The sequence below is a fragment of the Rhodococcus parequi genome, from assembly GCF_046042785.1.
In the GTDB taxonomy this organism is placed as follows: Bacteria; Actinomycetota; Actinomycetes; order Mycobacteriales; family Mycobacteriaceae; genus Prescottella; species Prescottella parequi.
The window spans coordinates 342,941-399,633 of sequence record NZ_JBDLNV010000005.1 but is presented as its reverse complement, the minus strand read 5'-3'; the positions used below and the strand labels follow the sequence as shown (position 1 = coordinate 399,633).

General features: G+C 69.4%; 53 protein-coding genes (2 of these 53 running past the window's edge). 23 read left to right on the top strand and 30 right to left on the bottom strand.

The features are described 5' to 3' along the window. The 5 genes from ABEU20_RS16395 to rfbD form a co-directional block, all read right to left on the bottom strand. Window positions 1-124, bottom strand: the 5' portion of a protein-coding gene (locus tag ABEU20_RS16395; protein ID WP_420165440.1) for an NAD-dependent epimerase/dehydratase family protein. 794 nt of this gene lie to the left of the window's left edge; the window shows 124 of its 918 coding nt (coding positions 1-124); its start codon is at window positions 122-124; its stop codon lies beyond the left edge, outside the window. 108 nt (window positions 125-232) lie between these two features. Then, a complete protein-coding gene (locus ABEU20_RS16390; protein ID WP_420165439.1) occupies window positions 233-1,009 on the bottom strand; it encodes an SGNH/GDSL hydrolase family protein in 777 nt (258 codons plus the stop codon). A gap of 49 nt (window positions 1,010-1,058) precedes the next feature. Then, a complete protein-coding gene (gene manB / locus ABEU20_RS16385; protein ID WP_420165438.1) occupies window positions 1,059-2,138 on the bottom strand; it encodes a mannose-1-phosphate guanylyltransferase in 1,080 nt (359 codons plus the stop codon). Next, window positions 2,135-3,037: a glycosyltransferase family 2 protein gene (locus ABEU20_RS16380; RefSeq protein WP_420165437.1), complete on the bottom strand. Its 903-nt coding sequence runs from the start codon at window positions 3,035-3,037 to the stop codon at window positions 2,135-2,137. The genes manB and ABEU20_RS16380 overlap by 4 nt, the downstream gene beginning before the upstream one ends. Window positions 3,038-3,071: 34 nt before the next feature. Further along, window positions 3,072-3,965 (bottom strand): dTDP-4-dehydrorhamnose reductase, encoded by an 894-nt coding sequence (gene rfbD, locus ABEU20_RS16375; protein WP_420165571.1) that lies wholly within the window; start codon window positions 3,963-3,965, stop codon window positions 3,072-3,074. Between the two features lie 70 nt (window positions 3,966-4,035). Between rfbD and ABEU20_RS16370 the strand changes: the two genes are divergently transcribed. Together ABEU20_RS16370 and ABEU20_RS16365 are read left to right on the top strand one after the other, a co-directional pair. Next, complete coding sequence (locus tag ABEU20_RS16370; protein ID WP_420165436.1) at window positions 4,036-5,547, top strand: LCP family protein; 1,512 nt, start codon at window positions 4,036-4,038, stop codon at window positions 5,545-5,547. Window positions 5,548-5,551: 4 nt separating this feature from the next. Next, entirely contained in the window at window positions 5,552-6,271 is a 720-nt protein-coding gene (locus tag ABEU20_RS16365) for a TIGR03089 family protein (RefSeq protein ID WP_420165435.1), read from the top strand. Window positions 6,272-6,277: 6 nt separating this feature from the next. Here ABEU20_RS16365 and ABEU20_RS16360 read toward each other — a convergent pair whose 3' ends face one another. From ABEU20_RS16360 to ABEU20_RS16335, 6 genes are all read right to left on the bottom strand, one after another. Further along, complete coding sequence (locus ABEU20_RS16360) at window positions 6,278-8,719, bottom strand: ABC transporter permease (RefSeq protein ID WP_420165434.1); 2,442 nt, start codon at window positions 8,717-8,719, stop codon at window positions 6,278-6,280. Beyond that, window positions 8,719-9,474 (bottom strand): ABC transporter ATP-binding protein, encoded by a 756-nt coding sequence (locus ABEU20_RS16355; RefSeq protein WP_420165433.1) that lies wholly within the window; start codon window positions 9,472-9,474, stop codon window positions 8,719-8,721. Before ABEU20_RS16355 ends, ABEU20_RS16360 begins: the two co-directional genes overlap by 1 nt. A 330-nt stretch (window positions 9,475-9,804) precedes the next feature. After that, a complete protein-coding gene (locus tag ABEU20_RS16350) occupies window positions 9,805-10,473 on the bottom strand; it encodes a response regulator (RefSeq protein WP_420165432.1) in 669 nt (222 codons plus the stop codon). A 10-nt stretch (window positions 10,474-10,483) separates the two neighbouring features. Next, the gene (locus ABEU20_RS16345; protein ID WP_420165431.1) at window positions 10,484-11,668 is read right to left on the bottom strand and encodes a sensor histidine kinase; all 1,185 of its coding nucleotides are present in this window, start codon (window positions 11,666-11,668) and stop codon (window positions 10,484-10,486) included. Window positions 11,669-11,698: 30 nt separating this feature from the next. After that, window positions 11,699-12,172, bottom strand: coding sequence for a 5-(carboxyamino)imidazole ribonucleotide mutase (gene purE, locus ABEU20_RS16340; protein WP_420165570.1), 474 nt, complete (start codon window positions 12,170-12,172; stop codon window positions 11,699-11,701). 84 nt (window positions 12,173-12,256) lie between these two features. After that, complete coding sequence (locus ABEU20_RS16335; protein WP_420165430.1) at window positions 12,257-13,540, bottom strand: 5-(carboxyamino)imidazole ribonucleotide synthase; 1,284 nt, start codon at window positions 13,538-13,540, stop codon at window positions 12,257-12,259. A gap of 113 nt (window positions 13,541-13,653) precedes the next feature. Here ABEU20_RS16335 and ABEU20_RS16330 point away from each other — a divergent pair, with 113 nt between their 5' ends. Further along, window positions 13,654-14,220, top strand: coding sequence for a GtrA family protein (locus ABEU20_RS16330; protein WP_420165429.1), 567 nt, complete (start codon window positions 13,654-13,656; stop codon window positions 14,218-14,220). Here ABEU20_RS16330 and ABEU20_RS16325 read toward each other — a convergent pair. From ABEU20_RS16325 to ABEU20_RS16310, 4 genes are read right to left on the bottom strand one after another with little or no spacing between them, the layout of a single operon-like run. Next, a complete protein-coding gene (locus ABEU20_RS16325; RefSeq protein WP_420165428.1) occupies window positions 14,217-15,542 on the bottom strand; it encodes a sensor histidine kinase in 1,326 nt (441 codons plus the stop codon). The two genes, ABEU20_RS16330 and ABEU20_RS16325, sit on opposite strands and share 4 nt — an antisense overlap. A gap of 12 nt (window positions 15,543-15,554) precedes the next feature. Beyond that, window positions 15,555-16,235, bottom strand: a complete 681-nt coding sequence (locus ABEU20_RS16320) for a response regulator transcription factor (protein ID WP_005518651.1) — start codon at window positions 16,233-16,235, stop codon at window positions 15,555-15,557. A gap of 38 nt (window positions 16,236-16,273) precedes the next feature. Next, window positions 16,274-16,858, bottom strand: coding sequence for a PH domain-containing protein (locus tag ABEU20_RS16315; RefSeq protein ID WP_420165427.1), 585 nt, complete (start codon window positions 16,856-16,858; stop codon window positions 16,274-16,276). Window positions 16,859-16,894: 36 nt separating this feature from the next. After that, window positions 16,895-17,470 (bottom strand): HdeD family acid-resistance protein, encoded by a 576-nt coding sequence (locus ABEU20_RS16310; RefSeq protein ID WP_420165426.1) that lies wholly within the window; start codon window positions 17,468-17,470, stop codon window positions 16,895-16,897. A 174-nt stretch (window positions 17,471-17,644) separates the two neighbouring features. On the opposite strand from ABEU20_RS16310, the gene ABEU20_RS16305 reads away from it, so the two are divergent. Continuing rightward, on the top strand, window positions 17,645-18,067 hold the full coding sequence (locus tag ABEU20_RS16305) for a DUF7144 family membrane protein (protein WP_420165425.1): 423 nt from the start codon (window positions 17,645-17,647) through the stop codon (window positions 18,065-18,067). A 3-nt stretch (window positions 18,068-18,070) separates the two neighbouring features. Here the strand turns inward: ABEU20_RS16305 and ABEU20_RS16300 are convergent, their stop codons facing one another. Beyond that, window positions 18,071-18,904, bottom strand: coding sequence for a biotin--[acetyl-CoA-carboxylase] ligase (locus ABEU20_RS16300; protein WP_420165424.1), 834 nt, complete (start codon window positions 18,902-18,904; stop codon window positions 18,071-18,073). A gap of 116 nt (window positions 18,905-19,020) precedes the next feature. On the opposite strand from ABEU20_RS16300, the gene ABEU20_RS16295 reads away from it, so the two are divergent. Genes ABEU20_RS16295 through ABEU20_RS16285 form a run of 3 tightly spaced genes read left to right on the top strand, consistent with a single transcriptional unit; the run spans window position 19,021 to window position 21,657 of the window. Beyond that, a complete protein-coding gene (locus tag ABEU20_RS16295; protein WP_420165423.1) occupies window positions 19,021-20,661 on the top strand; it encodes an acyl-CoA carboxylase subunit beta in 1,641 nt (546 codons plus the stop codon). Then, a complete protein-coding gene (locus ABEU20_RS16290) occupies window positions 20,658-20,996 on the top strand; it encodes an acyl-CoA carboxylase subunit epsilon (RefSeq protein ID WP_420165422.1) in 339 nt (112 codons plus the stop codon). Before ABEU20_RS16295 ends, ABEU20_RS16290 begins: the two co-directional genes overlap by 4 nt. 16 nt (window positions 20,997-21,012) lie before the next feature. Further along, window positions 21,013-21,657, top strand: coding sequence for a Maf family protein (locus tag ABEU20_RS16285; RefSeq protein ID WP_420165421.1), 645 nt, complete (start codon window positions 21,013-21,015; stop codon window positions 21,655-21,657). A gap of 10 nt (window positions 21,658-21,667) precedes the next feature. Here the strand turns inward: ABEU20_RS16285 and ABEU20_RS16280 are convergent, their stop codons facing one another. Continuing rightward, the gene (locus ABEU20_RS16280) at window positions 21,668-22,054 is read right to left on the bottom strand and encodes a group III truncated hemoglobin (protein ID WP_420165420.1); all 387 of its coding nucleotides are present in this window, start codon (window positions 22,052-22,054) and stop codon (window positions 21,668-21,670) included. A 117-nt stretch (window positions 22,055-22,171) separates the two neighbouring features. On the opposite strand from ABEU20_RS16280, the gene ABEU20_RS16275 reads away from it, so the two are divergent. The 7 genes from ABEU20_RS16275 (at window position 22,172) to ABEU20_RS16245 (ending at window position 28,174) form a co-directional block, all read left to right on the top strand. After that, a complete protein-coding gene (locus tag ABEU20_RS16275; RefSeq protein ID WP_420165419.1) occupies window positions 22,172-23,083 on the top strand; it encodes a sulfurtransferase in 912 nt (303 codons plus the stop codon). Further along, a complete protein-coding gene (locus ABEU20_RS16270) occupies window positions 23,077-23,493 on the top strand; it encodes a SufE family protein (RefSeq protein WP_420165569.1) in 417 nt (138 codons plus the stop codon). Before ABEU20_RS16275 ends, ABEU20_RS16270 begins: the two co-directional genes overlap by 7 nt. 111 nt (window positions 23,494-23,604) lie before the next feature. Next, complete coding sequence (locus ABEU20_RS16265) at window positions 23,605-25,032, top strand: condensation domain-containing protein (protein WP_420165418.1); 1,428 nt, start codon at window positions 23,605-23,607, stop codon at window positions 25,030-25,032. 157 nt (window positions 25,033-25,189) lie between these two features. After that, the gene (locus ABEU20_RS16260; RefSeq protein WP_420165417.1) at window positions 25,190-26,980 is read left to right on the top strand and encodes an acetyl/propionyl/methylcrotonyl-CoA carboxylase subunit alpha; all 1,791 of its coding nucleotides are present in this window, start codon (window positions 25,190-25,192) and stop codon (window positions 26,978-26,980) included. A 92-nt stretch (window positions 26,981-27,072) separates the two neighbouring features. Further along, entirely contained in the window at window positions 27,073-27,474 is a 402-nt protein-coding gene (locus ABEU20_RS16255; protein WP_420165416.1) for a DUF1707 SHOCT-like domain-containing protein, read from the top strand. Continuing rightward, entirely contained in the window at window positions 27,474-27,815 is a 342-nt protein-coding gene (locus ABEU20_RS16250) for a hypothetical protein (protein WP_420165415.1), read from the top strand. The genes ABEU20_RS16255 and ABEU20_RS16250 overlap by 1 nt, the downstream gene beginning before the upstream one ends. A gap of 5 nt (window positions 27,816-27,820) precedes the next feature. Further along, entirely contained in the window at window positions 27,821-28,174 is a 354-nt protein-coding gene (locus ABEU20_RS16245) for a VanZ family protein (protein ID WP_420165414.1), read from the top strand. A gap of 7 nt (window positions 28,175-28,181) precedes the next feature. Here the strand turns inward: ABEU20_RS16245 and ABEU20_RS16240 are convergent, their stop codons facing one another. From ABEU20_RS16240 to lat, 3 genes are all read right to left on the bottom strand, one after another. Continuing rightward, window positions 28,182-28,997 (bottom strand): tyrosine-protein phosphatase, encoded by an 816-nt coding sequence (locus ABEU20_RS16240; protein WP_420165413.1) that lies wholly within the window; start codon window positions 28,995-28,997, stop codon window positions 28,182-28,184. Window positions 28,998-29,077: 80 nt separating this feature from the next. Beyond that, on the bottom strand, window positions 29,078-30,628 hold the full coding sequence (locus tag ABEU20_RS16235) for a Rieske 2Fe-2S domain-containing protein (RefSeq protein ID WP_420165412.1): 1,551 nt from the start codon (window positions 30,626-30,628) through the stop codon (window positions 29,078-29,080). Window positions 30,629-30,737: 109 nt separating this feature from the next. Beyond that, window positions 30,738-32,078 carry an L-lysine 6-transaminase gene (gene lat / locus ABEU20_RS16230; protein WP_420165411.1) on the bottom strand — a complete coding sequence of 447 codons (1,341 nt, stop codon included), beginning with the start codon at window positions 32,076-32,078 and terminating at the stop codon, window positions 30,738-30,740. Window positions 32,079-32,143: 65 nt separating this feature from the next. Between lat and hglS the strand changes: the two genes are divergently transcribed. Further along, window positions 32,144-33,409 carry a 2-oxoadipate dioxygenase/decarboxylase gene (gene hglS, locus ABEU20_RS16225; RefSeq protein ID WP_420165410.1) on the top strand — a complete coding sequence of 422 codons (1,266 nt, stop codon included), beginning with the start codon at window positions 32,144-32,146 and terminating at the stop codon, window positions 33,407-33,409. Beyond that, complete coding sequence (amaB, locus tag ABEU20_RS16220; RefSeq protein ID WP_420165409.1) at window positions 33,406-34,935, top strand: L-piperidine-6-carboxylate dehydrogenase; 1,530 nt, start codon at window positions 33,406-33,408, stop codon at window positions 34,933-34,935. The genes hglS and amaB overlap by 4 nt, the downstream gene beginning before the upstream one ends. Here amaB and ABEU20_RS16215 read toward each other — a convergent pair. Genes ABEU20_RS16215 through ABEU20_RS16205 form a run of 3 tightly spaced genes read right to left on the bottom strand, consistent with a single transcriptional unit; the run spans window position 34,932 to window position 38,169 of the window. Further along, the gene (locus ABEU20_RS16215; protein ID WP_420165408.1) at window positions 34,932-35,762 is read right to left on the bottom strand and encodes an SDR family oxidoreductase; all 831 of its coding nucleotides are present in this window, start codon (window positions 35,760-35,762) and stop codon (window positions 34,932-34,934) included. The genes amaB and ABEU20_RS16215 overlap by 4 nt on opposite strands. After that, window positions 35,759-37,225 (bottom strand): flavin-containing monooxygenase, encoded by a 1,467-nt coding sequence (locus tag ABEU20_RS16210; protein ID WP_420165407.1) that lies wholly within the window; start codon window positions 37,223-37,225, stop codon window positions 35,759-35,761. The genes ABEU20_RS16215 and ABEU20_RS16210 overlap by 4 nt, the downstream gene beginning before the upstream one ends. Next, a complete protein-coding gene (locus ABEU20_RS16205; protein WP_420165406.1) occupies window positions 37,222-38,169 on the bottom strand; it encodes a patatin-like phospholipase family protein in 948 nt (315 codons plus the stop codon). Before ABEU20_RS16205 ends, ABEU20_RS16210 begins: the two co-directional genes overlap by 4 nt. A 61-nt stretch (window positions 38,170-38,230) precedes the next feature. On the opposite strand from ABEU20_RS16205, the gene ABEU20_RS16200 reads away from it, so the two are divergent. Beyond that, window positions 38,231-38,857 carry a TetR/AcrR family transcriptional regulator gene (locus tag ABEU20_RS16200; protein WP_420165405.1) on the top strand — a complete coding sequence of 209 codons (627 nt, stop codon included), beginning with the start codon at window positions 38,231-38,233 and terminating at the stop codon, window positions 38,855-38,857. 13 nt (window positions 38,858-38,870) lie between these two features. Here ABEU20_RS16200 and ABEU20_RS16195 read toward each other — a convergent pair whose 3' ends face one another. Further along, entirely contained in the window at window positions 38,871-39,446 is a 576-nt protein-coding gene (locus ABEU20_RS16195) for a hypothetical protein (RefSeq protein ID WP_420165404.1), read from the bottom strand. A gap of 255 nt (window positions 39,447-39,701) precedes the next feature. On the opposite strand from ABEU20_RS16195, the gene ABEU20_RS16190 reads away from it, so the two are divergent. Continuing rightward, a complete protein-coding gene (locus ABEU20_RS16190) occupies window positions 39,702-40,796 on the top strand; it encodes an N-formylglutamate amidohydrolase (protein WP_420165403.1) in 1,095 nt (364 codons plus the stop codon). Window positions 40,797-41,095: 299 nt separating this feature from the next. Here the strand turns inward: ABEU20_RS16190 and ABEU20_RS16185 are convergent, their stop codons facing one another. Beyond that, a complete protein-coding gene (locus ABEU20_RS16185; RefSeq protein ID WP_420165402.1) occupies window positions 41,096-42,433 on the bottom strand; it encodes an anaerobic C4-dicarboxylate transporter in 1,338 nt (445 codons plus the stop codon). A gap of 123 nt (window positions 42,434-42,556) precedes the next feature. Between ABEU20_RS16185 and ABEU20_RS16180 the strand changes: the two genes are divergently transcribed. Then, window positions 42,557-47,104: an ATP-dependent helicase gene (locus ABEU20_RS16180; protein WP_420165568.1), complete on the top strand. Its 4,548-nt coding sequence runs from the start codon at window positions 42,557-42,559 to the stop codon at window positions 47,102-47,104. A 4-nt stretch (window positions 47,105-47,108) separates the two neighbouring features. Then, window positions 47,109-47,906 carry a DNA-formamidopyrimidine glycosylase family protein gene (locus ABEU20_RS16175; RefSeq protein WP_420165401.1) on the top strand — a complete coding sequence of 266 codons (798 nt, stop codon included), beginning with the start codon at window positions 47,109-47,111 and terminating at the stop codon, window positions 47,904-47,906. Here ABEU20_RS16175 and ABEU20_RS16170 read toward each other — a convergent pair. After that, window positions 47,879-48,496 carry a TetR/AcrR family transcriptional regulator gene (locus tag ABEU20_RS16170; RefSeq protein WP_420165567.1) on the bottom strand — a complete coding sequence of 206 codons (618 nt, stop codon included), beginning with the start codon at window positions 48,494-48,496 and terminating at the stop codon, window positions 47,879-47,881. The genes ABEU20_RS16175 and ABEU20_RS16170 overlap by 28 nt on opposite strands. Before the next feature lie 83 nt (window positions 48,497-48,579). Between ABEU20_RS16170 and ABEU20_RS16165 the strand changes: the two genes are divergently transcribed. After that, window positions 48,580-49,518: an oxygenase MpaB family protein gene (locus ABEU20_RS16165; protein ID WP_420165400.1), complete on the top strand. Its 939-nt coding sequence runs from the start codon at window positions 48,580-48,582 to the stop codon at window positions 49,516-49,518. Between the two features lie 19 nt (window positions 49,519-49,537). After that, the gene (locus ABEU20_RS16160) at window positions 49,538-50,077 is read left to right on the top strand and encodes a hypothetical protein (protein WP_420165399.1); all 540 of its coding nucleotides are present in this window, start codon (window positions 49,538-49,540) and stop codon (window positions 50,075-50,077) included. Here the strand turns inward: ABEU20_RS16160 and ABEU20_RS16155 are convergent. Next, complete coding sequence (locus ABEU20_RS16155; protein WP_420165398.1) at window positions 50,055-51,809, bottom strand: glycerol-3-phosphate dehydrogenase/oxidase; 1,755 nt, start codon at window positions 51,807-51,809, stop codon at window positions 50,055-50,057. The two genes, ABEU20_RS16160 and ABEU20_RS16155, sit on opposite strands and share 23 nt — an antisense overlap. 75 nt (window positions 51,810-51,884) lie before the next feature. Between ABEU20_RS16155 and glpK the strand changes: the two genes are divergently transcribed. Then, window positions 51,885-53,399 (top strand): glycerol kinase GlpK, encoded by a 1,515-nt coding sequence (glpK, locus tag ABEU20_RS16150; protein WP_420165397.1) that lies wholly within the window; start codon window positions 51,885-51,887, stop codon window positions 53,397-53,399. Here the strand turns inward: glpK and ABEU20_RS16145 are convergent. The 3 genes from ABEU20_RS16145 to ABEU20_RS16135 all read right to left on the bottom strand — a co-directional run. Further along, window positions 53,363-53,941 (bottom strand): type II toxin-antitoxin system prevent-host-death family antitoxin, encoded by a 579-nt coding sequence (locus ABEU20_RS16145; protein WP_420165396.1) that lies wholly within the window; start codon window positions 53,939-53,941, stop codon window positions 53,363-53,365. The genes glpK and ABEU20_RS16145 overlap by 37 nt on opposite strands. Before the next feature lie 134 nt (window positions 53,942-54,075). Further along, entirely contained in the window at window positions 54,076-55,287 is a 1,212-nt protein-coding gene (locus ABEU20_RS16140; RefSeq protein WP_420165395.1) for an aminotransferase-like domain-containing protein, read from the bottom strand. Between the two features lie 167 nt (window positions 55,288-55,454). Beyond that, window positions 55,455-56,693: the 3' portion of an NAD(P)H-quinone dehydrogenase gene (locus tag ABEU20_RS16135; RefSeq protein ID WP_420165394.1), read on the bottom strand. 165 nt of this gene lie beyond the right edge of the window; the window shows 1,239 of its 1,404 coding nt (coding positions 166-1,404); the start codon falls outside the window, past its right edge — the gene reads right to left on this strand; its stop codon occupies window positions 55,455-55,457.

Sequence of the window (56,693 nt, the reverse complement as noted above, 5' to 3'; positions counted from 1 at the left end):
GCACCGGCGAGTCGTCGGCCAGCGGGTTACGGGCCGCGACGGTGACGTCGTTGCCGGCCTCGCGCAGGTGCAGTGCCGTGTGGGCGCCGATCATGCCGGTGCCGCCGACGATCAGGATCTTCATGGAATGCCTCTTCCGTAGGAGTGGAGCTGTACTGCGGCCCCGAACCTACGGAAGTGCGTCCCGGCGCCGGATGCCGTTTCTCGGACAGCGGGAGATCGGCCCCGGGCGCTACCGGATCGGGGCGAGCGTGGGCCGTTTCGCCGTGACGCCGTCGCCCGACGACGTGCCGCGCACCCGGCGCCCGATCCACGGGAGGAGGAACTCCCGACGCCAGCGACGGTCGGCCTCGCGCTGTGCCGCCTTGTCGGTGGGCAGCTCGGGACCCAGCGAATCCATCACGATGTGGTGCTCGACGCCCAGGGTCTGCAGAACCCTGATCGCCATGTTCTGGTGGCCGGCGGTCGACATGTGCAGTCGGTCCCAGTCCCACATCCGCAGGTCGCGGTACTCGTCGAAACGCCAGAAGTCGACGATCTGCGCCCCGTGCCGATCGGCAACCTCGCGCACCAGTTCGTTGTAGATCGCGGAACGGCCGCGCAGCTTGCCGAACACCGCGGCCCAGCCCGCGTCGTACGCGGTCCAGACCAGCACCTTCGCGCCGGTCGCGGCGAGTTTGCCGATGGCCTCGTCGTATCGCGCGACCAGCGCGTCGATGTCGATCTTGGGCCGCATGAAGTCGTTGCCGCCCGCGTAGATCGTCACCAGGTCCGGCTCGAGCGCGACGGCGGCGTCGATCTGCTCGTCGACGATGGGGCCCAGCAGCCGACCCCGAACCGCGAGATTCGCGTATCCGAAGTCGGCACTGCGCGTGGCAAGTTCCTCCGCAACCCGGTCGGCCCAGCCCCGCAACCCGTTGGGTCGGGTGGCGTCGGGATCGCCGACGCCCTCCGTGAACGAGTCGCCGAGGGCGACGTACCTGTGGAAGACGGGTTCCTGCGACAACATGCCCCCAGTATTTCAGTAGCAACGCTAAGGAAGCCGGCTGCGTGCGCAATCACACGTCGGTGCTGAACCGCACTCCACCGTCGGGCAGCTTCACTCCGGGCCACACCCGCGCCCCACCGATCAGCTCACACCGCGCACCGACGTCGGCGCCGTCGCCGATCACGGCGTCGCGGATCAGCGCACGCGGACCGATGCGGGCACCGAACCCGATGATGGACCGCTCGACCACCGCACCGGCCTCGACCTGGGCGCCGTCGAACAGCACGGCGCCGTCCAGCCGCGCGCCGGCGCCGACCTCGGCCCCGCGGCCGACGACGGTGCCGCCGATCAGCAGCGCACCCGGCGCCACCCCGGCACCGGGGTGCACGAGCGACTCACCGCGCGGGCCGTCGAGCGCCGGCGACGGCGCGATGCCGCGCACGAGGTCCGCGGAACCGCGGACGAAGTCGTCCGGTGTGCCCATGTCACGCCAGTACGACATGTCGACGTGGCCGAACACGCGCGCGCCGTCGGCGAGCAGGGCCGGGAACACCTCGCGCTCGACCGACACCGGACGATCCGACGGGATCTTCTCGATGATCTCGCGGCGGAAGACGTAGCAACCCGCGTTGATCTGATCGGTCGGCGGATCCTGCGTCTTCTCGAGGAACGCCTTGACCCGGCCGTCCTCGTCGGTGGGGACGCAACCGAACGCGCGCGGATCACCCACCCGCACGAGGTGCAGGGTGACGTCGGCGTTGGTGCGCTCGTGCGTGTCGAGGACCGCGGACAGGTCGGTGCCGCCCAGGACGTCGCCGTTGAAGACCATGATGTTGTCGGCGCGCAGACTCGGCAGGACGTTGCGGATGCCGCCGCCCGTGCCCATCGGCTCCACCTCGGTGACGTACTCGATCTCGAGTCCGAGATCGCTGCCGTCGCCGAAGTGCTCCTCGAACACCTCCGCCTTGAACGACGTCCCCAGGACCACGTGCGTGATGCCGGCCTGCTTGATCCGCGCCAGCAGATGCGTCAGGAACGGAACTCCCGCCGTGGGGAGCATCGGCTTGGGCGCCGACAAGGTCAGGGGACGCAGCCTGGTCCCCTGGCCTCCCACCAGGATTACGGCATCGGTCTCCGCAGCGAGTGTCATGCTTTCCCCTCTGTCTCGATCTCTTCGTCCTCGCGTCCCGTGCGCTGGCGGACGGCTGCCGCAACCGCCAGCTTCGAACGCAGTGCCAGCCCGCCCCGCAGTGCCCACCGCAGCGGCGCCTGCCACCACAGCGGATGCCGGTCGGCCTGGAAGCGATAGGCGCTCTCGTGGTGCGCGGGCAGCATCAGTTCGGGATGCTTGCCGGCCGCATGCCCCTTGGCGTGGGTGACCTCGGCCGAGGGGACGAAGACGTTGAGCCAGCCCGCCCGTCCCAGCCGGTCTCCGAGGTCGACGTCCTCCATGTACATGAAGTAGCGCGAGTCGAACCCGTCCACCGAATCGAACGCGGACCGCCGCATCAGCAGGCACGAGCCGGACAACCAACCCGCCGGCCGTTCGGTGATCGTCTCGTTCTCCTGTCGGTACCGCAGCGTCCACGGATTCGACGGCCACACCGATCCCAGCACCGCGTGCCCGGCGCCCGAGACCAGGTCCGGGACCCGGCGGGCGGACGGGTAGATGCTGCCGTCGGGCTCGCGAACCATCGGGCCCAGGGCGCCGGCGCGCGGCCAACGCTCCGCGGCCGCGAGCAGCTCGTCGATCGACCCCGGCGACCACCGCACGTCGGGGTTGACGACCACGACGAACTCGATGTCGGGGTCGATCTCGGCGACCGCGCGATTGATCGCGCCGCCGTAGCCGATATTGCCGCCGGTACGAAGCAACCGGACATGATCGTGAGCTGCTGCCGCGGCCTCGGGGGCGCCGTCCGTCGAACCGTTGTCGGCGAGAATGACCTGCGGGTTCTCGACCGTCGCATCGGCCAGCGTGCTCAGAAAATGTTCCAGGTGCTCGCCCGGCGAGTAGGTCACCGTCACCACGGCCAGCTGCGAACTCACGCGGGCAAGCCTAGCCCGCGTGCCCGTATCGTCCTCATCGACGCTGCGCCAGCGCGTCGGCGAGCGCGTCCTGCCAGGGGCGCAGCGGCGTCAGGCCGGCCGCTTCCCAGGCGCGCGCAGACAACACGGAATAGGCCGGTCGCGGTGCCGGGCGCACGAACTCGGCGCTGGTGCACGGACGAACCCGCTCGGGATCGGCCCCCACACCGGCGAACACCGCGCGCGCCAGGTCGAACCACGTCGCGCTGCCCGCATTGGTGGCGTGCAGCGTCGCGCCGCGTGGCCCGCCGACGCGCGCCAGTTCGAGAAGACCGGCGGCCAGATCCTCGGAGTACGTCGGCGAACCCACCTGGTCGTCGACGACCGCGACGGTGTCCTTCTCCTGCTCGAGCCGCAGCATCGTCGCGACGAAGTCGGTGCCGGTTCCGGTGTACACCCACGCCGTCCGGACGATCTGCGCGTCGGGAAGCACCTCGCGGATCGCGAGCTCACCCGCCAGCTTGGTCCGCCCGTAGACGGTCCGCGGACCCGTCGGGTCGCCCGGCTCGTACGGCGCGGCACCGTCGCCCTTGCGATCGCCCGAGAACACGTAGTCGGTGGAGACGTGGATGAGATCCGCACCCGCCCGCGAGCACGCCGACGCGAGATTGCGGGCCCCGATCTCGTTGACCGCGGTCGCTGCCGCCTCGTCCGACTCGGCGGCGTCGACCGCCGTGTACGCCGCGCAGTTCACGACGACGGCGCCGGGAGCCACCCACGAATCGACGGCACCGGCGTCGGTGATGTCCAGCTCAGCCGAACCGACACCGTCCACCGGCAGGCCGGCAGCCTCGGCGCACCGCACCAATCGACCGCCGAGTTGCCCCCGCGCACCCGTCACCAGAATCCTTCGCACAGGGAGCGAGTCTGGCACGCCGAGCGCCGCCATGCCCTGTCGAAGCGGAATCACCAGTAGCCTTGTCGACAGTATGAGTACCGACCGTCATGGAGGCCGACGCGTGCCACACGAGCCCACTGCACGGAGGGTGCCGCGAGCGCAGAACCCGCTCTCCCGCATCCAGATCGCAGTGGCGGTCGTCGCGGTCCTCGTTCTCGTGATCACCGGATTCGCCTGGCGCAGTGTCGATTCGCTGCGCTCGAACCTCGCCACGATCGGTGGCCTCGGACTCGGCGGCACCAAGGACGGCGCCGTCGACATCCTGCTCGTCGGCACCGACAGCCGCACCGACGCCCACGGCAATCCGTTGAGCCAGGCGGAACTCGACTCGCTGCGCGCGGGCGAGGAGATCGCCTCCAACACCGACACCATCATTCTCGTCCGCGTCCCCAACGACGGCAGTTCCGCGACCGCGATATCGATCCCGCGCGACGCGTACGTCGACGTACCCGGTATCGGGAAGTCGAAGATCAACGCCGCGTACGGCGCCACGAAGGAAACCGAGCGCCAGAAGCTGATCGAGGACGGCGAATCCGAGAAGACCGCCGAGAAGGAGTCCAGCCAGGCCGGCCGCGAGGCGCTCATCAAGTCGGTGGCGAACCTCACAGGAGTCACCGTCGACCACTACGCCGAGATCGGCCTGCTGGGCTTCGTGCTGCTGACCGACGCCGTCGGCGGTGTCGACGTGTGCCTCAACGCGGCTGTGGACGAACCCCTCTCGGGTGCGAAGTTCCCCGCGGGCGAGCAGACGCTGTCGGGCCCGAACGCACTGAGCTTCGTCCGCCAGCGGCACAACCTGCCGCGCGGCGACCTCGACCGCATCGTCCGCCAGCAGGTGTTCATGGCGTCCCTCGTGCGCGAGGTACTCAGCGCGAAGACCCTCACGAGCCCGGGCAAACTCAGCCAGCTGAGTGCGGCCGTCAAGCGCTCGGTGGTACTCGACTCCGACTGGGACATCATCGAATTCGCCACACAGCTACAGGATCTCGCGGGCGGCAAGGTGCGCTTCGAGACGATCCCCGTGGTCGACATCAACGGGATGACCGACTACGGCGAGTCGATCGTGCAGGTCGACCCCAAGGCGGTCCGCAAGTACGTGGCGGGACTCGCCGGGCAGGAACCGGCCGAGGACGACGCCACCACGTCGACGACCCCGACGACGATGCCCGACATCGACACCTCCTCGGTGACCGTCGACGTCGCCAACGACAGCAGCATCAGCGGTCTCGCGTCGAGTGTCGCCGCCACGCTCGAGAACGAGGGCTTCGGGCTCGGTGACGTCGGCAACAACACCGGCAAGTCCGTGAGCCGCAGCACGGTGTTCGCGAACAAGTCCGACAGCAAGGCCGGCCAGGCCGTCGCCGTCACGCTCGGCGGGCTGCCGATCGAGTCGGACTCGTCGCTGGCGTCGGGCGAGGTCCGGGTCGTCCTCGCCGGCGACTACACGAGCCCCCCGAGCTCCTCCTCGTCGACCGGGTCCGGTGGCGTGTCCGACGCCGGCACCTCCCCCACCCCCGTCGAGCCCGGGCCTGCGATCGACGCCGGCAACAAGGGCCCGCATTGTGTGAACTGACAGAATGGGCGCCGTGACCGACCTGACCACCGCACTGCTCGATCCGATCCTCGCCGCCGATCCGGCGGGCCCACGGATCACGTACTACGACGACGCCACCGGCGAGCGCATCGAACTGTCGGCGGTCACGCTCGCCAACTGGGCGGCGAAGACCGCGAACCTCCTGTCCGACGAGTTCGCGCTGATGCCCGGCGCGCGGGTGTCGGTCCTGCTGCCCGCGCACTGGCAGACCGCCGCCGTCCTGCTCGGCGCCTGGTGGGCGGGGCTCGAGGTGACGCTCGACGCCGATCCCGATGCGGACGCCGCGCTCGTGACGATCGACCGGTTGGACGACGTCGCCGACGTCCCCGAGGTCGCGGTCCTGTCGCTCGACGCGTTCGGGCGTCCCGTGCCCGACCTGCCGGTCGGCATCACCGACTACGCGACGGGCGTCCGGGTGCACGGGGACCAGTTCCGGCCCACCGGAACCGGCGCCGCGACCCTCGACGGCCGCAGTGTCGACGACGTCCTCGCCGCGGCCCGCGCCGCAGCCGCCGCCGGCAACGTGACCGGCTCCGATCGGGTGCTCTCCACCCGTTCGTGGACGACGCCCGACGAACTGATCGCCGGGCTCGTGTCGGTCCTCGCGGTGGGCGCCTCGCTGGTGCAGGTGAACAATCCCGACGCCGACGCGATCGAACGTCGCGTCGGCGCCGAGAAGGTCACCGTTCGGTTCGGCGGGTAGCCGCCCTCACGCCAGCGCGGCCACGGGCGCGGTACGGGCCGCCCGTCGCGCCGGCAGGATCGCGGCGATCACCCCGGCCACCCCGCCGCCCAGCACGATCAGCAGCAGCGTCAGCCACGGCAGGGTGCCGAGTTCGAGGTCGTCGAACCCGAACACCGACGCCGATCCGGTGATGCCGAACGCGAGACCCAGCACGACGCCGAGAGCCGACGCGACACCCGCGATGAGCACCGCCTCCCACAGCAGCAGCGACCGCAGGCCCGCACGGGTCAGGCCCACCGCCCGGAGCAGCCCGGACTCGCGTCGGCGCTCGAGCACCGACAGCGCCATCGTGTTCCCGACGCCGATCAGGGCGATCACCACCGCCACCGACAGCAGACCCGCGACGATCATCAGCAGGGTGTCCAGGACCGTGTCGAGCGTCGCCCGCATCACGAGCGAGCCACCGACCTCGCTGCCCGGCGCCAACTGCTCGGCGAGCGAGGCGATCTCGTCCTGGACTGCGCGCTGCTCGTCGTCGGTGAGACCGTCGGCGAGCCGGATCCACAGCTGTTCGGTACTCGCCTGCGACGACAGGGTCCCCAGCGCCCGTTGATCGAGCATCGCGGGCAGGTCCCCCGACGCGCCGACGGTGAACTCGCCCCGGCCCGCGTTGCCCGCGAGCATCACCTGCGCGCCGGATTCGAGTCCGAGACCGGCCCGGTCGTCGGCCGACACCAGCAGCTGCCGGCTGCCCGGCAGGTCGACGTCGGTGCGCAGGGCCGCACGTACCGCCGGCACGTCCGTGCCGTACACCGTGAGGGCGCGGCCGTCCGGAAGGGTCAGATCCGCGACCGAGAGCGGGGCCGCCGCCTCCACCCCGGCCAGCGCCCGCACGCGGTCGGTGAGATCGGCCGGCAGTCCCCCGTCCTGCTGCGTAGTGACGCTGACGTCCACCGGGAACTGGTCGTCGACCGCGCCGGGAGCGCTCGCCTTGGTCACCGCGATGCCGACGACGAGCGTGCTCGTGAGGGTCACACCGATCAGCAGCGCCGTCGCGGTTGCCGCGGTGCGCCGGGGATTGCGTCCGGCGTTGCCCGCCGCGAGCATGCCGACCGGGCCACCGAAGCGGCCCAGCACCGCACCGACACGGGAGATCACGGCCGGGACGATCCGCTGACTCAGCAGCACGATCGCGACGAACGTGAGCAGACCACCGAGGCAGGCCACGAGAACCTGCGCCGTGGCCACGCCGGCGGCGAGGATGCCCACACCCACCGCCAGCCCGAGCGTTCCGAGGAACCGGCGGGCCCGCGACACCACCACGGCCTCGGGCTTCGACTCGAGCGGCTGCAGCGCCGCCAGCGGGGACACGCGCGTCGCGGCCCGTCCGGGAGCCGACGCCGCGATCATCGTCATCGCGATGCCGACGACCAGTCCGGCGATCACCGTCACCGGTGTGACGGCCAACCCGCGCAACGGGATCGGGGCATCGGTCGCAGCGGCGATCCGGGCCACCGCCCAGGCTGTCGTGACGCCGAACACCACGCCCAGCACCGATGCGACCGCGCCCACCCCGGCGGCCTCGACGCGCACGCTGCGCCGCACCTGCGTGGCCGTCGCGCCGACACACCGCAGCAGTGCCAGTTCCTGGGTGCGGGCCGCGAGGAGCACCGCGAACGTGTTCGCGATGACCAACCCCGCGACGACGACCGCGATGGCGCCGAACGCGAGCAGCACACTCGCGAGCAGATCGGAGTCACCGAGGTACTGCTGCGACGCCAGTTCCGTCTGCCGGGCCGCGGTCTCCACCGTCGCGTCCGCGGGCAGTGCCGCGCGGACCCGGTCGGCCAGCTGCTGCTGCGTCACGATGCCGTCGCCCGCGATCCGGACCTCCCGCGCGCCACCGCCCGACGTCCACGCCTGCAGCTGTCCGGGTGTCGCGAACACCGTGGTGCCGTCCATGCCCTGGGCCGTGCCGGACAGGTCGATGTGGCCGACCACCGTCGCGGTGTCGCTGACCTGCCTGTCACCGCCGAGCGTCGTGACCGTGATGCTGCCGCCGAGCGGAACACCCGAATCCTTCTCCACCGCAACTTCCCCCGGCCCGGTGGGGAATCGCCCGTCCGACAGCGTCTGCCAGCGCAGCGTGGGATCGTCCGACACGGACTGTGCGGATCCCCACGCCGCGGACTCGCCGTCGCGTCGCACCTTCACGCTCACCGAGACGTCCTCGCTCACCGCGCGCACGCCCGGCACCCCCGCCAGCGCGGCCACGTCGGCGCTGCCGGTCACCACGACGTCCGACGACGCGTACTGGCCGGCCAACGAATCCGTCACGCCTGCCTTGAGCGTCGAGTTCAACGTGAGGGTCGCGACGATGAAGGCCACCGAGATCACGACCGCCAGTGCCGAGGCGACGTACCGTCCCGCGTGGGCACGCATCTGCGCCCAGGCCAGCCCGCGCATCAGTGCGCCCTGCTGACGTCGTCGGCGCCGAGCGCGCGCATCGTCTCGATCACCGAATCGGTGGTGGGACGGTCGATCTCACCGGCGATCCGGCCGTCGGCGATCAACACCACCCGGTTCGCGTAGGACGCGGCCACCGGATCGTGCGTCACCATCACCACGGTCTGACCGGTCTCACGCACACTCGAACGCAGCAGGTCCAGCACCTCAGCGCCGGTCCGCGAGTCGAGGTTGCCGGTGGGCTCGTCCGCGAAGATCACGTCCGGCTGCGGCAGCAGTGCCCGCGCCACCGCGACCCGCTGCTGCTGGCCTCCGGACAACTCGTGGGGACGGTGCGCCAGTCGGTCGGTCAGACCCAGGCGCCGCACCACCTCGTCGCGCCACCCCTGCTCGGGCAGGCGTCCCGCCAACCGCAGGGGCAGCAGCATGTTCTCCTCGGCGGACAGCACCGGCAGCAGGTTGAACGCCTGGAACACGAATCCGATCCGGTCGCGTCGCAGTTCGGTGAGCGCCCTGTCCCCCAACCGGGTGATCTCGGTGCCGCCCACCTCGACGGTCCCCGCAGTCGCGGTGTCGAGTCCGGCAAGGCAGTGCATCAGCGTCGACTTGCCCGAGCCCGACGGGCCCATGATCGCGGTGAACGCACCCGCGCCGAAGTCGACGTCCACCCCGCTCAGCGCGTGGACCGCGGTCTCGCCGCTGCCGTACGTCTTCGTCAGGCCCCGCGCCCGCACCTTCTGGTCGTCAATTCTCATGCAACCGACGTTATGGCTGGTCAGGGGTCCGACACATCGGAGCACGGAGCGATCTCCGGTGGGGCCGACGTCATCCCGGAGTAGGACGCTCCATCAGCCCGGGCGCCCACTTCCGGGCTCCGAGCACGGAAATCCGCGCACTCGACTCGGGACCGGACAGTGCTGTCGTCCACAGGTCGTCACTCGTATACAGGCTTTCTGCCTCGCCTGATTCGGCGTCGAAGTGCGTCATACCCGGGTCGGACACTGCGCTGGTGAATCACGTCGGCATCCGTACCCGTTCGAACTCGCGCGGCCACCGGCCCGAGTGTCCAGTCCGCACAGGCCGGTTCAGTCGGACCCGAGCAGATCCTGCGGCCGGACCAGGCCGACCTGGAAGGCGTAGACCACGGCCTGGACGCGATCGCGCGAACCGGTCTTCGAGAGGACCCGCCCCACATGGGTTTTCACCGTCGCCTCGGAGACCACGAACTTCTGCGCGATCTCGGAGTTCGACAGGCCGTGGGCCATCGCCTCGAGTACCTCGACCTCCCGCGGGGTCATGTCGTCCGGCAGTGACGGCGCCGCCGAGTCGCTCAACATCGGCCCCACGTGCTGCAACAACTTCCGGGTGGAGCGGGCCTCGATGACGGCGTCGCCGCGGTGCACGGTGCGGATCGCGTCGAGCAGTTCCTCGGGCGGCACGTCCTTGAGCAGGAAGCCGCTGGCGCCGGCGCTGATCGCCGACATGACGTACTCGTCGTTCTCGAACGTGGTGAGCACCACCACCTTCGGCGAGTCGTCACGCGCGGTGAGCTGACGGGTGGCCTCGATGCCGTCCATGTGCGGCATCTGCACGTCCATCAACACGACGTCGGCGGGTGTGCTCGACAACTCGGCCAGCCCCACAGCGCCGTCGGATGCCTCGAGCACCACCGTGAGGTCGGGTTGCGAGTCGATCACCATGCGGAAACCTGCCCGCACGAGCTGTTGGTCGTCGACGAGGGCCACACGGATCATGTCGTCCAGCCTAGGGCGCGGCGTACGGCAGCAGGCCGTGCACCCGGTAGCCGCCGCCGGACACGGGACCGGCGGCCAGTCGTCCGCCGTGCAGTTTGGCGCGCTCGGTCATCCCGATCACGCCCTGGCCGCCGGGGGACGGCTCGATCAGCGCGGCGGCGCCGCCACGGCCGTCGTCGGTGACGACGAGTTCGAGTTCCCGCTCCTCCCACTTCACGTCCACCCGCGCCTGTGCACCCGGGCCGGCGTGCTTGAGCACGTTCGTGAGCGACTCCTGCACGATCCGGTACGCGGTGAGACCGGCGCCGGTGGACAGTTCTCGCGGTTCGCCCGCGACGGTCAGGGCGACGTCCAGGCCGCCGCGCCGCAGTTCGGCGACGAGTCCCTCGATGTCGCCGACGCCCGGCATGGCCGAGAACTCTCGTGGCCGGTCCTCGCGCAGCACCGACAGCAGCGCCCTCATGTCCGTCAGGGCCTGCCGCCCCGTCGACGCAATCGTCTCGAGCGCGTCGATCGCGGCCTGCGGGTCCTTCGCGGCGCCGTAGCGGCCACCGTCCGCCTGCGCGATGACGACGGTCAGGGAGTGCGCGACGATGTCGTGCATTTCCCGCGCGATCCGGGTGCGCTCGCCGAGGGCCGCGAGTTCGGCTTCCTGGGCGCGTTCGAGTTCGAGCAGCCGGGCCCGTTCGGTGAGGCCCTCGATCTCCTTGAGACGGACCCGGCGCAGATCACCGAACGCCCACACCGCGAGCACGAACACGACGAGGAAGGTCGACGTGATCACGGCTTCCTCCCAGCCGCGCCCCTCGTAGGCGAAGTACTCGAGCCCACCGGCGGAAGCACCGAAGATCGCGATCAGCAGCGCCGTGTAGCTGCTCCACCGCGGCGTGTACGCGGCGAACGCGTACAGCGCGATGGGCACCGCGATGACACTCGGCAGCAGCGTGTCCGGGATCAGCACCAGATGCGCCACTGCGAAGGCCGCGATGGTGAACCCGGACACGATCGTGTGCGACCGCCGCCAGGCCAGTGGCACCGTCATGCCGAGCGAGACCACCAGCGCGTCCAGGCCCCCGCCGCCGGCCGCGGCCGCCAAGCAGACCAACGACAGGAGCGCCGCCACGACACGGTCGATTCCGACCGCGTGGGCGGCGCTCCAGCGATACCAGCGCTCACTCAGGGGGAATCGGGCCATGCCGTCAGCCTAGAGCCCGATTCGCGACGCTCAGCCGAGCAGCTTGGCGCGCAGCGCCTCGTCCTTCTCCAGAACCATCTGTTCGAGGCCGGCCTGGAAGTCGGCCATCCGCTGCTGCAGGGCGGGGTCCGACGCCCCGAGGATGCGCGCCGCGAGCAGGCCCGCGTTGCGGGCGCCCCCGATCGACACCGTCGCGACCGGGACACCGGCGGGCATCTGCACGATCGACAGCAGCGAGTCCATGCCGTCGAGGTACTTGAGCGGCACGGGCACGCCGATCACGGGCAGTGGCGTCGCCGACGCCACCATGCCCGGCAGGTGCGCGGCGCCGCCGGCACCGGCGATGATGACCTTGAGTCCCCGCTCTGCCGCGTCCCGCGCGTAGTCGAGCATGCGCTGCGGGGTGCGGTGTGCGGACACGACGCCCACCTCGAAGCGGACACCGAACTCGGCGAGCGCCTCGGCGGCCGCCTCCATCGTCGGCCAGTCCGAGTCGCTGCCCATGATCAGCCCGACGAGGGGCGCGTTCGATTCAGTCACTTGCTGTCCGTTCCTGTGTGATCGTTTCCGAATTGCCGTCGAGCCCGGTCAGGACCGACCGTGCTCGTCCCACCCGTCGGTCCATTCGGCGTGCGACAGCCAGTGCGCCGCCCGCTCGGCCCGTTCGCGCACCGCGGCCACATACGCCGGGTCGTCGATCGAACCGGACGCAGCACCGAGCACGTTCACGTGCCCGATCTTGCGGTCCTTGCGCTCGCCCTTGCCGTACAGGTGCACCTTCGCGTCGGGCATCCGCGCGAACAGGTGGTGCAGTCGCTCGTCCATGCTCATGGCAGGTGCCTCGGGGGCGCCCAGCACGTTCGCCATCACCGTGACCGGAGCGATGGGCGACGGATCGCCGAGCGGATAGTCGAGGACTGCCCGCAGGTGCTGCTCGAACTGCGACGTCCGTGCGCCGTCCTGCGTCCAGTGACCGGAGTTGTGCGGGCGCATCGCGAGCTCGTTCACGATCAGCGCGCCGTCGGTGGTCTCGAACAGCTCGACGGCCATCGATCCGACGACGCCGAGCTCGGACGCGATGCGCAGCGCCAGCTGCTCCGCCTCCCCGGCCAGCTCGCGCGACAGCTGCGGCGCCGGCGCCAGCACGACGGCGCACTGCCCGTTCAACTGGACCGTCTCGACGACCGGCCACGACGCACCCTGGCCGAACGGTGAGCGAGCAACCATCGCGGACAGCTCCCGCGTGAAGTCGATCGCCTGCTCGACCATCAGCGCGACGCCCTTGTCGAGCTGCTCGGTGACGATCGCCTCGGCCTCGTCGGAGTCGTCGGTGATCCACACACCGCGACCGTCGTAGCCGCCGCGCACCGCCTTGATCACGACCGGCCAGCCGTGCTCGGCGCCGAACCGCACGACGTCCTCGGCCCACGTGACCTCGGCGAACGCCGGAATCGGGGCGCCCATCTCGCTGAGCTTACGGCGCATCGCCAGCTTGTCCTGCGCGTACACCAGCGCCTGCGGCGGCGGCTGCACGTTGACGCCCTCGGACACCAACACCTCGAGGTGCTCGGTGGGGACGTGTTCGTGGTCGAACGTCAGCGCGTTCGATCCGAGAGCGGCCTTGCGCAGCGCGGCGAGATCCTCGTGGCTGCCGAGCACGACGTCGGGGCTCACCTGCGCGGCGGGCTCGTCGATGCTGCCCGCGAGCACACGCAGGGTCTGGCCCAGCTCGATCGCGGCCTGATGCGTCATGCGCGCGAGCTGACCGCCGCCGATCATCGTCACCACGGGCATCCCGCTCGGGAGATCGCGCGGAGGGGTCGGGCGAGATTCGGATTCAGATTTGCCGGTCACGACACACCATGGTGTCATGTGCGTCCGCGAGCAGTTCTGCCGAGGTCATCCCCCGTCGCAACCTGTGAAGAACCTGATAGATCACGGTCCACTGCACCGATCGAGTCGGCGGCTTCGTACAATACTTCGTTGTGTCTTTCGTCGACGCGGCGATGAGCCGAGTACCCCAACCCTTCCGGGCCGTCGTCCTTCGCCACCACGAGTTGATCAAGTTCGCGATCGTGGGCGGGACGACGATGGTGGTCGACCTCGCCATCTTCTACTCGCTGAGCCTGACGATCCTCGAGCAGAAGCCCGTGGTCGCCAAGATCTTCTCCGGTGTCGTCGCGACGATCCTGAGCTACATCCTCAACCGTGAGTGGTCGTTCAAGCACCGTGGTGGCCGCGAACGCCACCACGAGGCGCTGCTCTTCTTCACGATCAGCGGCATCGGAGTCATCATCGCGGCCGCGCCGCTGTGGATCGCCAACAACGTCTTCGACATCCGCTCGTCGGCGAGCTTCACGACCATCTTGATCGTCGACTTCGTCCTGAACTACATCATCGGCAACCTGCTGCAGATGGTCTTCCGGTTCTGGTCGTTCCGGCGGTGGGTCTTCCCCGAGGAGACCGGCGAGCACGAGCGCATCGTGCAGCCGGACGTCCCGGACGCTCCCGAGACCGCCGAACTGGCCGGCGAGGACCCCACCCGCAGCTAGCGCGGTTCGTGGATGCCGGCCACCCGGGTCGGCGCATCGTCCTCGACTCGGGCCAGGAACAGCGCGAACAGTGCGGGCCGACGCCTCTGCAGTTCCAGCCGGCCGCCGTCCGCCTCGACCAGAGCGCGGGCGAGCGCCAAGCCCACCCCGGTCGATCCGGCACCCGAGAAACCGCGATCGAAGATGTGCGGCGCCAACTCGTCGCTCACCCCCTCCCCCTCGTCCGAGACCTCCACGCACACCCGGGCGTCGTTCGTGGTGCCCCGGCCGGCCGGACCCGACGCGAGCCGAACCGACACCGTGCACGTGCCCTCGCCGTGCTGCAGCGAATTGTCGATCAGGACCGACACGGCCTCCCGCAGCCGCGATCCGGTGGCGGACGACGTCAGCCTCGGCTCGCCCCGCAACCGGAGCACCCGGCCCGCCTCCTTGTACGGCCCCTGCCAGTCCGCGACGACAGTGGCGAGTTCCCCCACCACCGACACCGGTTCGCGGCCGGCCGAGCCGCTGTTGCGGGACGACCGCACCAGGTCGTCGACGGCGACCGTGAGCCGGTCCACCTGCGCCATCGCCTCCTCGGCCTCGTGCACGACGTCCGGGTCGGGATGTCCGGACAGCTCGTCGAGGCGCAACCGCACCGCGGTGAGCCGGCTGCGCAACTGATGCGAGACGTCGGCGACCAGCGCATGCTCGCGCTGCAGGCGCTGCGAGATCTCCACCGTCGCGGAATCGAGGACATCGGAGACCCGGTCGAGTTCCGGGATCCCGTGACGCCGCGAGTCGGGCCGGAAGTCGCCCTCGGCCAGCCGGGCCGCCCGCTCGGCGACGTCCTTGAGCGGGTCGGCGAGCCGTTTCGCGGTGACCACGGCGACCGCGGCACCGGCGCCGATCGAGGCGAGCACGAGCAGCGTGACGGCGCCGACGGCCTGCCTCTGCAGAGTGCGCATGCGCTCGGACGGCACCTCCAGGCGGAGCGAACCCGAGGTTCCCATCGACAGCGACTCGACGAGCGGCGACGGCACCCTGTCGGCACCGAGATCGAGCCGGGCGGCACCCTCCTGTGGCGTCGGGTACACGACCACGAGCTTGCCGCCCTCGGGAACCACGAGGCGCAGTGACGTCGTGTCGAGGCCGTCCTCGACGACCCCCGACGCGCCCTCCTGCACGATGATCTCCGCGGCCATCCGGTCGAGCCGGGCCTGCAGATCGCTTCGGGTGAAGTCCTCCACCCACAGCCATGCGGTGTAGATCAACGGCACGCCGAGCAGCAGTCCGGTGAGGATGACGACGGCGAGGATCGACTGCAGTATTCGGCGACGCACGGTGGACGAACCCTAGTCGGTGTTGATCCGGAAGCCGACGCCGCGCACCGTCGCGATCTTGCGGTCGGCGCCCGCGCCCTCGTCGCCGATCTTCCGGCGCAGCCATGACATGTGCATGTCGAGTGTCTTCGAGCCGCGCAGCTCCACGTCGCCCCACACCTCCCGCAGGATGGTGTCGCGCGACACGACCTGGCCGGCGTGCTCGAGCAGCACCCGCAGCAGCTCGTACTCCTTGTTGGCCAACGCGATCTCGGAACCGTTGACGAGCACGCGGCGCGCGGCCGGTTCGAGTCGGATCCCGGCCACCTCGACGACGACGTCCTCGCCGCCGCCGCTGCGCCGCAGCAGTGCCCGCACGCGGGCCATCAGTTCCGCGAGCCGGAAGGGCTTGCCGACGTAGTCGTCTGCGCCGGCGTCGAGGCCGACGACGAAGTCCACCTCGTCGGTGCGCGCGGTGAGCATGAGGACCGCGAGGTCGAGGCTGTGCGCGCGGAGCTGTCGGCAGACCTCGAGGCCGTCCATGCCGGGCAGCCCGAGATCGAGGATCAACAGCTCGAACTCGCCGGTGAGCGCCCGCTCGAGCGCGGATGGCCCGGTCTGTTCGATGGTGACGGTGTAGCCCTCACGTCCGAGCGCGCGGGACAGCGGCGCAGCGATGGCCTCGTCATCTTCGGCAAGCAGTACGGCGGTCACGACGACAGCCTACGGTCGGTTTCGTCGGCGCGGTCCCATTACCAGCCATTCCGGAAATCGCGGCGATCGTCCGGGGCGCCGCCACGACCGTCGTGCCCCGGATTCGGGTACCCACCGCCGTGCGGATCGTTCGTCGCGTCGAACACCTGCCGGTACAGCAGCGAATGCACCTTCTGCACTTCCGGGATGTCGTCGAACTCGAGCGGATCGTCGGACGACGCGACGATCATCAGCGTCCCGGTCCGCAGCATCCGGTCCACCAGACCGTGCCGGAACTGGACATTGCTGATCCGGTTCATCGGGATGTCGATTCCGGTGTGCGTCATGACCCCGTGCCGGATCATCACCCGCCGGTCGGTGACGATGAAATGCGTGGACTTCCAACGCAATACCGGCACGAGCGTCTTCCACACCACCAGCCCGATCCAGGCTGCGACGAGCACGATCGACGCGACGAGGCCCGCGCCGCCGCTCAATTGCCGCTGCGCGAGCCCCAGCAGGTAGCCGGCGATCGCCGCGGACAGCACGAAGATCGCCACCGGGACGACGAGCATCTTCCAGTGCGGGTGCCGATGCAGCACCAACTCCTCGTCGGCGGCCAGTGCATCTTCCGGGTATCCCATGCGACGAGTCTGACAGGTCCGGACTCGTCGGCCGGTTCAGCTCGCGCGCCGCCCGAGGAACGCCGCGGCCAGCACGATGATGCCGTACAGGATCATCCAGACGCCGACCACGATCACGAACACTCCCAGCGACAACTCCGGCTGCAGCAGAACGATCGCGCCGGCGACGACGCTGATGAGCCCGAGCACGATACCGACGGCGCGGTTGCCGGGGACCTCGGAGGCTCCCGCGACGATGTCGAGCACGCCGCGGAACACCCACCACGCACCGATGACGAGCGCGATGACGACGAGCGTCTGCAACGGGCTGCGCAGGACGAGGAATCCCAGCAGGATCGCCAGCGCACCGGAGAGACCCGTCAGCGTGCGAGCCGCGGTGGGCGCGTTCACCTCTGCGAACGAGCGCACGATCTGGATGATTCCGAACGCGAAGACCTGGACGGCGATCAGGACCGCGACCACAACCAGGGTTGCGTTCGGCCACACCAGGATCGCGATACCGAGGCCGAGGGTGAGCAGCCCGAACACCGCGGTCAGCCCGGTCAGGAACCGGCGCGCGGTCTCCAATTGACCGGTATCTCCCGCCACCCACATGTCGTTCCGTGTACTCATCGCTGTTCCCCTCCGCCTCACGAGAATTCGTGGATCAGCGTCAAAGTAGCAGCAAATCCCGGTGCTGTTTCACCCTTCGGGGGTGAGGTTCGGTGGGATGTTCGGGGACACAATTCCGCTGAGGGCAGTCGACTCTCCAGCGAGGTTTCTCGACCGATCGAAAGGGGAACTGCGATGAGCGATCGCACACCGACGACCCATAGTTCGGGCGGCGGCGCCAAACAGGGATTCGCGGCAGGCACGTCGATCGCCGCCGCGATCATTCTGATGACCGTAGGCATCCTGGAGATCTTCCAGGGAATCTCGGCACTCGCCGACGACAACTTCTTCGTCGTCGGACCCGAGTACGTCTACCAGTTCGACCTCACGACGTGGGGCTGGATCCACCTGGTACTCGGCATCGTCGTCGTCCTCATCGGACTCGGGCTGCTGACCGGCGCGACATGGGCGCGGGTGTGCGCGATCGTCATCGCCGCACTGGCGATCATCGCGAACTTCCTGTGGATCCCGTGGTACCCGCTGTGGTCCATCCTCATCATCGCGCTCAGCGTCGTGGTGATCTGGGCCGTCTCCACGTGGGACACCGACAGGGTGTGAGCCTCACACAGCGCGCAGATGGGTGATGTCGCCGGCCGATACCGCGACCGGCGACTCACCGTCCGCCTTGATCACGATGCGCCCCTCGACGTCGACGTCGGTGGCGGTCCCGATCAGTTCCCGATCGCCCGGAAGCTCGGCCCGCACCCTGCGGCCGAGCGTTCCGCATCTCTCCCGGTACAGCGCGGCCAGCGCGTCGACCTTCCATCCCGCGGCCTCCCACTCCCGGTGCCGCCGTGCCAGTTCCCGCAACATCGCCCGCACCAGAACGGTGCGATCGGTGACCTCCGCATCCTCGAGTTGCAGCGACGTCGCGGTGGGCACGGGCAGTTCGTCCTCCGTCAGCGTCACGTTGAGGCCGATCCCGACGACGACCGTCGGCACGGGCGCCGTGGACGCCACCTCGGCGAGGATTCCCGCAACCTTGCGGCCGCCGATCAGGACGTCGTTGGGCCATTTGAGTTCCGCGTCCACGCCGGCGATGTCCCGCAGCGCGTCGATCACGGCGATACCGGAGAGCAGCGGCAGCCAACCGATGTCCGACAGATCCATCCCGGGCATGTCGAGGATGGCGGAGACGGTGATCAGGGCACGGGGCGCGCTCACCCACGGCCGGGCGTGCCGCCCGCGTCCACCCGTCTGGTGCTCGGCGAGCAGGACACTGCGCGCGTAGTCGGCGTCGCGCGGGGCAGCGAGGAGATCGGCGTTGGTGGAACCGGTCTCGGACACGACGTCCAGTCGCGACCAGAACGCATCCGGGTCGCCGCCGGCGTCACGGACGAGGGCGCGCCGGAGAACGCCGGCATCGAGCGGGGGGCGGTTCAGATCGGTCCACATCCGTCCAGCCTAGGATGCGCTTGGAATGTGACTCGCCAGTAGCTTAGGTTGAATAATTCAACGCAACCCGACCTCGTGCAAACGGGCCTCGGGAGACCTGGCTAAGCTCACTTCCCATGACCAGTGTGCAGGAGCCAGCCGCGGCGGAGGCGGCGAACACCCCGGATATCCACACGACGGCAGGAAAGCTCGCTGACCTGCGTAACCGCCAGGCGCAGGCAATGCAGCCCATGGGCGAAGCAGCCGTCGAGAAGGTCCACGCCAAGGGCAAGCTGACGGCGCGCGAGCGCATTCACGCCCTCCTGGACGAGGGCTCGTTCGTCGAGCTCGACGCCCTGGCCCGGCACCGCAGCACCAACTTCGGCCTCGCCGACAACCGTCCCGTCGGCGACGGTGTCGTGACCGGCTACGGCACCATCGACGGCCGCGACGTCTGCGTCTTCAGCCAGGACGCCACCGTGTTCGGTGGCTCGCTCGGCGAGATCTACGGCGAGAAGATCGTCAAGGTCATGGACCTGGCGCTCAAGACCGGCCGCCCGCTGATCGGCATCAACGAGGGTGCCGGCGCGCGCATCCAGGAGGGCGTCGTCTCGCTCGGCCTGTACGGCGAGATCTTCCACCGCAACGTCCAGGCCTCGGGTGTCATCCCGCAGATCTCCCTGATCATGGGCCCGGCCGCCGGTGGACACGTCTACTCCCCCGCGCTGACCGACTTCGTGGTCATGGTCGACGAGGCCAGCCAGATGTTCGTCACCGGCCCCGACGTCATCAAGACCGTCACGGGCGAGGACGTCACCATGGAGGATCTGGGCGGCGCCCGGACCCACATGGCCAAGTCGGGTGTCGCGCACTACGTCGCCTCCGGCGAGCAGGACGCACTCGACTACGTCAAGGACCTGCTGTCCTACCTGCCGAGCAACAACCAGGCCGCGGCCCCGCGCCTGGCCCCGTCCGATCCGATCGTCGGATCGATCGAGGAGTCGCTCACCGACGAGGACCGCGAACTCGACACGCTGATCCCGGACTCGGCGAACCAGCCGTACGACATGCACGAGGTCATCCGTCGCATCCTCGACGACGACGAGTTCCTCGAGGTCCAGGCCGGCCGCGCCATGAACGTGATCGTCGGCTACGGCCGCGTCGACGGCCGCAGCGTCGGCATCGTCGCGAACCAGCCCACCCAGTTCGCGGGCTGCCTGGACATCGACGCGTCCGAGAAGGCCGCGCGCTTCGTCCGCACGTGCGACGCGTTCAACGTCCCGATCATCACCCTGGTCGACGTCCCGGGCTTCCTCCCCGGCACCGAGCAGGAATACAACGGCATCATCCGCCGTGGCGCGAAGCTTCTGTACGCGTACGGCGAGGCGACGGTCGGCAAGATCACCGTCATCACCCGCAAGGCGTACGGCGGCGCGTACGACGTCATGGGCTCCAAGCACATGGGCGCCGACGTCAACCTGGCATGGCCGACCGCGCAGATCGCGGTCATGGGCGCGTCCGGCGCCGTCGGCTTCGTCTACCGCAAGCAGCTCCTCGAGGCCGCCAAGAACGGTGAGGACGTCGACGCGCTGCGCCTGAAGCTGCAGCAGGAGTACGAGGACACCCTGGTGAACCCGTACGTTGCGGCCGAGCGCGGTTACATCGACGCGGTCATCCCGCCGTCGCACACCCGCGGACAGATCGTCTCCGCTCTGCGTCTGCTCGAGCGCAAGATGGTTTCCCTTCCGCCCAAGAAGCATGGGAACATCCCCCTATGACAGCGACGACCCGGGAAGAAGTGCTCACCGACGCCGAGCTGCTGGATGCGTCCTCGCTCGAAGGAGCCGCGTTGGCCGAAGCAGTCGCCGGACTCGAGCCCGATGTCGCAGCGGGCCCGCAGTCGCCGCTGATCAAGGTCGTCAAGGGCAACCCGACGGATGCGGACGTCGCAGCCGTGGTCGCGGTCCTGTGCGCCGCCGCGGCGGCCTCGGCCGAACCGTCCGACGACGGCCTGCCGCCCGAGACGTGGGGCGCGCCCACCCGCATGCATCGCGGGCACGCGCCGTTCTCGCCGTACTCGTTCGGCACCCCGGTCGCCGCGCGCCCGTTCTGATCGAACGGCTGCACGAGTGACCCACCTGGTTCTCGCCTCGGCGTCCCCGGCACGGCTGTCCGTGCTGCGGGGCGCCGGGGTCGAGCCCACCGTCCGCGTCTCCGGCGTGGACGAGGACGCGATCATCGACCGTCTGGGGCCGTCCGCCGCCCCCGACACGGTCGTCACCACCCTCGCGGAGGCCAAGGCCCGCGACGTGGTCCCCTCGCTCGTCGCCGAGGGCATCACCGATGCCGTCGTGATCGGTTGCGATTCCATGCTGCTGATCGACGGCGAACTCCAGGGCAAGCCGCACACGGTCGACGTCGCCCGACGCCGCTGGCGCTCGATGGCCGGCCGCAGCGCGACCCTGTTGACCGGGCACAGCGTCCTTCGCCTCTCCGACGGCGCGGTCGTCGCCGACGCGTCGGATCACAGTGGCACCGTCGTGCACTTCGCGTCGCCGTCGGACCAGGACCTCGAGGCATATCTCGCGTCCGGTGAGCCGTTGAAGGTCGCCGGCGCCTTCACCCTCGACAGCCTCGGCGGCTGGTTCGTGGAGAAGCTCGAGGGCGATCCGTCGAGCGTCATCGGGATCGGTCTCCCGTTGGTGCGGCGACTGCTCTCCGACGTCGGCGTCTCGATCGCCGAACTGTGGGCTGCCAACTCCCTGGCGCGCTGACGCCGCTCCGCTAGTTCCGGGCGCGCTGCAGCGCCGCTGCCATCGCGCGGGCCTTCGACTTGGCTCGTTCCGCGTCGACACCGGCAAATGACGCGTCCACGGTGTCGCACCACAACGCCAACCACCGCTCGAACCGTTCGTCGGTGAGATCGTGCTGCCGGTGCAGCGCCTCGTGCACGGGCCCGAAGTGGCCCTGATATCTGACTGTCCGGAACAAGATCTGTTCCCAGAAGTCCCCGACCACCGGCAGGTGCTGCTCGAGACCGACGACGGCGAGGGTCTCGAAGACGGGGGCGAGCAGTGGGTCGCGCATGGCGCGCTCGTAGAAGGTCCGCAACAGACGATCGACGTCGGCACGGGTGGCCAGTTCCGCGCGGTGGTCGTCGGGGCTCGTCACGGTGCCCGACAGTACTCGCCGGTAGCCGCAGCGATCTCGATCACGCTCCCGAACGGGCGACCACTTAGAATCGTGGGTGGACAACCCTCCACCCACGCATGCCTCAGGAGCCCACCCGTGCCCGTCGCGCCCGATCCCCATCCCGCATTCGCTGCGTACACCCATCCGGAGCGACTCGTGTCGACCGAGTGGCTGTCGATCAATCTGGGAGCCCCCGGCGTGAAGGTCGTCGAGTCGGACGAGGACGTCCTGCTCTACGACATCGGTCACATCCCGGGCGCGGTGAAGATCGACTGGCACCTGGACCTCAACGATCCGGTCACGCGCGACTACATCGACGGCGAGGCGTTCTCGGCCCTGATGAGCCGCAAGGGCATCTCCCGCGACGACACCGTGGTCATCTACGGCGACAAGAGCAACTGGTGGGCGGCGTACGCGCTGTGGGTGTTCACGCTGTTCGGCCACGAGGACGTCCGCCTGCTCGACGGCGGCCGCGATGCCTGGCTGTCGGAGAACCGCGACACCACGTTCGACGTCCCGACGCCCGCCCCCACCGACTACCCGGTGGTCGAGCGCGACGACAGTTCGATCCGGGCGTTCAAGGACGACGTCCTGGCGCACCTGGGCCGCGGGCCGCTGGTCGACGTCCGCTCGCCGCAGGAGTACACGGGCGAGCGCACCCACATGCCCGACTACCCGGAGGAGGGTGCGCTGCGCGGCGGGCACATCCCGACCGCGGTGTCGATCCCGTGGGCGCGGGCCGCCGCCCCCGACGGCCGCTTCCGCAGCCGGCCGGAACTCGAGGAGATCTACGCGGACTTCTCCCGCGACGAGGACGTCGTCGCGTACTGCCGCATCGGCGAGCGCTCCAGCCACACCTGGTTCGTGCTGACGCACCTGCTCGGGTACCCGAACGTCCGGAACTACGACGGTTCGTGGACCGAGTGGGGCAACGTCGTGCGGGTCCCCATCGTCAAGGGCGATCAGCCGGGCACCGTGCCGGGCACCGCCGTGGAGGCCGCATCGTGAGCCTGCCGGAGAGCCTTGCCGAGATCGTCGACGACTTCGCCGCCGTCGACGGTCAGGACAAGCTGCAGTTGCTGCTCGAGTTCAGCCGCGAACTCGCGCCGCTGCCGGCCGAGCTCGAGCAGGACGCGATGGAGCCGGTGCCCGAGTGCCAGTCGCCGTTGTTCCTGTTCGTCGACGACTCGGACCCGGAGAAGGTGCGCCTGCACTTCAGCGCGCCGGCCGAGGCGCCGACCACCCGCGGATTCGCGTCGATTCTGCATCAGGGACTCGACGGACACAGTGCCGCAACCATTCTCGCCGTTCCTGACGACTTCTACTCGGACCTGGGGCTGGCCGACGCGGTGAGCCCCCTACGACTGCGGGGCATGAGCGCGATGCTGGCCCGCATCAAGCGTCACCTGCGCAACTGAGCGGTACCCTTCCGCTGCATCACCCACCGGGGAGCGACCCTTCCCGACAACTTCACTGTGACGATCTTCACCGCCGCCACCGCGGCGGGACAAGAGACTGGATTCTCCACGATGGAATTCACCGAGCTCGCGGACTACGCGATCTCCCCCGGCATGCTCACCGAGTGGTTACCCGAAGCCACGTCGGGGTGGGCCGACGACGCCCGTCCGGCGTCGTACATCCACGAGGCGCACCTGCGCCGCACCGCCGACGGCACCCACGACGACGGCCGCGAGTCGTGGCTCGGTGCCGCGTTCCGCATCCCCGGAGAGTTCGACCACGACGCCTTCCGCACCGCTGTCGGGATGTGGATCGAGCGCCACGAACCGCTGCGCACGCATGCCGCGCTCGGCCACGACGGGCGCATCACGCGCCGCACGATCGATCCGGCCGGCATCGAACTCGACGAGGTCCGGCACGAGTTCGAGTTCGATGCGGACACCGTCTACGAGCGGGTCCACGACCTGTTCGACGAGCTCACCTCGCCGCACCGCTGGCCCGCGTACTTGTTCGTCACGCTCGAGCACTCCGATCCGGAGCCCGAGTGCACGGTGTTCTTCGCGGCCGACCATTCGATCATCGACGGACTGTCCGTGGTGCTGGTGGCGCACGAGATCACCAGTCTCTACACGGAGGCGCTGACGGGGAGGCCGTCGCTGCTGGTGCCGGCGGGAAGCTACATCGATTTCGGCTCCGAGGAACGCGCCACCGCGTCGGCGATCGACCACACGCACCCCGCCGTCGAGTGCTGGCGTTCGGCGTTTTCACGCAGCAAGGGCCGGCTGTCGGATTTCCCGCTCGATCTGGGCCCGCGCCCGGCGGAACGGATTGCGCAGCGGGCGGTGTCCGAGTGGGTGTTCGACGCCGGCCAGGCCGCCGCGTTCAACACCGCGTGCCACCGCGTCGGGCAGAACTTCTTCGCCGGGGTCCTGGCGTGCCTGGCTCAGGCCGGTGCAGAACTGAGCGGCGACACGGTGTTTCGGACCGTCACTCCTGTGCATACCCGCAACGATCCGAACTGGGCCACGTCGCTGGGCTGGTTCGTGGGACTGGCTCCCATCGAGTTCGACATCGCCGGCGTGGCCGACTTCGCGGAGGCCGCCGCGCGGGCGTCGGCTGCGATCTCGCTCACCAAGCCTGCGGCGAAGGTGCCGTTCGCGCGCGTCGAGGAAATCCTCCGGACGCCGATCCGGCCACGGTTCGTCGTCTCGTTCATGGATGTCCGCTTCGTCCCGATGGCCCAGCAGTGGCCGGAGGTCCACGCGCGGGCGCTCCGCAGCCGCCACTACACCCACGACGTGTACATCTGGGTGAACCGGACCCCGCACGGACTCAACGTCTCCGCACGATTCCCGGGAACCGACACCGCGACCGAGAGCGTGATGCTGTTCCTCCACCGTGCACGCCGAGCGATGCTCGACGTCGTCGCGGCCACCGAACCCGTCCGGGCGAACATGCCGACCGCCGTCGCCGGCACAGGTCCCACTACTGATCAGTAGGGTTGCGATGCCGAACCGAGCCCTTAATGTGTAAGCGCTATCCGGTTACATCGTCTATCGGATTGATGCATACACTCCGATGAGATGCCAACAGATACCCGCCGGTGACCCCACAGGTGATCCACGGGGACAGACCATGCGAAACACAGGAGGCTCAGTGCCCACTCAAGCCAGCGCGCAGATCACGAAGGTGCTCGTCGCCAACCGCGGCGAGATCGCTGTGCGGGTCATCCGAGCTGCGAAGGATGCCGGCTACGGAAGCGTCGCCGTCTACGCCGAGCCGGATGCGGACGCACAGTTCGTGAAGCTGGCTGACGAGGCCTTCGCGCTCGGCGGTCAGACGTCGGCCGAGTCCTACCTCGTGTTCGACAAGATCCTCGACGCCGCGAAGAAGTCCGGCGCCGACGCGATCCACCCCGGCTACGGCTTCCTGTCCGAGAACGCCGACTTCGCGCAGGCCGTCATCGACGCTGGCCTGATCTGGATCGGCCCCTCGCCGCAGTCGATCCGCGACCTGGGTGACAAGGTCACCGCCCGCCACATCGCCGAGCGCGCCAAGGCTCCGATGGCCGCCGGCACCAAGGATCCGGTCAAGAACGCCGATGAGGTCGTCGAGTTCGCCAAGCAGTACGGCGTCCCGGTCGCGATCAAGGCGGCCTTCGGTGGTGGCGGTCGCGGCATGAAGGTCGCGCAGACCATCGAGGAGATCCCCGAGCTGTTCGAGTCGGCCACCCGTGAGGCCATCGCCGCCTTCGGTCGCGGCGAGTGCTTCGTGGAGCAGTACCTGGACAAGGCCCGCCACGTCGAGGCCCAGGTCATCGCCGACAAGCACGGCAACGTCGTCGTCGCCGGTACCCGTGACTGCTCGCTGCAGCGCCGCTTCCAGAAGCTCGTCGAGGAGGCCCCCGCGCCGTTCCTGACCGACGACCAGCGCGCCCGCATCCACGCGTCCGCCAAGGCCATCTGCAAGGAGGCCGGCTACTACGGTGCCGGCACCGTCGAGTACCTGGTCCAGGGCGATACGGTCTCGTTCCTCGAGGTCAACACCCGCCTGCAGGTCGAGCACCCGGTCACCGAGGAGACCGCGGGCATCGACCTGGTGCGCCAGCAGTTCCTCATCGCCAACGGCGAGGAGCTGAGCATCAAGGAGGATCCGACCCCGCGCGGCCACTCCTTCGAGTTCCGCATCAACGGCGAGGACGCCGGCCGTGGCTTCATGCCCGCCCCCGGCCCCATCACCGTCTACAAGGAGCCGACGGGCCCCGGCGTGCGCGTCGACTCGGGTGTCGTCCAGGGCGACGTCATCGGCGGCCAGTTCGACTCGATGCTCGCCAAGCTGATCGTCACGGGTGAGAACCGCGAGCAGGCGCTGCAGCGTGCCGCGCGTGCGCTCGCCGAGTTCGAGGTCGACGGCCTCGCCACGGTCATCCCGTTCCACCGCCACATCGTCGAGAACCCCGCGTTCATCGGCGACGGCGAGGGCTTCGAGGTCTACACCAAGTGGATCGAGACCGAGTGGGACAACACCATCGAGCCGTTCGCCGGTTCGGGTGCCGTGGCCGACGACGAGGAGAACCTGCCCCGTCAGTCGGTCGTCGTCGAGGTCGGCGGCCGTCGCGTCGAGGTCTCGCTGCCCGGTGCGTTCTCGATCGGCACGGGCGGCGCCCCGGCCGGCGTGATCCGCAAGAAGCCGAAGGCGCGCAAGCGCGGTGGCGCCGGTGGCGGTGCCGCGTCGGGTGACGCCGTGACCGCTCCGATGCAGGGCACCGTCGTCAAGGTCGCCGTCGAGGAGGGCCAGGAGGTCGCCGAGGGCGATCTGATCGTCGTCCTCGAGGCCATGAAGATGGAGAACCCGGTCACCGCGCACAAGGCCGGTGTCGTCACCGGTCTCGCGGTCGAGGCCGGCGCCGCCATCACGCAGGGCACGGTCCTCGCCGAGCTGAAGTGACGTCTCGGTAGGTAACCCACTGCTTCACACTGTGCGCGCCTCGCGGATTCGCGAGGCGCGCACAGTGCTGTTCGGGCAGTAGTCTTTACGTCATGTCCGACCTTCCGGAGATCCGCATCGGCACCGCCGAACGCGAACACGCGCTCGAGGCGCTGACGCAGCACTTCTCCGACGGACGGCTCACCGTCACCGAGTTCGACGAGCGCAGTGGGCAGATCGCGGCGGCCACCACCCGCGGACAGCTGGACACGGTGTTCTCCGATCTGCCGTCGCTCACACCGTCCACGCCGTCGAAGGTCGCTCCGGAACCCGAGGACGCCGACCGTGAGAAGACGTGGCGCAACACCGTCATGGCGGTGATCCCGTTCGTGGCGCTGGCACTGTTCTTCGTGGTGCCGATCGACAACAGTTGGCTGTTCTTCCTGCTGATCCCCGCGACCGCGGCGATCCTCTTCGGCGGCAAGGACGGCAGGAGAGGACGCGGCAGCTGCTGATGGAACCGATCGAGATCAATGCCGGCTCCTGGTATCTGCGCGCACTTCGCGCCGACGAGCGCGTCGACGACCGCCCCGCGCTGCGCGACGGCGGCGTCACCGATCTCGGCTACGTCGCCGAACGCACCCGCCAGTGGGAGACCGAGGAGCACTTTTCCTGGGCGGTGTGCGAGCCCACGACGGGTGAACTGCTCGCCGAAGTGGGACTCACTTCCGACGGCGGCGACGGCGTCCTGAGCGGTTGGGCACGCGCCGGCCACGACGACGCCCTCGCGGTGGCCACCGACGCCGTCCGTCGTTTCGCCGAGGGCGCGCTCGGCCTCGCGGTCACGGGACACTGACGCCGATGCTCGACCGATTCGACACGCGCTACGTGCCGCTCGCGATCGCCACGGTGATCGTGCTCGTGATGCTGTTCTCCCCCGGTTCCACCGTCCCGAGCGGACCGGAGAACAGCGACAAGGTCACTCATGCGCTGATGTTCGCGGCGCTCGCACTGACGTCCCGTTACGCCCGCATCGGCGTCGCGTGGACCGCGGCCTGGCTGCTGGTGTTCGCCGCGGTGTCGGAGGTGCTGCAGGGCGCGCTGCCGATCCAGCGCAGCGGCTCGATCTGGGATGCGGCAGCCGACGCCGTCGGCATCGTCATCGGTCTCGTGGCCGCGCGGGTGTTGGCGCGGCCACTGCGCATCCCCGTCTGAACCGCTCTCAGCCCTCCAGCAGGTGCGCGCGGATCGCGTCCTGCCCCGCGACGTCGATGCCGAGGCCGTCGGCGAAGTAGCCCTCGATCGAGCCGAACTTCTCCCGCATCTGCGCCAACGCCGCCTGGAGGTATTCCGGCCGCACTCCCAGGACCTGCTTCAGCAGTTCCGGATCGCCGCCGGCGGCGGTGAACTTGTCGAAGATCGACGCGAACGCCGGCAGCAACTGCTCGTTGGTGAGCAGGTATTCGTGGAAGACGTCGTCCTCGTCCACGCCGAGCAGGAGCAGCAGCGACGCCGTCGCCCAGCCCGTGCGGTCCTTGCCGGTGGTGCAGTGCACGAGGGCAGGCAGGTTGTCGCGCGCCGCCAGATCCGTGAACAGGGTGCGGTACGACGCGACGGCGCTCGGGAGGGTCACGAAGTCGCGGTAGCTACCGAGGAAGTAGTCGAGTGCTTTGTTCTCGCCGAGCATCGACACCGCGATCGACGGATCCGACATCACGGCCTGCATCTGCGCGGGCACCGACCGCAGCGCCTTGTCGGCGAGGACGTCGAGCGGGACCTCGCGGGCGGACGGCGGTACCCGGTCCGGCGCGGCCTCGCGCTCGGAGTGGGTGCGCAGGTCGAAGACCGTCACCAGGCCGAGGTCGGCCAGACGCGGGGCGTCGTCGACGGTGATCTTGCTGAGGTCCGTCGAGCGGTAGTAGTGCCCGAAACGGATGGTGGCTCCGTCGCGCGTGCGGTAGCCGCCGATGTCGCGCAGGTTGGGAACGGACTCGATCGGGATGCTCGCGCCGGGCGTCGCGCCGGGGATTGACGTCATGCGCCCGAATCTAGACGAGCCCGCCCGCCGAGGCTGCTCGGAGTCTCGGCGGGCGGGCCCGTGTCGTGTGAGTGGGTGCGTCAGCCCAGCTTCTTCGATCGCAGTTCGTGGCCCTTGGACGTCTTGCAGCGTCCGGTTTCGAGGTCCCACTGCCAGCCGTGCAGGTTGCACGTCAGGTTCGAGCCCTCGACGACGCCGAACTTGCTCAGGTCTGCCTTGAGGTGCGGGCAGCGGCGCTGGATCTCGTAGCCGCCCACCTCGATCGACGCGGTATCGTCGTGGGCCTCGGCGAACCAGCCGTCGGCATACGCGATGCGCTCGTCGGTGAGACACTTGAAGAACGTGTAGAGGAACTCGTTGTAGCCGCCGACACGCCACGCCTCGAAGCGGGTGGACAGGAAGATCGTGTTGACCCAGTCCGGCTCGTCGTCGCGCAGCACGGTGCGCACCAGTTCGGGCGCGATGCGGAAGCCGTAGCGGTACTTGCCGGCGCCGTCCTGCGGCTCGCGGACCGTGCGGTTCGGGAAGTCGAGGACGACGGTCTCGTCGCCCATCACGAGTCCCACCGGGTAGCCGATGCCGTCGCAGATGACGTCGGACTGCGCCATGATCGGCTCGAACTTGGCCTTGAGCGGTCCGAGCAGGGGCTCGCCCTCGGCGGGCGCCCACGCGGCCTTCTCGGCGGCGATCACCGGCGCCATGCGCTGCGCCATGTCCTCGATGTAGGCGGCCTTGTCGGTGAAGATCTTCTCGACGTCGGCATCGGGGATCGGGTGTGCGAGCGCGGCCTTGTCGCCGTGGATGTCGACGGTCGAGCCGGGGATCATCAGCAGCCCGCCGTCGTTGCCGTGGATCCTCATCTGCTCGAGGAACACGATCTGGTCGGGAAAGATGTTGCCCTCGTCGCCGTGATCGTCGTTCAGGTCGCGCAGCGCGTCGTCGAGGAACACGGGCGGACCGGCTGACGGCACCACCCACGTGGCACCGACCTGCTCGATATAGCTGCGGCAGCGGTCCATGCCGCGCTGGCGCTTCTGCTTGCCGAAGTTGCGCTTGGTGCCGGCCGGGATGTCGTAGACCATCGGGTACCAGATGGCGCCCGAGTACTGCAGCAGGTGGATGTCGATCTTGCCGAACGCCTCGAGCATCGGATCCATGTCGACGGGCCGGGCGTCGTTCATGTTGAAGCACACGGTCTCGCCGTCGGAGACGACCAGTCCGGAGTCGCCGATCGGGCCGTCGGCGGGTGCGCGCAGCGCGATGATCATGACGTCCAGGTCGCCCTTGGGACCGCTCACCGTGTGCTTGACCGAATCCTCGGTCTCGAAGAACTTGGTGAAGCCCAGCTTGCGGAGTTCGCGCTCGAGGTCCGGCACGGGGTAGTCCGGGAGCAGGACGGTCGCGTCCTTGTTGACGTGCTTGGTGAGTGTCTCCGGATCGAAGTGGTCCTTGTGCAGGTGCGAGACGTACAGGTAGTCGACGTCGCCGAGCGCGTCCCAGTCGAGACCGGTGTTGTCCGGGAACGGGAACCACGACGCGAAGTACGCGGGATTCACCCACGGGTCGCAGAGAATCGACCCCGCTTCGGTCTGGATGTGGAATCCGGCGTGTCCGACGCTGGTGATCTGCACTCGTCTGCCTCCTCGATAGACCTCGACAATCGTAACGAGGCGCGGCGGCGAACCCGCCCGGCGCACCACCGATGTGGGACGAAACACCTGGTATCGGGGACTTCGGTCCCTACGAGCCGACCCGTGTGAGCACCCGGTCGAGCGCGTCCACGGCCGCGTCCAGTTCGGCGATGGTCACGGTGAGCGGCGGGCGGAAGCGGATTCCTCGCTCCCCCGTCGCCAGGAACAGCACGTGCTCGCGCTCCCGCAACTGCATCACCACCCGGTCCCGATACGCGGCTGTGGGCAGCGTGATCGCGCACATCAGTCCGCGGCCCCGTGGCTCGGTGACGGCGACGTGCGCGGCGGTGAGATCCTCGAGCCGGCGCAGCAGGTGCGTGCCGAACAGCCGGGCGCGGTCGATCAGCCGGTCCTCCTCGATCACTTCGAGGATCCGGCGGGCCCGGACCATGTCGGTGAGGTTGCCGCCCCACGTCGAGTTGATCCGCGAGCTCACCTCGAAGACGTTGTCGTGGACGTCGTCGACGCGGCCGCCGGCCATGATTCCGCACACCTGGGTCTTCTTGCCGAACGCGACGACGTCGGGGGTGACGCCCAGCTGCTGGTACGCCCATGCGGTGCCGGTGAGCCCGCAGCCGGTCTGCACCTCGTCGAAGACCAGCAGGGCGTCGTGCTCGACGCACAGTTCGTGCATGCGCGCGAAGAACTCGGACCGGAAGTGGTGGTCGCCGCCCTCCCCCTGGATCGGCTCGGCGACGAAGCACGCGATGTCGTGCGGATGCTCGGCGAACGCCCGCCGGGCCTGTGCGAGAGCGCGGTCCTCGGCGTGGTCCACGTCCCGCCCGTCGGCGAGGTACGGCGCGTCGATCCGCGGCCAGTCGAACTTGGGGAACCGCGCGATCTTGGTGGGGTCGGTGTTGGTGAGCGAGAGCGTGTAGCCGCTGCGTCCGTGGAACGCCTCGGTCAGGTGCAGCACCCGCGTGCCGAGCGATGGATCTCGCCCGGCGGCTTCGTTGCGGCGGCTCTTCCAGTCGAACCCGACCTTGAGCGCGTTCTCCACGGCGAGGGTGCCGCCGTCGACGAAGAACAGGTGCGGCAACGCCGGATCGCCGAGCACCCGCGCGAACGTGTCGACGAACCGCGCCATCGGGACGGTGTAGACGTCGGAGTTGCTGGGCTTGTTGATCGCGGCGGTCGCGAGTTCGTGGCGGAACTGACCGTCGTCGGCGAGCGCCGGATGGTTCATGCCGAGCGCCGACGACGCGAAGAACCCGAACATGTCCAGGTATGCGGTGCCGTCCCGCTGGTCGACGACGCTCACACCGCGGGACGCCTCGAGGTCGAGGACCAGATCGAACCCGTCCGCGAGCATGTGCGCTCGCAGGACGTCGTGCACTCGCCCGGCCGGCAGATCCGAGTCACCGGCCGCGGGGCGGACCGCGGTGCTCATGTCCAAAGGCTACGTCAGCCTTCCGGCCCACGTCCGGCCTTCGAGGCTCGTACGATCGAGGGGCGATGGCCGAAATCCACGAACTACGGTCGAGATTCGCTGCGGCGCTGTCTCGCATGTACGGCCGCGAGGTTCCGGAATACACGACGCTGGTAGACGTCACCGCACAGGTCAATGCGGACCATCTGGCCGCGCACCCGGACACCGCGCAGCGCCTCGGCAGCATCTCGCGAGTGACGGCCGAACGGCACGGTGCGATCCGGGTGGGGACGCCCGCGGAGATGCACGACGTCGCGGTGCTGTTCGCCGGTTTCGGTATGTACCCGGTGGGCTTCTACGACCTGCGCGACGCCACTCCCCCGGTGCCGGTGGTGTCGACGGCCTTCCGCCCCGTCGACCCCGACGAATTGGCCCGCAATCCGTTCCGGGTGTTCACGTCGATGCTCACGACGTCCGATCGGCGCTTCTTCGACGCCGACCTGCAGCGCCGACTCGACGGCTTCCTGTCGCGGCGGCGCCTGTTCCCCGACGTGCTGCTGTCGCTGGCCCGCCGGGCCGCGGACGACGGCGGCCTCGACGAGCCGCAGGCGCAGCGATTCGTGGCGCTCGCGACGGCGGTGTTCGAGTTGTCGCACGAGCCGGTGGACGTGGGCTGGTACCGCGAATTGGAGAAGGTGTCCGCGGTGGCCGCGGACATCGGCGGCGTCACCAGCACGCACATCAACCACCTGACGCCGCGGGTACTCGACATCGACGACCTGTACGCACGGATGTCGGCGCGCGGCATCGCGATGATCGACCGGATCCAGGGTCCGCCGCGGTGGGACGGTCCGGCGGTGTTGCTGCGGCAGACGTCGTTCCGGGCGCTGGCCGAACCGCGCCGCTTCGCGCTGCCCGACGGCTCGGTCACCGATGGCGAACTGCGGGTGCGGTTCGGTGAGGTCGAGGCCCGCGGCATCGCGCTCACGCCGAGCGGGCGGGAACTCTACGACGACCTGCTGGACACGGATCCGTCGAACACGAAGGGGCTGTGGGACAGGCGCTTCCCGGCGTCGGAGGACGAACTCGAGAAACACGACGCCGCCTACTTCACGTACCACGCCGGGGTGCGCGAACCCATCGTCTACGAGGACTTCCTGCCGAAGTCCGCGGCCGGCATCTTCCGCTCGAATCTGGACACCGGCACCGATACCGCCACCGCTGCGTCGGCCGGAGAGTCCGGCACCGACTTCTCCCGCGCCTCGCTGGCCGCGGCGATCGGCCGGGACATCCACGATCCGTACGAGCTGTACCGACGTCAGCAGGAGCAGTCGAGAGGACCCGAACAATGACACTTCCCGGTACCGGCCTGTTGGCGGACCGTGCGATCGCGGCGCTCGGTCGTTGCGGTGCAACGCTTCCCGAGATCGCCGGCGACGCGGGGCCGGCCCCGATCTCGGCACGCACGCCCATCGACGGCTCGGTCCTCGCGTTCCTGCACCCGAGCACGACCGCCGACGTGGATGCGGCGGTGAGGCGCGCGTCCGAAGTGTTCCCCACTTGGCGGACCGTTCCCGCCCCGAAGCGGGCCGCGGTGGTGCGGAGACTGGGCGAACTCCTCTCCGACCACAAGACCGACCTGGCCGATCTCGTCACCCTGGAGGCGGGCAAGATCCGCTCCGAGGCCCTCGGCGAGGTGCAGGAGATGATCGACATCTGCGAGTTCGCGGTCGGGCTGTCCCGTCAGCTGTACGGACGCACCATCGCCTCGGAGCGGCCGGGCCATCGGCTGTCGGAGACGTGGCATCCGCTCGGGGTGGTCGCGGTGATCTCGGCGTTCAATTTCCCTGTCGCGGTGTGGTCGTGGAACACCGCGCTGGCACTGGTGTGCGGCGATCCGGTCGTGTGGAAGCCGTCCGAGACCACCCCGCTCACGGCGATCGCGTGCGACGCGCTGCTGCGCCGGGCGGCCACCGAGACCGGCGCCCCCGACGGCCTGCACCACGTGGTCCTCGGGACGGCGGTGGTGGGCGAGCAACTGGTCGACGACCCGAGGGTCGCGCTCGTGAGTGCGACGGGGTCGGTTCGGATGGGGCGTGCGGTGGCGCCGCGGGTGGCGGCCCGCTTCGGTCGCTGCCTGCTGGAGCTGGGCGGCAACAATGCCGCGGTGGTCACGCCGTCGGCCGACCTGGATCTGACGGTGCGCGCCGTGGTCTTCGCCGCCGCCGGCACGGCGGGCCAGCGGTGCACGACGCTGCGCCGGTTGATCGTGCACCGGTCGATCGTGAACGACGTGACGAACCGGATCGCCGACGCGTACCGGCAACTTTCCGTGGGCAACCCGTTCGACGACGGCGTCCTGGTGGGGCCGCTGATCTCCGGGGCGGCGCTGCACGCCATGCACTCCGCGCTCGACACCGCACGCGCCGACGGCGGCGTCGTGGTGACCGGCGGTGAGCGGGTCGGCGGCGGAAGCTCGTTCTACGTCACGCCCGCGCTCGTCCGCATGCCGGCGCAGACCACGATCGTGCGCGCCGAGACGTTCGCACCGATCCTGTACGTGCTCGCGTACGACACGTTCGACGAGGCCGTCGAACTGCACAACGGTGTCCCGCAGGGGTTGTCGTCGGCGATCTTCACCACCGACCAGCGCGAGGCCGAGCGCTTCCTCGCCGCCGACGGCTCCGATTGCGGCATCGCGAACGTCAACATCGGGACGTCCGGCGCCGAGATCGGTGGCGCGTTCGGCGGCGAGAAGGACACCGGGGGCGGGCGCGAATCCGGCTCGGACGCCTGGAAGTCGTACATGCGCCGAGCTACCAACACCGTCAACTACTCCGACGAACTGCCCCTCGCGCAGGGCGTGGAGTTCGGTTAGCCGGTCTGCTCGCCCCGCCGCAGCCGCGCGTCGTAGTCGGCCCGCGCCGTCGGGTCGACGCGGGTGAGCGCCCGCTCGCCGCCGACGGCCCGTCGGATCACGCGCATCAGCCGCTCCGGCGCCACCGCGAGTCCCAGATCGAGGGCCGCGAGGTACCCCGGGACGGGTGTCTCGGCACGGCGGGTGCGGACGGTGCGCACGATGGCGTCGGCGATGTCCTCGGGGTCGACGGTGGGCAGGCCCTTGCCGAGCGGAATGCCGGACGTGAGCGTCGTGCGCACCGCGCTCGGCAGCACCGCCGAGACACTCACCCCGTGGTCGGCGAACTCGAGCCGTGCTGCTGCCGAGAGACCCACGGCCGCATACTTGCTCGCGTTGTAGACGGCCAGTCCCGGGATCGCGATCTTCCCCGCCAGCGATGCGACGTTCACGACGTGCCCGCGTCCGCGCTCGATCATGCCGGGCACCACGGCCCGCATCCCGTGGATCGGCCCCCACACGTTGACGTCGATCGTCATCTCGCCGGTCGCGTCGGACTCGTCGAGGAAGCCACCGACCGGCATGACGCCGGCGTTGTTGACGAGGATGTCGATCGGCCCCACCTCCGCGACGCATGCCTCCCACGACACCCGCGACCGCACATCCAGCACGTGCGCGGTGCCGAGACCGTCTGCGGTGGATTCGACGGCACCCCGGTCGATATCGGCGAGCGCGACTACGGCGCCGCGGGCCACGAATGCCGCCGCGGTGGCCCGGCCGATACCGCGCCCGGCGCCGGTCACCAGGACCCGAGCGCCGCCGAGGTCGATCTCGGGGTAGCTGCTCATGACGACACCTCCGTCGATGTCAGGTAGGCCGATTCGTCGAAGCGCCGCAGCCTTTCCCGCATTCGTCCGGTGGACCACGGCCAGTTGAAACTGTTGCGGCCGTTGACGTCCAGGAAGTAGCTCTGGCAGCCACCGGCGTTGTAGACGGTGGTGGCGAGGGCCTGCTGCACCTCCGCATTGAACGCCGCCTGCACCTCGGGGCGGGTCTCCATCCGGGTCCAGCCGGCCGAGCGCGCGGCGCCGATCGCGGCAGTCAGATAGTCGAGCTGAGCCTCCAGGATCATGAACGCCGACGTGTGCCCGGTGCCCAGCGCGGGGCCCAGCAGCACGAACGCGTTGGGAAATCCGGCGACGGTGGTGCCGAGGTAGGCCTGCGGACTGCCCTTCCAGTGGTCTCCCAGGCTGCGGCCTTGACCGTCGAACACCCGTCCGGCGATGGGCATGTCGAGGATGTGGAATCCGGTGCCGAAGATGACGGCGTCCACTTCGCGCTCCTGCCCGTCGGCGCCGATCACGACGTTGCCGCGCACCTCCCGCACGGCATTGGCATGTACCTCGACGTTCGGCCGATTCAACGCGGGGTAGTAGGTGTTGGACATCAGCAACCGCTTGCAGCCGAGCGTGTAGTCGGGAGTGAGCGACCGGCGCAGTTTCGGATCCCGTATGTGCGCCCGCAGCTGCGCCCGGCCGATCTGCTGGATCACCCGCAGGATCCACGGGTTGCGGAAGCCGACACCGAGCGCCTCCATGAGCCCGTACTGGACGCGGCGCAGAGCGTTCAATGCCCCGGGTACGGCTCCGATCACCGCGCGGACCGGGCCGGGCAACGCGGTGTCGGGCTTGGGCAGCACCCACTGCGCGGTGCGCTGGTACAGGTGCAGTTCCCCCACCGTCGGCGCGATCTCCGGGACGAACTGCACGGCCGACGCTCCCGTCCCGACGACGGCGACCCGCTTACCCGACAGGTCGTAGTCGTGGTTCCAGCGCGACGAGTGGAACACCTCGCCGGTGAACCCGTCGAGCCCCGGAATGTCGGGGACGAGAGGCTGATTCCACGGTCCCGCGGCCGCGACCACCGCATTGGCGGTGAAGGTGCCCGCGCTGGTCTCGAGTACCCACCGGAGCGCCTTCTCGTCCCACTCGGCCCGCAGCAGTTCGGTGCCGAACTCGACGCGGTCGTGCACATCGTGTTCGGCGGCGGTCCGCTCGATGTACTCGCGGATCTCGTGCTGGCCCGCGAACAGTCGACTCCACCCGGGGTTGGGCGCGAACGAGTACGAGTACAGCGCGGACGGGACATCGCACGCGCACCCGGGATACGTGTTGTCACGCCAGGTGCCGCCGAGCGAGTCGGCCTTCTCGGGGATCACGACGTCGTCGATGCCGATGCGCTGCAGCCGGATCACGGCGCCGATGCCCGAGATTCCGGCGCCGATGACGATCACCTCGTGGTGGCGGGTCATGCACGAACTCCTGTCGCGAGGGCGCGCTGCACCGCGGTGCGGGTGCTGCGCAGCGAGTGTTCGAGGGTGCCGAGTCGGCGTCGGTCGTCCATGAAGTTGGGCCCCATCACGGCGAGATCCTCGGCGGTCGCGTCGATTCGGATCACACGGGTGCCGGACGCCTCCAGCGCCGCGCACTCGGCGTCGAGTCCGGCGCTCATCCAGTTCCTCAGCACCAGACGTTCGAGAATCGCCGGCCCACGACCGGGTATCCGGCCGCGAGAGGCCATCGGCGCCAGCACGATCACCTCGTCGAGTCCGTGTCCGGCCAGCAGATCGGCCGACGCGGTGGACGACGCACCACCGTCCATGTACCGCCGGCCGCCGATGGGGACGGGCGGCATCCATCCCGGGATGGCCCACGACGCCCGCAGCGCCTCCGAGAGCGTCGCGTTCGGTGCCCCCTGCGCGCCGAACGCCACCCGCTCGCCGCTCGCCGCATCCATCGCGACCATCCAGGTCCGGGGATGCGTTACCCACCCGCCGGAGTCCGCGACGCCAGTGGCCAGGCGGTCCAGCCAGTCCGCGTCGCCGCGGCCCTCCGGCAGCAACCCGCTCAACCGGGTCGTGGTGGGCACTGCGCGGCGCAGCAGGCCGGGTGCACTCGGTCGCGATCGCGGTAGCGGCGGGAATCGGCCCGGCGCGCCCTCGAGGTGGTGCGACAGCACTGGATGCGTCGGCTCCCCCAGTTGCATCGCGAGGATCTCGTCGACGCCGATACCGCTCCCGAGCATCGCGACGAGTTCGGCCCCCGCCGACGTGCCGACCAAGGCGTCCGCGTCGCGCGGATCCCACCCGAGCGCGTCGCGGACCGCGACCAGCGCGGCGACGGTCCACGCGGCCCCCAGCGTTCCCCCGCATCCGATCACCAAGCCACGACTGAGATGTGTGTCACTCGACGTCATATACAGAAACTAACAGCATTCAGATACTCGCGGTAGCCCAATCGTCGTGGAGAATGACCGCATGGCACGTTTGACCAGATCGGAGAGCCAGGCCCGAACCCGCGCGGACCTGCTCGCGACCGCCCGCGACCTGTTCCTCACCGACGGCTACGCGGTGACCTCGCTCGAGAAGGTCGCCGAGACGGCGGGCTACTCGAAGGGCGCGGTGTACTCGAACTTCCGAGGCAAGAAGGAGTTGTGCCTCGAAGTCCTCGACCTCATCCACACGACGAAGTTCGAAGAGGTAGCGGCACTCGTGGCCGCGGACGGCGACCTCGACGACCTGCTCGGACGCATCCAGGGCTGGGCCGAACGCACGCTCGGCGACGTGGGCTGGACGATGCTCGAGTTCGAGTTCATCGCTGCCTGCCGGCACGACCCCGAAGTGCAGGCGGCGCTGGCGTCGACCCTCGGAATGGCACACGGAATGGTTCTCGCCCTGGTGAATTCGCTGACCGCCGCAACCGGGATCGCACTGCCGCTGCCGCCCGAGGACGCTGCACGCAGCATCCTCAGCCTCGGCGTGGGGCTGGGCATCCAGCGCGCCATCGACCCCGACATCTCGGCGCGCATCGTCACCGACAACCTGCGCGCACTCCTGCACCGGGGCTCGCCCCTCCCCGACTCAGGGGCGAGCATCGGAGCCTGACCGTCCGACTCCCTCAGTAGAGGGTGCCGATGAAATCGAAGATCGCGGGCTGAACCGCGGGGTTGGCGTTGTTGATCCCGGTGGCCGCACCGATGGCACCGCCGATCGCCGCTCCCGGAATGCAGCCGACGAACAGGAACAACACACAGCCGACGACCGCTCCCACACCGGCACCGATCTGCGCGTTCATCTGGCCGCCGCCCAGCCAGCCCTTCTCGATCTCGCTGATCATGTTCGAATAGGCGTCCTGGCGGGCGTCGACGTTGTTCAGCGCACCCACACCCTGGGCCGGGATCGCCGGCGTGAGAGTGAGTGTGCCGCCGTCGACGGAGGGCACCAGCGGCACGTCGACCCCGGCCACCCGGTAGGTGAGCGGGACGGTGCCGACGGTCGTTCCCGCCGGATCGACGACGTCGACGGCGTTGCCCGCGACCCGGAAGGTGCCGGCGTCGAGCACGGTGTCGACGGATGTCCCATTCGCGCCGATCTGTGTCTGATAGTGGATCGCACCGGGAGCCGGCGGCGGTCCGGGCTCTGCATAGGCGGTGCCTGTCGCCACGCCCAGCGCAGCGATGGCGAGTACGGACACAGCCGCAGTCTTGTGGAGTTTCACGGGGAGCTCCCTCCTTGCAGGAAGACGGCCCCGACCTGGTCAAAGACCGTCCGGAACATCCATTAGACTAATGAGTGGAGGCCGGTCTGTACGGCCTTACCGAGATTCCTGACCGATTCTCGATCGACATCGACGACGGACCCCGTCGCCTGTCGGGCAGCGCCCAGTGATGTCCGATTCGACCGCATTTCCCTACCGCGCCACAGGCTTACGCGGGGCTATCGTCGTCGCATGACGGGCACACCGCTGTTCCTTGCCGCCGGAACCGAATTCACGTTCGACGACCTCGTGTTCCACGCCGACCGCGACAATCGAACGCTCGACCAGGCGCTCGCCGAGGCCGATCTCCTCGTCAGCTGCCCACATTCGGGGTACGCGATCCCCGAGGAGGTGGCGCCGTTCCTCGCGCCCGAGTTCACCCGGCGCCTGCAGTGCGATTTCACCGACATGTCCACGGGGCCGATCGTCCGGCGCTGGGCCGAGATCGACTCCCGCATCGTGTACGTGGAGAACCCGCATCCGCGGATGATTCGCGACCCCAACCGGGCCCGCCCCGCAGATCTCGAGGCGTCGCTACGGGAGGCGTTCACTCGTGTCCGAAAGGCCGGTCCCGGCAACGCCGTCGACCTCACCGGTGTCGACGCGGTCCGGCCCGTCACGTTCTTGTTCTTCCCACTGCTGCGCGAACCCACCGACGACGCCGGGTGGAAGCTCCTGGCCGGCACGTTCACCGAGGTGGCCGAGCGCGGTCTCGGTGTCTACGAACGCACCCGCGACGCCCTGCTCACCCGGATGGCGGAGTCGGCCCTGACGCGCGGCAGCGACTTCACGACGCTCTCGTTCCACGACACCATGAACCACACGACACGGCACGACGGCTCCGTGAACGTGCCGCGCCCGGTGGCCGACCGACTCCCCGACGTCGTCGCACTGTCGAATCGCGGGAACCACGAGGGCAATCCGCGTGGCGACAATCCGGTCACGATGGACCCGAAGCGGATTCGGATGCTCGCGCAGGCGCATCGCAAGGGCTTCGCCGACCTCGACCCGAATCCGGACGCCGTGCTGCTCAACCAGCCGTACCTCGGCAGTCAGGAGATCATCGCGGCGGGTGCCCGCTTGGGCTCCCTGCGCCCGGACGCGACAGCCGCAGGCATAGTGCTCAGCGCAGTGCAGGCCGAATTCCGGCGGGAGTTCCTGCTCGGCGATCGCATCACGGCGGAACTGATGGAGCCCGGGGTCGACTGGCCCACAGCCGATCCCGGCCGAATCGACCGTCTCGCCCACGCGTGCAAGGCGAGCTGGGATCTCTACCGCGCGATGTAGCGGTATCCGATCGCTCAGGACGGCGGTACCGCATCGGCCTCGCACCCCCGGGGGCACCTGGGTCCTGCGTTTCGACGGTCGAACGGGACCTGCACCGCGACCGACCCGCCCCGCGGTCCCGAGCGCCCCGACGCCGGCGGTGGCGCAGATCACCTTGGTGGCCTCGTTCCGCCCGGCTCGCGTCCTCCTCACAGCGCGTGACGGACGGCGTGGTGACCGCGTCGATCTCGCGATACTGCTCGCGAGCGAGCACGCGTGCGCTTCAGTAGACCCGCGGCGGGACCCTCCGACGAGCCGGGTCAGCCCAGCAGCACACCCAGCCCCGCGCCCGCCGCGACGGTGGTGACCGCGAGCACGATGGTGGGCACGAAGAACGAGTGGTCGACGAGTTTGGTGCCGAGATGGGTGGTTCCCGAGAGGTCGAAGTTTGCCGCCGCAATCTGGGAGCCGTTGGTGGGCAACAGATAGACGCCGGCGAACGCGCCCGCCCACATGCCGCTGAGGACGCCGGGTGCGATACCGGCCGCCAGGCCGATCGGCACGATCGTCCTCGTAGCGGTCGACTGGCTGGTGGTGAGCACACAGACGAGGAACACGCCGAGCGCGAAGATCCACGGCGCCGCGTTCACCCAGTCCCCGACGGTATCGGTGATGGTCTCGCTGTGCGCGGTGATGAAGGTGTCTGTGAGCCATGCCAGACCGAACAGCGCGATCGCCGAGACCATACCGGCGCGGAACACGGATGCCGCCGGCACCGCGCTCACGTCGGGCCGCGACACCAGCAGGATGAGAGTGCCGACCAGGAACATGATCATCTCGATGATCGGTGTCATCCCGAGCGGCGATCCGTCGGCGCCATCCGGGCGGATTCCCTTGAAGAGACCGAATACGACGATCGCCGCGACACCGGTGAGAAAGATCAGCGCGGCGTTGCGCCCCTGCACCGTCGACTCGAGCTTCAACGCTCCGGGGCCACCCGCACCCACCGCTTCGAGCTGACCGGACCGGATCCGTTCCTGCACCTCGGGGTCGTCGCGCAACTCCTTCCCGAGTTTGTTGACGACGAACGACGAGAGCACGATGCCGATGATCGCCGCCGGCAATGTGATCTTGATGATGTCGATCAATTCGAAGTCGTACGGCGAGACGTCGGTGAGCGTCACCATCGCCGCCATCGCGGCTGAGACCGGACTGCACGCGAGCGCCACGCCGGTTGCCACCACCGACAACGACAGCGGACGTGACGGACGCACGCCGTTGCGATACGACAGGTCGTAGATCACCGGCAGCAGCGGGTAGAGGATGTTCGACGTTCCGGCACCCACCGAGAACAGGAACGCCACGAGCGGTGCGATGAGCGTGATCTGCTTCGGCCGCCGCGAGATGAGCCGGGCCGCGATCGTCACCATCCAGTCGATACCGCCGGCGACCTGCATCATCGACGACGCCAGCACCACCGACAGGATGATGAGCAGAGCATCGACCGGCGGGGTGCCGACCGCTTCGCCGAAGACGAAGACGAGCACGGCCACACCCGCGCCGCCCCACAGGCCCAGCGCGACACCACTGGACCGGGTACCCATCACGATCGCGCCGAGCACCACCGCCAGTTCGAGCACGAACTTCACTGTCTCCATGACACCCCGCCCGTCGTAGGTGAAGACCGATCGTTCTTTCGTTTGTTCCGGAAGCTACTACGACGCGGGTGCCGGAGGCCGCTTGTCGGCGACGTGTCGGTACCTGCAGGCAAGATGGACCGCATGGACGCCGTCCTCGACCGTTTCTCAGCGCCCACCCGGGAGTGGTTCGACGGCGCCTTCGATGCGCCGACGGCCGCGCAGCTGGGTGCGTGGGACTCGATCGCGAGCGGCGCGCACACGCTGGTCGTCGCACCCACCGGGTCCGGTAAGACGCTGTCGGCGTTCCTGTGGGCGCTCGATCGGCTGGCCACACCGACCGTGACCGGCGGGGCCGGTGACACCGACGAGAAGCGCACGACGAAGGTGCTCTACATCTCGCCGCTCAAGGCGTTGGGCGTCGATGTCGAACGCAACCTGCGGGCCCCGCTGGTCGGTATCACCCAGACCGCGAAACGCCTGGGATTCGAGCCGCCGGAGATCCGGGTCGGCGTCCGCTCGGGCGACACCCCCACCGGCGAGCGTCGCAAGATGATCAAGACGCCGCCCGACATCCTCATCACGACGCCCGAGTCGCTGTTCCTGATGCTGACGTCGTCGGCACGGGAAACCCTCACCGGGGTGGAGACGGTGATCGTCGACGAGGTCCACGCCGTCGCCGGCACCAAACGCGGCGCGCACCTGGCCCTGTCGCTCGAACGCCTCGACATGCTGCGGGAGCGGCCGGTGCAGCGCATCGGGCTGTCGGCCACGGTGCGACCGCACGAGGAAGTGGGCCGGTACCTCGCCGGCGCCGCACCGATCCGCATCGTCGCCCCGCCCGCCGCGAAGACGTTCGATCTCACGGTGCGGGTGCCCGTCGAGGACATGACCGAACTCGGTGTCGCCGAGCCGGACCCGGAATCGATGTCCCCCACGCCGCAGGCCGGCTCGATCTGGCCGCACGTCGAGGAGCAGATCGTGGATCTGATCCTCGAGCACCGCTCGTCGATCGTGTTCGCCAACTCGCGCCGGCTCGCGGAGAAGCTCACCGCCCGGCTCAACGAGATCTACGCCGAACGACTCGGCGGCACCGTCGAGAAGCAGGGCAAGCCGCCGGCGCAGATCGGCGCGCCCACCGAGGTCAACTACGGCGCCGACCCCCTGCTGGCACGTGCTCACCACGGCTCGGTCAGCAAGGACCAGCGCGCGATCATCGAGGACGACCTCAAATCCGGACGCCTGCGATGCGTCGTCGCGACCAGCAGCCTCGAGCTCGGAATCGACATGGGCGCAGTCGATCTCGTCGTCCAGGTGGAGGCGCCACCGTCGGTCGCGAGTGGACTGCAGCGCGTCGGCCGCGCCGGACACCAGGTCGGCGAGATCTCCCGCGGTGTGCTGTTCCCCAAACACCGCACCGACCTCATCCACTGCGCCGTCACGGTCGAGCGCATGACGAACGGCAAGATCGAGGCGCTCGAGATCCCCGCCAACCCGCTCGACATCCTCGCGCAGCAGACCGTCGCGGCCACCGCGCTCGAACCGCTCGACGTGGAGCAGTGGTTCGACGTCGTCCGGCGCAGCGGATCCTTCGCGACGCTGCCGCGCTCGGCCTACGAGTCGACGCTCGACCTCCTCGCCGGCCGCTACCCGTCCGACGAGTTCGCCGAACTGCGCCCCCGCCTGGTGTGGGACCGCGACGGCGGCACCCTCACCGGCCGTCCCGGTTCGCAGCGCCTGGCCGTCACCTCGGGTGGCGCCATCCCCGACCGCGGCCTGTTCGCCGTCTACATGGTGGGCGAGCGGCAGTCCCGGGTCGGCGAACTCGACGAGGAGATGGTCTACGAGTCCCGAGTGGGAGACGTGTTCGCGCTCGGCGCCACCAGTTGGCGGATCGAGGAGATCACCTTCGACCGAGTCCTCGTCAGTCCCGCGTACGGCCTGCCCGGACGGCTGCCGTTCTGGCACGGCGACGGATTGGGCCGCCCCGCCGAACTCGGTGAGGCCCTCGGCGGCTTCCTTCGCGAACTGTCCTCGAGCACCCCGGACGAGGTGACGGCCCGTCTGGTCGCCGCCGGCCTCGACACCAACGCCACCACCAACCTCGCCGCTCTGGTCGAGGACCAGCAGCAGGCCACCGGCCGAGTGCCCACCGACCGCACCCTCGTCGTCGAACGGTTCCGCGACGAACTCGGCGACTGGCGCCTGGTGCTGCACTCGCCGTACGGGCTGCGGGTGCACGCGCCCTGGGCGCTCGCGATCGGCGCGCGCCTGCGGGAACGGTTCGGGGTGGACGCCGCCCCCACCGCCTCCGACGACGGCATCATCGTCCGTCTGCCGGACACCGATGACACTCCGCCCGGCGCGGAACTGTTCGCGTTCGAGCGGGACGAGATCGAGGACATCGTCACCGACGAGGTGGGCGGCTCGGCGCTGTTCGCGTCGCGGTTCCGTGAATGCGCCGCACGCGCACTGCTGTTGCCGCGGCGCACGCCCGGCAAGCGGGCCCCGCTGTGGCAGCAGCGGCAGCGATCCGCGCAACTACTCGATGTGGCGCGCAAGTTCCCGACGTTCCCGATCCTGCTCGAGACGGTGCGCGAATGCCTGCAGGACGTCTACGACCTGCCCGCCCTGCGGGACCTGTTCGGCCGCATCGCCCGTCGGCAGATCCGGATGGTCGAGGTCGAGACCGCGACTCCGTCACCGTTCGCGAGCGCGCTGCTGTTCGACTACGTGGGCGCGTTCATGTACGAGGGCGACAGCCCGCTCGCCGAACGTCGCGCCGCCGCACTGTCACTCGATTCCACGCTGCTCGCGGAACTGCTCGGCCGCGTGGAGTTGCGCGAGCTGCTCGACGCCGATGTCATCGCGAAGGCCGAACGGGAGCTGCAACGGCTGGTCCCCGAGCGCCACGCGCGGGACGTGGAGGGCATGGCCGACCTGCTGCGGCTGCTCGGCCCGCTCACCACGGAGGAGGCCACCGAACGCTCCACAGCCGACCCGGCGCCGTGGCTCGACGAACTCGTCGCGCACCGTCGCGCTCTGCACGTCTCGTTCGCCGGACGCCAGTGGTGGACGCCGATCGAGGACGCGGCCCGGCTGCGCGACGGTCTCGGTGTGCCGCTGCCGATCGGGACCCCGGCGGCGTTCATCGAACCCGTCGACGATCCACTCGGCGACCTGCTCGGCCGCTACGCGCGCACCCACGGGCCGTTCACTCTGTCCGAGGCCGCGGAGCGCTTCGGAATCGGATCCGCCGTCGCCCGCGACGTGCTGGCGCGCCTGGCGAACGAGAAAAGGGTCGTCGAGGGCGAGTTCCGGCCCGGGGCCTCCGGTAGCGAATGGTGTGACGCCGAGGTGCTCCGGCGGCTGCGCCGACGCTCGCTCGCGGCGGCGCGGGAGGAGGTGGAACCGGTCAGCACCGCGACGCTGGGCCGGTTCCTGCCGAGCTGGCAGCATGTCGGCGGCTCGCTGCGCGGCCTCGACGGCGTCGTGACGGTCGTGGAACAGCTTGCGGGCGTTCCGATTCCCGCGTCAGCGCTCGAGTCGCTCGTTCTGGGCTCGCGGGTGCGCGACTACTCCCCCGCGATGCTCGACGAGCTCACCGCCACCGGCGAGGTGCTGTGGTCCGGCGCCGGGCAGATCTCCGGCAAGGACGGCTGGGTGAGCCTGCATCTGACGGAGTCGTCGCCGCTGACGCTCGCGGCTCCGGCCGACATCGAGCTCACCGACGTGCACCGCGCCGTCCTCGACACCCTCGCCGGCGGCGGGGCGTACTTCTTCCGGCAGCTGTCCGACACCGTGCAGTCCACCGACGACACCGCACTCACCGCCGCGCTGTGGGACCTGGTGTGGGCCGGGTACATCGGGAACGACACCCTGGCCCCGCTACGTGCGCTGCTGTCGGACACCTCGCGCGCCACCCCCAGCCACCGCACCCCGCGCCGGGCGCCCCGCGCGCACGCCTACCGCCGACTCGGGCGTCCCACGATGCCGACCCGCAGCGGTCCGCCCACCGCGGGTGGACGCTGGTCACTGCTGCCCGAGCCGGAAACCGACCCGACGCTACGCGCCCACGCGACCGCGGATCTTCTGCTCGAGCGGTACGGCGTGGTCACGCGCGGTTCGGTGGTCGCCGAGGAGGTGCCCGGCGGGTTCGCCTCGATGTACAAGGTGCTCACCGGTTTCGAGGACGGCGGCCGCTGCCGACGCGGCTACTTCGTCGACACCCTCGGTGGCGCGCAGTTCTCCACGCCCGACGTGGTCGATCGCCTGCGCACCCACAGCGACTCGATCGAGGGCCGGCACGCGGCGGCACCCGCTGTGACGCTCGCCGCGTCCGACCCCGCCAACCCGTACGGCGCCGCACTGCCGTGGCCGCCGTCGATGGCCGGTGACGACGCACCCAAGCATCGCCCGGGCCGCAAGGCCGGTGGCCTGGTGTCGCTCGTCGACGGCGAGCTGGTGCTGTTCGTCGAGCGCGGCGGACGGACCGTCCTCACGTTCACCGACGACATCGGCGTCCTGCGCACGGCCGCCGAGTCCCTCGCCGCCACCGTCAAACGGGGCGGGATCGACAAGGTGGTCGTCGAAAAGGTGAACGGGACGACGATCCACGGCAACGACTTCGCGCCACTGCTCACCGAGGTCGGATTCTCGGCGACGCCGCGCGGCTTCCGACTGCGGGCGTGACGCGATGCCCGAGGGTGACACCGTGTGGCAGGCCGCGCGCCGCCTCGATGCTGCGCTCACCGGCCACATCCTGACCGAGTGCGACATCCGGGTGCCCCGCTACGCGACCGTCGATCTGTCCGGCGAGACCGTCGATTCGGTCGTGTCCCGGGGCAAGCACCTGCTGACGCGTATCGGCGAGTACACGATCCACACGCACCTGAAGATGGAGGGATCCTGGCAGGTGTATCCGAGGGGAGCCCGATGGCGGCGGCCCGCGCACCAGGCTCGCATCGTTCTGGGTACCGCAGACACCGTCGCCGTGGGCTTCTCCCTCGGAATCACCGAGGTGGTCGATCGCAGCGACGAGGAGAGCGTCGTCGGGCATCTCGGACCGGACCTGCTCGGCCGGGACTGGGACGCAGCGGTCGCGACCTCGAATCTCGTTGCGGCAGGGACCCGTCCGATCGGCGAGGCGCTGTTGGACCAGCGCATCATGGCGGGCATCGGCAACGTCTACCGCAACGAGATCTGTTTCCTGCGCGGCATCGATCCGCGCACCCCTACCGACCACGTGCCGAACCCGTCCAAGATGGTCGACCTCGCGCACCGACTGCTGAACGCCAACCGGGACCGTCCCGTTCGCGTCACCACGGGTGATCGGCGCCCCGGACGGCGGGACTGGGTCTACGGGCGGGGCGGCAAACCGTGCCTGCGCTGCGGCACCCTGATCGTCGCCGGCGAGTTCGGCGAGGAACCCGGTCGGGAACGTTCGATCTTCTACTGCCCGAACTGTCAGCCTCTGCTCCGCCCGGACGGCTGACCGGCCGATTCCAGCAACCCGACACAGTGCGCGACGAACCGCTCGCGCGGCGCGGTGATCGTGCCGTCGAGGTAGCCGATGAACAGGCTCGTGAGCGCGCCGACCAACCCGACCGCGGTCATCTGCCGCTCGTCGGGATCCGGGAGCCGCGAGAGTTGCTCGTGCACCAGCAGGACGAACGCCGGGGCGAGTTCGAGTCCCTGCCCGCCCAGCGCGGGTTCCGTCAACGGCGCGAGCAGCAGCACGCGCCCGCGGGCCGGGTCGTCGACCATCAACTCCACGAACGCCGACACCGCCGCTACCGCTCGATCCCGCGGAGATCCGGACGAGGCGACGGCGTCGACGAGCGCGTCACGCGCCTGCCGGCCCACGTCCTCGTAGACCGCGCGCACGTATTCGTCCCGGTCGGTGAAGCTCTCGTAGAAGTACCGCTCGGTGAGCGCTGCGGCCCGGCAGACCGCCCGGACGCTCACGGCCGCGCCTCCCTCCGCACCGAGCAGGCCCACGCCCGCCGCCAACAGTGCCTCGCGGCGCGCGGCACGGCGTTCCGCGATGCCGGTGCCCGCCCAGGTCCGCCGCTCCGTACCCAACAATCCTCCAGACCTTGACCGTCTTCCGCCCCGATCCTAATCTGACAACAGGCGTAGTCAATTTCTTCCGGAAGGCAGCTTGCATGACTCGATCGGACAGTCCCGCACCGATCCCCCTCGGCCCGGGTTCGCTCACGTGGCGATACTTCGGCGACTGGCGGGGCATGTTGCAGGGACCGTGGGCGGGGTCGATGCAGAACATGCACCCGGGCCTGGGCGCCGGTGTCGAGCAGCACTCCCGCTTCTTCGAGGAACGCTGGGAGCGCCTGCTCCGGTCGCTGTACCCCATCGGCGGAGTCGTGTTCGACGGCGATCGTGCGCGGACGACGGCCGAGGAGGTCCGCGACTACCACCGGAACATCAAAGGGATCGACGCACAGGGGCGGCGGTATCACGCGCTCGATCCCGACACCTTCTACTGGGCGCACGCCACGTTCTTCATGGGCACGATCGTCACCGCCGAGAACTTCATGGGCGGGATCACCGAGGACGAGAAGCGGCAGCTGTTCACCGAACACGTCCAGTGGTACCGGCTCTACGGGATGAGCATGCGGCCGGTGCCCCGGACGTGGGAGGACTTCCAGGAGTACTGGGATCACATGTGCCGCAACGTCCTTGAGGACAACAAGGCGACCCGCGACGTCCTCGACCTGTCGGATCTCGGCCGGCCTCCCTTCATGACGTGGATGCCCGAACCGCTGTGGCGCATCGCCCGCATCCCGGTGTCGAAGGGCTTCGTGTGGCTCACCGTCGGCCTGTACGACCAGCCCGTGCGGGATCTTCTGGGCTACCGGTGGGGACCGATGGACGCGGCCGTGCACCGCGTGGTGGGACGCGTCGTGAACGCGGTGTTCCACCTGGTCCCCGAGCGTCGGCGCAAGCACCCGCGGGCTCGGGGCGGCCTCGACCGGGTGAGCGGGCGCAGTGCCGTCGACGCCCCGCTGGTCCACACCCCGGCCCGCAACCTGCCGCCGCTCGCGCACCGCAACGATCCGAGTCACTACGCGCCACCCGTGGGCTGATTGTGCGACGCTCTGTCGCATGGAATCGGATCTCCGCTCGCTGCTGCACCGACCGCTTCTCAGCCGGTCGGTGCCGCTGGACAAGGACAACGCCGCCAGCCGCATCAGCGCCTACGTGTACGGCAACATCCTGATCCTGGCCGCGTTGATCCCGGAGACGATCTCCCGCAGTGATTCCCGCACCATCGCCGTCGTCGCGGGCACCGCGCTCTCCACCTTCATCGCGCACGCCTTCGCCGAAGGGGTCGGGAAGTCGGTGCGCTCCGGCCGGCAGCTGACCACGGCCGAACGTTTCTCCGAACTCCGCGACTCGGTGCCGGTCCTCAGCTCGGCGGTCGTGCCGATCGTCGTACTCGGCACCGCGTACTTCGGCTGGCTCGAACCGTTCACCGCGCAGGTCGTCGCCGAGGTCGCGATCCTGATCCGCATCGCGTCGATGGTCTTCGTCATCACCCGACTGCGCGGCGAGCGGCCGTCCGGCTACACACTGATCGCGGCGGCGGCACTCGCCGTCGTCGCCACCGCGATCGTCGTCCTCAAGGTCGTGCTGACCCACTAGGCGCCGTGCCGGGCACCGGCTCGAGAATCTCCGCCCGCGCCTCGGGCGCCGCCACGCGCAACGCGTCCGCGGACAGGTCGTCCGGCTGCGCCTGCGACAGCACCTCGGCCTCGACGCGGGCGCGGTAGGTCTCGACCTCCCGGTCGATCGCGGCATCGTCCCAACCCAGGATCGGCGCGACCAGACGGGCCACCTGCTCGGCGCAGCTCACGCCGCGGTGCGGGTACTCGATCGAGATCCGGGTGCGGCGGGCGAGAATGTCCTCGAGGTGCAGGGCTCCCTCCGCCGCGACGGCGTACACGGCCTCCGCCTGCAGGTAGTCGGGCGCGTCGGTGATCGGCTGCAACAGTTCCGGCGACTCCTTGCCCGGTGCGAGCACCTCGTCGATCAGCGAACCGTAGCGGCCGAGCAGGTGCTTGATCCGGTACGGGTGCAATCCGTAGAGCTGCCCGAGGTGCACGGCCTGGTTCACGAGCGCGAAGTAACCGTCCGCGCCCACCAGCGGAACCTTCTCGGTGATCGACGACGCCACCGCGGCCGGAAGATCCTCGGCCGCCAGGTCGACGGCGTCCTTCCCCATCACCCGGTAGGTGGTGTACTTGCCGCCGGCGATCGCGATCAGCCCCGGCGCCACGCGCGCGACGGCATGCTCACGCGAGAGCTTCGACGTCTCGTCGCTCTCCCCCGCCAGCAGCGGACGCAGGCCCGCGTAGACGCCGTCGATGTCGTCGTGGGTGAGCGGAGTCACCAGCACCTTGTTGACGTGGCCGAGGATGTAGTCGATGTCGGCCTCGGTCGCCGCCGGGTGGGCGAGGTCGAGGTTCCAGTCGGTGTCGGTGGTGCCGATGATCCAGTGGTTGCCCCACGGGATCACGAACAGGACGGACTTCTCGGTGCGCAGGATGATCGCGGAGTCGCTGACGATCCGGTCGCGTGGCACGACGATGTGCACACCCTTCGACGCCCGCACCCGGAATCGGCCGCGCTGGCGGGAGAGCGCCTGGATCTCGTCGGTCCACACACCCGTCGCGTTGATGACGACGTGTCCCTTGACCTCGGTCGTGGCGCCGTTCTCCGAATCCCGCACGCGCACACCGGACACCCGGTCCGCTTCGCGCAGGAAGCCGACCACCTGGGTGGACGTGCGGACCACCGCGCCGTAGTGCGCCGCGGTGCGCGCGACCGTCATCGTGTGCCGGGCGTCGTCGACGACGGTGTCGTAGTAGCGGATTCCGCCGATCAGCGCGCCCCGCTTGAGTCCCGGTGCCATGCGCAGCGCACCGGCCCGCGTCAGATGCTTCTGCGCCGGAACGGACTTCGCGCCACCCATCCGGTCGTACAGCATGAACCCGGCCGCCATGTACGGGCGCTCCCACCCGCGATGAGTCAGGGGGAACAGGAACTTCAACGGTTTGACGAGGTGCGGCGCGAGCGTCGACATCGACAACTCCCGCTCGTGCAGGGCCTCGGCGACGAGCCCGAACTCGAGCTGCTCGAGGTAGCGCAAGCCCCCGTGGAACATCTTCGACGATCGGGACGAGGTACCCGACGCGAAGTCCCGGGCCTCGACGAGCGCGACCTTCAGTCCGCGGGTCGCGGCATCGAGGGCCGCGCCCACACCGACTACGCCGCCACCGATCACCACCACGTCGAACTGCTCGGATCCCAACTGCTCCCAGGCCTGCTCCCGCTGCTGCGGACCCAAGAACTGCACACCAGGCTGCTTGTCCAACTCGGTCTCCCGTGGTTGTCGGCGAATCTGGTCCCAGGCTAGTAGCTTCGTGGCCAGACTGCCCGAGAGACGAGGATGACCGTGACCCAGTACATCGCCGCGATCGACCAGGGGACGACCTCGAGTCGGTGCATGATCTTCGATCACGACGGTCGGGTCGTCGGCGTCGCGCAGAAGGAACACGAGCAGATATTTCCGGAACCGGGCTGGGTGGAGCACGATCCCGAGGAGATCTGGAGCAACACGCGCGAGATGGTCGGTTCGGTGCTGGCCAAGACCGATCTCACCGCCAAGGACATCGTTGCGGTCGGCATCACCAACCAGCGTGAGACCGCCGTCGTGTGGGATCGCGGGACCGGCAAGCCCGTCTACAACGCGATCGTCTGGCAGGACACCCGCACCGACAGCCTGTGCGACGAACTCGCGGGCGACGAGGGGCGCGGCCGCTTCCGCGAGACCACCGGACTACCGCTGTCCACGTACTTCTCGGGGCCGAAGGTGCGGTGGATCCTCGACAACGTGGACGGAGCACGCGAACGCGCCGAAGCGGGCGAACTCGCGTTCGGCACGATCGACTCGTGGATCATCTGGAACCTCACCGGTGGTCTGCACGTCACCGACGTCACCAACGCGTCGCGCACCCTGCTGATGGACCTCGAGACGCTCGACTGGGACCACGACATCTGCGAGGCGATGGGCATCCCGGTCTCGATGTTGCCCGAGATCCGCAGTTCGTCCGAGGTGTACGGCGACCTGGCGCTGCCCGGGATCTCCGCGGGCATCCCCATCGCCGGCATCCTCGGCGACCAGCAGGCCGCGACGTTCGGTCAGGCCTGCCTGTCGGAGGGCGAGGCCAAGAACACGTACGGCACCGGCAACTTCCTGCTGCTCAACACCGGTACCGAGAAGGTCCACAGCGAGCACGGACTGCTCACCACCGTCTGCTACAAGCTCGGCGACAAGCCCGCCGTGTACGCGCTCGAGGGGTCGGTGGCGGTCACCGGTTCGCTCGTCCAGTGGCTGCGCGACAACCTCGGGATCATCCAGTCCGCCAAGGACATCGAACCGCTCGCGCAGTCGGTCGACGACAACGGCGGCGCGTACTTCGTGCCGGCGTTCTCGGGTCTGTTCGCACCGCGGTGGCGGCCCGACGCGCGCGGCGTCATCGCCGGACTCACCCGATACGTCAACAAGGGTCACCTGGCGCGCGCCGCGCTCGAGGCCACCGCCTACCAGACCCGCGAGGTCATCGAGGCCATGCGCGCCGACTCGGGCGTCGAACTGACGACGCTCAAGGTCGACGGCGGCATGGTGGTCAACGAGACACTCATGCAGTTCCAGTCGGACATCTTGGGTGTCCCCGTCACCCGTCCGGTGGTGAACGAGACCACAGCGTTGGGCGCGGCCTACGCCGCCGGGCTGGCCGTCGGCTTCTGGGAGAGCGAGGACGACGTCCGCAACAACTGGGCCGCGGACAAGACCTGGGAGCCGCAGATGGACGAGGCCGAACGCGATCGCCTCTACGCCGGCTGGAACAAGGCCGTCGAGCGCACCTACGGCTGGACCGACGAGGACAGCGCCTCCACGTAGGCCTTCCACGCCTCGAGTCGCTCGCGCCAGTAGTCCGCACCCGGACCGTACCCCACCTGTGTTGCGCGAATCAGAACCTCGGAGTCGTCCACGACGAAGTCGATCCGCACCTCGGTCGGTGACTGGGCCGTTTCGGCCGCGGATCCCCACCTCATTACGATGGTCTCACCGTCGACACAGTCCACGACCCTGCCTCTGCGCTCGCCCCAGGAGATGAGGGCATCGCCACCGACTTCCGCATCGACGACGAGATCCACCCACCATCCGGCGCGTTCGCGGTACCGCGCGATCGCGTTCCACACCTCGCGTAGCGAACCGGCGACCGCGACGGTTTCGTCCACCGTCTGACATTCGGGCCCCACCGGATCACCCGCGACGGGCGCGAACGCCTCGAGACTTCTCAGGTCGTCGAGCGAAACGAGCGCCGCGGCCGGCGCACCGTGCGGGGTGATCGTGATCCGCTCGCCGCGGTATCCCACCCGGCACACCAGCTCCCGCAGCTGCGCCCGCGCCACCCCGAACGGAACCTCCGATGTCGTCATTGCACGGATGCTAGGCGCGCGGTCCGACAGCCCGGCCGGGCGGAAGCACCGAGGTCGGAGCGCAGAAGATCGATCACCGCAAAAGCCATTCGGTACAGATCACGAGAGTTTGTACAAAACTCTTCAGGCGCCGATCACAGTTCCGAGCGATGCGCCGAGTGCGCGGCCCGCAGCCGGTCGACGCCCTCGGCCAGGACTGCGCCGTCGTAGGTCGCGAAACACAGCCGGGCCGCATGCGGGTGGGCGCTCGCGACGCCGAACGCCCCACCGGGCACGAACGCCACGTCGTGGCCGACGGCGGTGTCGAGCAGTCGCGCGGTGTCGGTACCGTCGGTGAACTCGATCCAGCAGAACATGCCGCCGTGCACCGTGGCATGCGAGATGCGTTCCCCGAAAGCGGTTTCCAGCGACGAGACGAGCACCCGCGCGCGCCCGGCGTAGGCCGCGCGGACGGTGGCGAGATGCCCGTCCAGCCACGCGTCGTCGCCGAGAAGTTCGGCGGCGATCTGCTGTGTGAGCGACGAACCGCACAGGTCCGCACCCTGCTTGAGCAGTTCGACGGCCTCACACACCCGGCGGTCGCCGTGTAGCCAGCCGATCCGCAGGGCCGGGGCGAGCGTCTTGGACCCGCTCGACAGCCGGATCACCCGATCGGAGTGGGCGGCGACGGGAGCCGGCGCGGGCGCGTCGAACCACAGTTCGCCGTACGGATCGTCCTCGATGATCCAGAATCCGTACTCGTCCGCGAGCGCCGCGAGGTGCACCCGCCGCTCCGCCGACAGCACCACCCCCCGCGGATTGTGGAAGTTGCTCACCGTGTGGACGAGCGTGGGCCGCAACCCCTCCCGCAGAGCCTGCTCGAGTGCGGCGGTATCCATGCCGTCCGCGTCGAGCGCGACGGGCACCAGCGCGGCCTGCGCGGTGCGGAACACCTGCAACGCACCGGTGTAGCCGGGTTCTTCGACGACGACGGTGTCCCCCGGATCGAGGAGCACCTGCGCGAGCAGGCTCAGCGCCTGCTGCGAACCGTGGGTGACGACGACCTCGGAGGGATCGATCGTCCGGCCCACCTTCACGCTCTCCCGGGCCGCGACGATCTCGCGCAGCGGCGCCCAACCGGACGTCTCGCCGTACTGGACCGAGCGCGGATCGGCGAGCGCGCGGTGCGCGGCCTCGGTGATCCGTTCCCGCGGAACGAGTTCGGTGGCGGGCAGGCCGCCGGCGAGGCTGATCACCTCGGGGCGGGCGGTGAGGGTGAGCAGGTCCCGGATGGCGGAACTGCGCAACCCTTCCATCCGCGAGGACAGGCGCGGGGACGCTTCGAGCGAGGGCGAATCGAATGACATACGACGACTCCGTGGTCGATGAAGGACGAAGGCAGGAACACCCAGGTCGTCCCGGATCCACGGGGCGGAGAGCGATGCGAGGGGTCGATGGTTCTCGACCCCTCGCATCATGTCACAGTCGAACCACAATGTGGAAATAGAATCTCACATTGCGGGACTAGGGCGCGTCAGTCCAGATCGTCGTGCCGCATCAGCTGACGCGAGGCCTCGGTGATGGAACCCGACAGCGACGGGTACACCGAGAACGTCTGCGCCAGGTCGTTGACGGTGAGGTTGTTCTGCACCGCGATCGCGATGGGCAGGATGAGCTCCGACGCGGTCGCCGCCACGACGACACCGCCGATGACGACACCGGTGGCCGGACGGCAGAAGATCTTCACGAAACCTCGGCGCAGACCGGACATCTTGGCGCGCGGGTTGGTATTCAGCGGCAACATGACCGTGCGCGCCGGCACCTCGCCGTTGTCGATCGCGGCCTGGCTCACGCCGACGTTCGCGATCTCGGGACGCGTGAACACCGCGGAGGCGACGGTCTTGAGCTTGATCGGGCTGACGCCCTCGCCGAGCGCGTGGTACATCGCGATGCGACCCTGCATCGCGGCCACCGAGGCCAGCGGCAGCAAGCCCGTGCAGTCGCCGGCCGCGTAGATGCCGGAGACCGCGGTCCGCGAGACCCGGTCCACGCGCAGGTAACCACCCTTGTCGAGCTCGATACCGGCCTTCTCGAGACCCAGGCCCTCGGTGTTCGGCGTCGAGCCGACCGCCATCAGCGCGTGGCTGCCGTGCACGGTACGTCCGTCCGCGAGCTTGACGACGACGCCGTCCTCGGTGCGCTCGACCGCATCGGCACGCGCGTGCTTGACGAGGGTCACGCCGCGCTCGGCGAGCACGTCCTCGAGCACCAGGGCCGCGTCGGCGTCCTCGTGGGGCATGACGCGGTCACGGCTCGACACGAGCGTGACCTTGACGCCCATCTCGGTGTAGGCCGACACGAACTCGGCACCCGTGACACCGGAACCGACGACCACCAGGTGCGACGGCAGTTCGTCGAGGTCGTAGAGGTGGCGCCACGTCAGGATGCGCTCCCCGTCCGGCACGGCGCCCGGCAGCACGCGCGGGCTGGCGCCCGTGGCGACGAGGACGACGTCGGCTTCGAGGACCTTCTCCTCGCCGGTGGTGAGCGTTGCCCGCACCTGGTGTGCGGCCATGCCGACCTGAGAGTCGATCAGCTCGGCGGTACCGGACAGGAGCTGGACGCCGACGCTCTGGAGGCGGGCGCGGATATCGGAGGACTGGACCTGGGCGAGGTTCTTGACGCGGGAATTGATCTGCGGCAGCGAGATCGTCGCGTTCGCAGGATCGAGGGAAATGCCCAGGTCGGTGGCACGGCGCATGTCGGTGCGGAT

Bases quoted from the DNA above. Each gene is read 5' to 3' on its own strand.
- ABEU20_RS16140 (WP_420165395.1), bottom strand. From the start codon at position 55,287: ATGTCATTCGATTCGCCCTCGCTCGAAGCGTCCCCGCGCCTGTCCTCG.
- ABEU20_RS16210 (WP_420165407.1), bottom strand. From the start codon at position 37,225: ATGACCCGCCACCACGAGGTGATCGTCATCGGCGCCGGAATCTCGGGC.
- ABEU20_RS16265 (WP_420165418.1), top strand. From the start codon at position 23,605: ATGGAATTCACCGAGCTCGCGGACTACGCGATCTCCCCCGGCATGCTC.
- ABEU20_RS16190 (WP_420165403.1), top strand. From the start codon at position 39,702: ATGACGGGCACACCGCTGTTCCTTGCCGCCGGAACCGAATTCACGTTC.
- ABEU20_RS16355 (WP_420165433.1), bottom strand. From the start codon at position 9,474: ATGAGAATTGACGACCAGAAGGTGCGGGCGCGGGGCCTGACGAAGACG.
- ABEU20_RS16250 (WP_420165415.1), top strand. From the start codon at position 27,474: ATGGAACCGATCGAGATCAATGCCGGCTCCTGGTATCTGCGCGCACTT.
- ABEU20_RS16240 (WP_420165413.1), bottom strand. From the start codon at position 28,997: ATGACGTCAATCCCCGGCGCGACGCCCGGCGCGAGCATCCCGATCGAG.
- ABEU20_RS16255 (WP_420165416.1), top strand. From the start codon at position 27,073: ATGTCCGACCTTCCGGAGATCCGCATCGGCACCGCCGAACGCGAACAC.
- manB (WP_420165438.1), bottom strand. From the start codon at position 2,138: ATGACACTCGCTGCGGAGACCGATGCCGTAATCCTGGTGGGAGGCCAG.
- amaB (WP_420165409.1), top strand. From the start codon at position 33,406: ATGACACTTCCCGGTACCGGCCTGTTGGCGGACCGTGCGATCGCGGCG.
- ABEU20_RS16305 (WP_420165425.1), top strand. From the start codon at position 17,645: ATGAGCGATCGCACACCGACGACCCATAGTTCGGGCGGCGGCGCCAAA.
- ABEU20_RS16215 (WP_420165408.1), bottom strand. From the start codon at position 35,762: ATGAGCAGCTACCCCGAGATCGACCTCGGCGGCGCTCGGGTCCTGGTG.
- purE (WP_420165570.1), bottom strand. From the start codon at position 12,172: ATGGGCAGCGACTCGGACTGGCCGACGATGGAGGCGGCCGCCGAGGCG.
- hglS (WP_420165410.1), top strand. From the start codon at position 32,144: ATGGCCGAAATCCACGAACTACGGTCGAGATTCGCTGCGGCGCTGTCT.
- glpK (WP_420165397.1), top strand. From the start codon at position 51,885: ATGACCGTGACCCAGTACATCGCCGCGATCGACCAGGGGACGACCTCG.
- ABEU20_RS16200 (WP_420165405.1), top strand. From the start codon at position 38,231: ATGGCACGTTTGACCAGATCGGAGAGCCAGGCCCGAACCCGCGCGGAC.
- ABEU20_RS16390 (WP_420165439.1), bottom strand. From the start codon at position 1,009: ATGTTGTCGCAGGAACCCGTCTTCCACAGGTACGTCGCCCTCGGCGAC.
- ABEU20_RS16310 (WP_420165426.1), bottom strand. From the start codon at position 17,470: ATGAGTACACGGAACGACATGTGGGTGGCGGGAGATACCGGTCAATTG.
- ABEU20_RS16335 (WP_420165430.1), bottom strand. From the start codon at position 13,540: ATGACACCATGGTGTGTCGTGACCGGCAAATCTGAATCCGAATCTCGC.
- rfbD (WP_420165571.1), bottom strand. From the start codon at position 3,965: ATGGCGGCGCTCGGCGTGCCAGACTCGCTCCCTGTGCGAAGGATTCTG.
- ABEU20_RS16315 (WP_420165427.1), bottom strand. From the start codon at position 16,858: ATGGGATACCCGGAAGATGCACTGGCCGCCGACGAGGAGTTGGTGCTG.
- ABEU20_RS16175 (WP_420165401.1), top strand. From the start codon at position 47,109: ATGCCCGAGGGTGACACCGTGTGGCAGGCCGCGCGCCGCCTCGATGCT.
- ABEU20_RS16295 (WP_420165423.1), top strand. From the start codon at position 19,021: ATGACCAGTGTGCAGGAGCCAGCCGCGGCGGAGGCGGCGAACACCCCG.
- ABEU20_RS16290 (WP_420165422.1), top strand. From the start codon at position 20,658: ATGACAGCGACGACCCGGGAAGAAGTGCTCACCGACGCCGAGCTGCTG.
- ABEU20_RS16145 (WP_420165396.1), bottom strand. From the start codon at position 53,941: ATGACGACATCGGAGGTTCCGTTCGGGGTGGCGCGGGCGCAGCTGCGG.
- ABEU20_RS16350 (WP_420165432.1), bottom strand. From the start codon at position 10,473: ATGATCCGTGTGGCCCTCGTCGACGACCAACAGCTCGTGCGGGCAGGT.
- ABEU20_RS16180 (WP_420165568.1), top strand. From the start codon at position 42,557: ATGGACGCCGTCCTCGACCGTTTCTCAGCGCCCACCCGGGAGTGGTTC.
- ABEU20_RS16165 (WP_420165400.1), top strand. From the start codon at position 48,580: ATGACTCGATCGGACAGTCCCGCACCGATCCCCCTCGGCCCGGGTTCG.
- ABEU20_RS16185 (WP_420165402.1), bottom strand. From the start codon at position 42,433: ATGGAGACAGTGAAGTTCGTGCTCGAACTGGCGGTGGTGCTCGGCGCG.
- ABEU20_RS16205 (WP_420165406.1), bottom strand. From the start codon at position 38,169: ATGACGTCGAGTGACACACATCTCAGTCGTGGCTTGGTGATCGGATGC.
- ABEU20_RS16365 (WP_420165435.1), top strand. From the start codon at position 5,552: ATGGGCGCCGTGACCGACCTGACCACCGCACTGCTCGATCCGATCCTC.
- ABEU20_RS16160 (WP_420165399.1), top strand. From the start codon at position 49,538: ATGGAATCGGATCTCCGCTCGCTGCTGCACCGACCGCTTCTCAGCCGG.
- ABEU20_RS16245 (WP_420165414.1), top strand. From the start codon at position 27,821: ATGCTCGACCGATTCGACACGCGCTACGTGCCGCTCGCGATCGCCACG.
- ABEU20_RS16300 (WP_420165424.1), bottom strand. From the start codon at position 18,904: ATGTGGACCGATCTGAACCGCCCCCCGCTCGATGCCGGCGTTCTCCGG.
- ABEU20_RS16360 (WP_420165434.1), bottom strand. From the start codon at position 8,719: ATGCGCGGGCTGGCCTGGGCGCAGATGCGTGCCCACGCGGGACGGTAC.
- lat (WP_420165411.1), bottom strand. From the start codon at position 32,078: ATGAGCACCGCGGTCCGCCCCGCGGCCGGTGACTCGGATCTGCCGGCC.
- ABEU20_RS16345 (WP_420165431.1), bottom strand. From the start codon at position 11,668: ATGGCCCGATTCCCCCTGAGTGAGCGCTGGTATCGCTGGAGCGCCGCC.